Below are 57,671 nucleotides of genomic sequence, written 5' to 3' on the forward strand. Positions count from 1 at the left end.
GTATACACCAAAGTTCCAGTTCAATGCAATTGCTATTATTGTGCCGGCTGCGCTGGTGGTTATCGCCGAGCATGTGGGACATCTGCTGGTTACCGGCAACATTGTCGGGCGGGATCTGACAAAAGATCCTGGCCTGCACCGCTCTTTACTGGGGAATGGCCTGTCTACAATGCTCTCCGGCTTCTTCGGTTCTACTCCCAATACTACTTATGGTGAAAACATTGGGGTAATGGCTATAACCAGGGTATACAGCGTCTATGTCATTGGCGGTGCTGCCGTTATTGCCATTATTCTTTCCTTCGTCGGCAAGCTGGCGGCTGCTATTCAAAGCATCCCGGTGCCGGTCATGGGAGGCATTTCGATGCTGCTTTTCGGTGTTATTGCAGCATCCGGTATCCGGATGCTGGTAGAGTCAAAAGTGGATTACAGCAAGGCGAAAAACTTGATTTTAACGTCAACCGTTTTGATTGTCGGCATCAGCGGTGCCCACATTACAATTGGTACAGTAGAAATGAAAGGCATGGCACTGGCAACACTGGTGTCCATCTTCATCAGCCTGACGTTTAAGCTGCTGGAAATGTTTTCGCTGATGAATGACAGTACGGAAGAGGCAGCTAAACAAGATTATGTGCCATGACAAAAGCCCGCTTAAAAGCGGGCTTTTGTTTAAAATCGTCAACATTAACCGACATAGGTTTAGCAATGCCTATGCTATAATCGAGACAAACAGCTAATCTTATTGATTGGTGGTGGACGATAGTGATTCCTTGTGCAGGGATTAGTTTACGGGAGATGCTGGCATTGCCGGGGTTACAGCATGTGCGGCTGATTGCGGGAGCGAACGGTCTTGATAAAGCTGTAACTTCTGTGAATATTATGGAGGTCCCAGATATTATGGAATGGACCCGGGCCGGAGAGTTATTGCTGACTACAGTGTATTCCATCCGTAATGACACGAATGCCCAATCCCGGCTTATTCCGGAACTGGCTGAGCGCAAGTTGGCTGGTCTGGCCATAAAGCCCGGGCGGTATATTGAAAGAACACCGGACATTATGATTGAGCAGGCTAATGCCTATGGATTTCCCTTGCTGGAAATTCCCTATGATGTTTCTTTCCCCGATATTATTAACCCTGTTCTCAGTGAAATCAGCAATCAGCAGCTGGCAATCATCCAGCGTGCTGACGAAGTGCACCTTCATCTAAACCGGGTCGTACTGGAAGGCGGCAATATGCAGGATATTGCTGACGTGCTTGTTGCAGCTTTAAACAACAATGCAGTGATTATCCAAACGTTTTCTAATGATGTGATTGTTTCATCCGCTGAATATAACAGTGAGCATCGGGATATCCAAAAATTCATCGAGAAAAACAGCAGTTATGGTACGGGTACGGGGCGGGGCAAAGTATGGATTGACGGACGGGAGACCGGTTATTTCCGTTCAGCAATCTGTGTGGGCAAGAAATGGTATGGCACCATAACCGTTTTGGAAACGCAGACACCCGTGCTGCGCGCAGATGAAGGCACTATTGAACGGACAGCAGCTGTAGCGGCGCTGGTGCTTGTTAATCAGCTGGCAGTGGCTTCCGTTGAACAGCGTTATTATAATGAATTTTTAAATGAACTGCTTATCGCCCCGCATCATGAGGAAAAAAATCTCAAAGGACGTGCCAGAGGCTGGGGAATTGATTTGCAGCAGCCTCATGTGGTGGCCGCCATTTGTTTTTATTGCCGCAGCAATGAGACAGAAGAAGAGTATCAGCTTATTGCGCAACGGATTATCCAGGGGTTGCGGGAGCATTTTTCCGATATTGCCGTAGGGTATAAGCTGGACTGTATTATTATGTTTATGCCTTTATCACCAGGCTGGTCCGGCAAAGAAATCCATAAAGTACGGGAAAAAATTAAAGCTATCTATGAGCGGCTGGTCAGCCGCTTTGGCCGGGCAGCAGGCGTGGAGTGCGGCTATATCGGTGCCGGCCGGCCGGGAAGCGGACTGGCAGGCTTTCAGAACAGCTACCGGGAGGCGCTGCAGGCTTGCCAGACTGGTAGAAAAATTTCACCGAAAGAGCATATCTGCTATTATGATGACCTTGGAGTCTGGCGGCTGCTGGGCAATATTCAGGATAAAAAGGAACTTCATCTTTTTATTGAAGAAATGCTGGGGAAATTGCTGCTTTATGATCAGGAAAAAGGAGCGGAGCTGGTAAAAACGCTGGAAGTTTACTTTGAATGCAATGGCAAGCTGAAAAAAGTTACGGAAAAAATGTATGTTCATTATAATACGATTTTGTATCGGCTTGACCGCATTCAGCAGATTACCGGCTGCAGCCTCGAGGATTCCACCGCCTGCCTTAACCTGCAGATTGCGCTTAAGCTGCTGCAAATAGCAAAAGAGTAAGTAGCGCTGGTCTTTTGTATTTTTTTACAAAAAAACAAACAAATCAAGCAGACGGCTTATAGCGTTGTACCATGGAAAAAATATTCCGAATTGTGATACTATTCAGCTGTAGGAGGTGATGTGCTTCGCAGTTACAAGCTCTTACAGGAGACCGCTCGTTTGTAAAAAAGATAATTGAGCAGGATTATTCAGGACGTATTCACAGCATCTTTAGCCGAACCGTAAATATCACTGCCGCTGACGGACGGTTATATAGTATCCAGGCGGCACAGTACGATGATGCCCCACGCAGTATCCGGGTGGCTGCAGCACTTCCTTTTTCTCAGCTGGGCATTCGTACCGGCGACCGCGTTTGGGTGAGCAACAGCGCTCTATGTGTCAGCCGAATAGCCATTGATATTACTGCTATTGTACCCTGGCAGTCGGTGATTCCCGGTTTTCCCATGCAGAATGAGTGGCCGTTATTTCAGCAAAGCCTCAGCTTTATGAAAAATTACATAGGCTGCAGCGGCAAAAGCGGCGGCTTGCGGGATTTATGGATTTCAGGCACACCCTGCGATGGCGGGCAGAGCCTTTATGCAGTCAGTCTTAGGGAACGGGCAAAGCGGATGCTGACAGCTTTGCGTGAGCAAAACGTGGACGACGCTTATCAGGCAGGACGCTCGTTACTGGGGCTGGGCAATGGACTTACCCCGTCAGGCGACGATTTTTGTGCGGCGCTGGTAACGGTATTTCATATGTCTGGTAGTCCTTTTGGTGAGCAGCACCGTCAACTGGGACAACAGCTCGCGTCTGCCGCCCGGCAGCAGACGACGTTTATTAGTCAGGAGATGCTTGAACTAGCAGCCAGCGGCCAAACCAGGCAAAATATCAGTGCATTTCTTCGCGAATTTACCAGCAGCTCGACAAATTCGCTGATGCGCGCTGCTGACAAGGTAATGGCAGCAGGCTGTTCATCCGGTACTGACTGGGCGGCAGGTTTGACAGCCGGTCTGGAGATTGGTAAAGCATTAGCCCAAATAGGCCGTGAGGGGGAAATGCAGTGGATGTAAAAATACTTGTAAAAAAAGATTCCTATCATGATTCTGTGGCATTAATGTCGTTGTCAGGTAAGCTGACTGCCTTAGCCGGTGTACGGGATGCCGTTGTATCGATGGCAACAGAGATGAATAAAGAATTACTGCAGCGTATCGGAATCTATTCTGATGCAGTCGGCGCTGCGGGTGTCAATGATTTATTAATTGCCGTAAGGGCAGAAGATGAAGCAAGCTGCACAGAGGCTGTCTGTTTTGCCGAACAAGAGCTGTCGAGAAAGCAGACAGCCAGAAAGCAGGCGGGTGAGCTTCAGCCGGCAACGATCGGATCAGCGGTGAAGGCTATGCCGGAAGCGAATCTGGCGATTATTTCCGTGCCGGGAGAATATGCGGTCCGTGAGGCCTGGCAAGCTTTAAAAAATGGCCTTCACGTGATGCTGTTCAGTGATAATGTGAGTGTAGAAGATGAAGTTGCGCTAAAACAATATGCCCATCAGCACCAGTTGCTGATGATGGGACCTGACTGCGGTACTGCCGTTATTAATTCAACTGGACTATGCTTCGCCAATGCTGTTCGCACCGGAGATATAGGAATTGTTGGTGCTTCCGGAACAGGTACACAAGAAGTAACGGTACTGATTGACCGCTTTGGGGGCGGCGTTTCCCAGGTCATTGGTACCGGGGGACGGGACTTAAGTGAAGCGGTGGGCGGTATAACCATGCTCGATGGGCTGGCTGCATTGGAACGGCATACTCCCACAAAAGTGATTGTCCTGATCTCCAAGCCGCCTGCTGCAGCGGTGGCAGCTGTAATTCTTGAGCAGGTGAAAAGCCTGACAAAGCCGGTAGTGATTTGTTTCATTGGGGGCGATGCGGCGCAGGTGAAAGCGGCGGGAGCCATTTTTGCACCAACGCTTGAAGAAACGGCCAGAGTTGCTGTTGCCATCAGTAAAGGGGAAGATATATCTCCCAGCTGCAATGAAGAAAGGCTGGCGGAACTGGCTCAAAGTAAAGCTGGCAAGATGGCACAGTCACAGCGTTATATAAGGGGGCTGTTTTGCGGTGGCACCCTGTGTGATGAGGCAATGCAAATCATAAAGGCAAATGGGCTGAGAACCTACTCAAATATCGCTAAACAGCGGGAGCAGCGGCTGGATGATCCGTATCACAGCCAGGGAAATTCCTGTATTGATTTAGGGGATGATTGTTTTACTGCCGGAAAACCGCACCCCATGATTGAGCCCTCGCTGCGCCTGGCGCGTTTGCTGCAAGAGGCCCGTGATCCTCAGACCGCTGTTCTTATTCTGGACTTTGTGCTTGGATATGGAGCACATCGTGATCCGGCAGGGGCTACTTTGCCGGCAATTCTGGAAGCAAAGCGGCTTGCACAGTACGACGGACGCCATTTGGAGATCATTGGGTATGTATGTGGGACTGAGCATGACCTGCAGGGGCGTATCAGTCAGGAGCAAAAACTCGCTGCTGCCGGCGTGACGCTGGCACCGAGCAATGCGCAGGCAGCCCGTTTGGCAGGAATGATTGCTAGACAGCGGGAGGAAAGAATATGAGCTCCTTAGATGCATTATTCAGCGACAAACTTGCGATTATTACTATTGGTGCCGAAACTTTTAAAGCTGACCTGGAGTCGCAGGGGGCAACCGTACTGCAACTGGACTGGAAGCCGCCTGCCGGTGGGAATAAAGAGCTCATGGCAGCACTCGATACATTATCAAATTGCGAAAAAATCGAAGAGGCTAATACCCGGGCGCTTGCAGCCATTATCAATTCCCGTCCTGTATTGGTTGATATCGAGACAGCAATTAACGTTATTCCCGGAATGACGCAAAACACCATATTACATGCCGGACCGCCGGTAGTGTGGGAAAATATGGCCGGTCCCATGAAGGGAGCCGTTATTGGAGCGCTCCTTTACGAGGGGATGGCGCAATCTGAGGAGGAAGCGGCGCAGCTGGCTGCTTCAGGCCAGATCTCTTTTGCACCCTGCCATGAGCACAATGCCGTAGGACCAATGGCCGGTATTTTATCGGCATCAATGCCGGTGCAGGTTATTGAAAATAAGACGCATGGCAATTTTGCCTATTGTACGTTAAATGAAGGCCTTGGCAAAGTATTACGCTATGGGGCCTACAGTAAAGAAGTTATTGACAGGCTGAAATGGATCGAAACAGAACTTGGACCGGTATTAAAAAAGGCTATTCAGCTTTCCGGGGGTATCGATATCCGCAGTCTGATCGCCCAGGCTATTCATATGGGCGATGAATGCCACAACCGCAACAAGGCGGGCACCAGTATGTTTATTCGAGCAATAATGCCTTATCTGTTGCGCACGGGTGCCGATCCGGAAGCTATTGTTCGGGTAGTTGAATTTATTAATTCCAATGACCATTTTTTCCTCAACTTGTCGATGCCTGCCTGTAAGGCGGCTTTAGATGCTGCACATGGCATTGAAAACAGTACGGTGGTTACAACAATGTGCCGTAATGGTGTGGAGTTTGGCATCAGAGTGAGCGGATGTCCCGGCAATACCTGGTTTACCGGGCCGGCCCAGATGATTGAAGGACTGTTGTTTCCTGGTTTTACCGCAGAAGATGCCAACCCGGATATCGGCGACAGTGCTATTACGGAAACCTGCGGCATCGGCGGTTTTGCCATGGGCGGTGCTCCTGCGATTGTACAGTTCGTTGGCGGTACTGTTGAAGATGCATTAGGCTATTCACAAAAAATGTACGAAATTACCTTAGAAGAAAATCAGAATTATTCGATTCCGAACCTAAATTTCCGCGGTACGGCAACGGGAATAGATGTGCGTAAGGTCATTGCCAGCGGTATTTTGCCTGTTATCAATACCGGTATGGCTCATAAAGAAGCTGGTATTGGCCAGGTAGGCGCCGGGGTTGTAAGACCGCCTGCCGAGTGTTTTGAAAAGGCCATACTGGCTTTGGCGGCAAGGCTTAAATAATGAAGAAATAATAAGGGGAGATGTTGATATGGTGAAAAATTGGGATAAAGTGAAAATGTATGATCTCACTCAAAAACTTAGTCATCTTACTCCACCCTGGCCTACGTATGAGCCGCTGCAAATTAAGTTTTTCAAACGTCTTAGCTCCAATGGTGCCAATGGGCAGGTTATTACCACATCGAACCATGTGGGAACTCATTTGGACGGATCGCTGCATTTTTGTACACATGGCCGTGATATCGCCAGCATCCCGCTGACCGATCTCATTGGGCCTGGCGTAGTTGTTGATTTGAGTGATATGGCAGAGGACTATGGGATCTATACTTCAAAGGACATTACCGACCGGGTAGAAGTTCGCAAAGGCGATATTCTCATTATCCATACCGGTTATGCGAAATACGGCTGGGATCAACCGGAAGGCGACGAAGTCCGCTACATGGTCAAACATCCCGGGCCTACCCGTGAATTTGCCAAATGGTGTTACGACATGGAATTGAAATGGATTGGCGTTGACTGCGGATCGGCCGACCATCCGATGAACACCAAAATCAGGGACTGGTGTCCCAGGCAGGCAGCAGAATGTGAAGCCTATTTCCAAAAGAAGTATGGTAAAAGTATCTCTGATATTTTCCCTGACGACCATTATCAATTGATGCATATTGATTTGTTCCCCCATGATATTATCCATGCTGAAAATGTAGGCGGTGAAATTACAAAAGTACTCAACAAACGGTTAATTGTCGGCTGTTACCCCTGGCGTTTTGAAGGCGGTGAATCTTCTATCTGCCGTATTGTTGCTTACGACGAGGAATAAAAGCAGAAAAGCTGTATGAACACTGAAAAAACGCTTAAAAACATTGGTTTTAAGCGTTTTTTCTTAAATAGCCCTAAGACAATACCATAAGGGGGTATGAGGCGTGTTAAGCAGGTTTGATTATTTTCGACCGCAGGTTCTGGAAGATGCGCTCACTTTTCTGCAGGAAAACACCAACACTAAAATACTTGCCGGCGGTACTGATTTAATGGTCATGCTTAGAAGAAATGCGGTAATGGCTGAACATATTTTGGATATTAAGTCTATACCGGAGACGAAGCGATTAGAGTATACACCAGGAGGCGGACTTTACATTGGTGCCTCTATAACGGTTAATGAAGTAGCGCAAGCTGATTTTATTCAGCAAAAGTATATTGCGTTGATACAGGGTGCTAATTCGTTAGCCTCGTATCAACTGCGCAATCGGGCCACGCTGGCAGGCAACATCTGCAATGCCTCCCCCGGTGCTGATTTGGCCGCACCGCTTCTGGTATATGAGGCCATCGTTCACATTGCCAGCAGCCGGGGAACCCGTCAAGTGGCATGCGAGGAATTCTTTACCGGTGTAAAAAAGACTGTTCTGCAAGAGGATGAAATGGTGATCGGGATCTCGCTGCCTGATGTTGCAGATACTGAGGATTGCAGCATATTCCTGAAACAGGCCCGGATTAAGGGGCATGATTTAGGAATTGCCGCAGTAGCGATACGCCGGACCCCTGATAACGGATACCGGATAGCGATGACAGCTGTTGCTCCAACTCCGATTCGTCTGAAAGCGCTTGAGGCGATGCTTACTGCCAAGCCATTAACGGCTGAGCTTGCCGGACAGGCGGGAAGCGAGGCCGGTAAGCTTATTAACCCTATTTCCGATGTCCGTGCTTCTGCCCAATACCGGCTGCATATCTCCGGGATTCTGGTCAAACGGGCGCTGACCGAACTGCTTGTTATGGGGAGGAATGAAAATGTGCCAAGTACATCAGGCAAAAGATAATTGTTTTGCTTATGTTGACTCAGGCTTACCGAGAATGCCCTTGGCCTGTGTCGTAAATGGCGAGGCTGTAAGAGCAATGATCGATCCAACCATGACGCTGCTGGCTTTTTTACGGAAAGAGTTAAGCCTGTTTGGAACAAAGGAAGGCTGCGGTGAAGGGGAGTGCGGCGCTTGTACCATTATTATGAATGGTGTTACGGTAAATTCGTGCCTTGTTCTCGCTCTGGAGGCGCAGGGAGCGGCAATTACAACAGTAGAAGGCTTAAGTATAGACGGCAAGCTCTCTATTTTACAGCAAGAATTCATTAACCATGATGCGCTGCAATGTGGTTTCTGCACGCCGGGGATGTTAATGTCTGCCCGGGCGCTGCTGGACCGGAACCCCGATCCTTGCGAGACGGAAATAAAAGAAGCGATTGCCGGCAACTTCTGCCGTTGTACGGGTTATAAGCCGATTATTGCCGCTATTGCATCAGCAGCAAGACTGGAAAAAGGGGGATGCGGCCGTGAGTGATAAGCAGTACCGTCATGTCAGCAAATCCAGCTTGCGCATAGAAGCACACGAAAAAGTAAGTGGCCGGGCATCCTATACGTTTGATATGGAAATGCCGGGAATGGTATATGCGAAATGCCTGCATTCTCCACACGCCCATGCTGAAATCGTTTCAATCGATACCGTTGCTGCCAAGGCCCTGCCAGGAGTTAAGGCCGTGCTTACCGGTGAAGATATTCCGTATTTAGTTGGTTTGTATATGATTGATAAACGGGTGCTGGCCCGTGGCAAAGTCAGATATCAGGGAGAGGCGGTTGCAGCAGTGGCCGCTGTTGATGAAGCGACCGCCGAGAGGGCGCTCACCCTTATCAAAGTGGAATATAAGCAGCTGCCGCTGGTTAGTACCATTGACGAAGCCCTGGCAGCCCAAGTTTTAGTCCACGAAGATATAAATCAATTGGAATACCTCAAAGGCGTCTTTTTTCCACAGCCTGATTCAAATATTGCCAGCTGGAATAAAGCATGTAAGGGGGATATCATCAAAGGATTTGCCGAAGCTGATGTAATTGTAGAAAATGAACTGACCTTACCGGCAGTTGCTCACGTTCCCTTGGAAACGCATGTGGCGGTTGCACAGGCTGATCCCTGCTCTAACCAGGTGAAAATTTGGTCGTCCACGCAATCGCCGTTTGGCGTTCGCAAGCTATTAGCTAAGGCTTTGGGTATTACCACAGGCGACATCCAAGTCATTGCTCCTTATGTAGGCGGAGGCTTCGGCGGTAAAGCCGGGATTCACCTTGAGCCGCTGGCCGTTGTACTCTCACGGGCCTGCAAGGGGCGGCCGGTTAAAATTACCGCTTCCCGGGAAGAAGAATTCAATCAGCTGCCTTGCCGTGCCGGCATGCGCGGACGGGTTAAAACAGGGGTCAAAAGAGACGGGATGATTACGGCTGTGGAAATTTATTATGACTGGGACAGTGGTGCTTATGCCGACTATGGGGTAAATGTAGGAAAAGCAGCTACTTATTCAGGAGCAGGCCCCTATGAGATCCCTAACCTGGAATTACATTCGCGCACCCTGTATACGAATAAAGTATTCAGTACTGCCTACCGGGGCTTTGGCCACTTGGAAACGCACTGGATTATTGAACGGCAAATGGATATGATTGCAGCAAAGCTGGGAATGGACCCTTATGTCTTTCGCATGAAAAATATCTTACGTGAAGGATCGGTAACCATTAGCGGAGAGTCCATCCATGCAAATTCAGGGCGGCCTGATCAGTGCCTGGAGGCAGTTGCCAGAGAAATCGGCTGGGGCGGTTATCAGTCCAGCGAAGCAAGACGGGCTGCGCTTAAAACAGGCAAAGCACGCGGCAAAGGGCTGGCTTGTTTACAAAAAGCTCCGGCTATGCCTCCCAATACCTCCACTACTGCGATTATGCAGATGGATGATGATGGTTTTGTCCGTTTAATGATCGGGGTCGTGGATATGGGTCAGGGAGCAAATACTATTATGGCGCAGATTGCTGCCGAAGTATTGGATATGCCGCTGGAAAAAGTCAAAGTGGTTTGGGAAACGGATACGGACCGCCATCCTTACGACTGGTCCACGGTTGCTTCCAAATATACATTTATGGGTGGCAATGCGGTCAAGCGCTGTGCGCAGAATATGATCACCCAGATGAAAGAAACAGCGGCTCAGATTCTGCGCTGTGCCGTAGAGGATCTCGTACATGGTAACGAATACATTTACCATGCCCAGCATACGCACAGGCGAATTGCTTATAAGGCAATAGCCTTAGGCTATGCTTATGAAAATGGTAATGGTATAGGTGGACCGCTGGTTGCCCGTGGTACGTATATGGCAGATGGACTGACGTTTCTTGATCCGGTGACAGGTCAGGGACTTCCGGCCCTGGACTGGACTTTTGGCGCTCATGGTGTAGAGGTTGAGGTTGATGTGGAGACGGGGGAAGTTACTGTTCTGAAAATAGCTTCCGCTTTTGATGTCGGGCAGGTTATCAATAAGCAGCTAATTGAGGGGCAGATCATCGGCGGCATTTTACAAGGGATTGGTTCCGCTTTAATCGAAGGGTTTAAATTTGATGCTAGCGGACGTTTGCTAAATCCTTCGTTTACGGATAACAAAATCCCAACAGCGAAAGATATTCCCTTGGAGCTTGTACCTATCACGATAGAAAATCCACAGCTCGATGGACCCTTTGGGGCTCGTGGGGTCGGCGAGCATCCGATGATTTCCGTTCCCTCGGCTATTGCCAATGCTCTTTATGATGCTTTAGGCATCCAGTTCTATGATCTGCCGCTGTCACCGGAGAAAGTCGCACTCGCTATTGTGCATACTGCGGAACAATAAAGCACAGTTCTTGTCGAATAAAAATTAATAATTCAAAATCCCCAAGAGAATAGCTCTTGGGGATTTTTTCTTAGAACAAATGATCGAGTATTAGCTGGCAAGCTGTAAATAATCCGCCTGCCCAAAGCGCTTTCTGGAGGCGCTGCTCTTTCGTCAGGTCTTTTCTGAGATGCGGCAGCAAGAAATACAGAAATGCTGCAAACAAGAGAAAAATAAGTATATAGTTGCCGATGAATTTCAAAATTGCTCCTCCAAGCTCGTTACTGTCAGTATTTAAATACGATTAATCCCAGATTCCCTTGTCGCCTACCTGCGCTTCAGCCTGGTAACGCTGTAGGAATGACGTGTACTTGCCATTATAAGACTCAGGCTTGAGACGTCCGTACCCTTGCAGCAGCAACTGCGCGTTGAACAGCTTGCTGCGCAAATCCTCATCGGTATCGGCCGTTGGCTGATTCAGCCATACATAGGCTAACAGCTGATTGTCTTTATCCCGTCTCTGGATATCAAATTGCAGATAAACAGTGCGGCCTTCTAATTGCTCGCGTATAAATTTTTCCGCTTTCAGGGCGTTAGCCTTTATCTGCTTGTTGGGACTGGTTTTATCCGGCAGATCAACTGCGATCAGCCGCACCGTTTCCGCATTGTCATTCCAGTAGACTTGCAGGGTGCCCCCGTCAGCAACACGAACTACATAAGCAGAGGTCGTTACCGGTGAAGCGCAGACAAGTGGCAGCATCCCCAGCAGTATAGTCAGGGAAAGCGTGGCAATGATCGATACACGAAATAGACGGTTCATCGAATTCCTCCTTTTTGGTTCTGCCGTTCAAACTGGCAAATCACGTCAATTTCTTCTAAGCTTATTTTGCCTTATTACAGACAAAATGTCCAAAAAAAATTAAAGCAAGGTTTTCTTTGCCCGATACAAAAAAGGGTGCCACAAAACGCTTTTAAAAAGCATTTTGCGGCACCAGGCCTGTTAAATGTCTTTATTTGCATTTTCGATAACAAAGACGTCAAGAAGTTCCATTAAGTCCCTGGGAAAAGAGAGATGATGTTTCTCGCCTACACTATTTAAGGCGACAGTCAGTGATGCTTTAAACTCGGGGGTAAGTATTACCGGGTCGTTGGAAACGATAGCACTAAGATTAGTATACAGAAATACTTCCAGCTGGTCACGGATATCAGGACGTATGCCTAGCGGTTGCCGATTCAGCTTATTCATACAGGCACCCCTAACGACTTTGTTTATCCAGTATATGCGGCTGGGTGGGTGGTGTTACCTTGTTAACAGTATTCATCTAAGGCTGATACTGTTAGCTGCCTGGATAACTTTCGGGCTTTTCCAGATAAATTGTTTGGGCCGGATACGCGAACTTAATATTGCGTTCTTCCAAGGCTTCTTTCAGTTTTAAGTTGATTTCCTGTTGGATGTTCATATATAAGGTATAATCGCTGCCCAAAACATAGTAAACTACATCAAACTGCAGCGCCGATTCACCTAAGGCGCTGAAATGAGCCCTGTCAAATCTGGTTTCAGCAATACTTTCAATGATCTGTTTTACGATTAGCGGGATTTCCCGCAGCTGTTGACTGGAAGTCTGATAATGAATCCGGAACTTGAATACGATCCTGCGTGTTTCCATCCGTTTTAAATTTTGAATGCGCGAGTTTGTCAGATCGGAATTGGAAAAAATCAGCTGTTCGCCGCCCAGGCTGCGGATGCGGGTGGTTTTAATACCGATGTGCTCAATTGTGCCCATATGACCGTCAATTGTAATAAAATCGCCTAATTCAAAGGGACGGTCAAACACAATGGCAACGTAACTGAATAAATCCCTGAGCATGGCCTGAGCGGCAAGCGCTACGGCAATACCGCCAATTCCCAGACCGGCAATAACGGTCGAAATTTGAAAACCCAGATTATCCAATAAAAAGACCAGGCCAATACCCCAGAGCGCTATCCGCAGAAAAGGAATGATTGCCTTAATGATGTGCTCTCTGTCATTGAGATCCTTTGATTTTATGGAAAACAGCAGGGTATATTCGACCATTGTGATAATAAACCGGATACCGGCAATTGTTACAATGATAATGCCGATTATATCAATGGAACGGTTTAGTAAGGCAGGCAGTGTCAGACTGCGGACGGCTACATAGAATGAGCCGAAATACAAGGCGGGCAGAAGCGTCTTTTCCAGGGTTTGAAACAAATAGATATCCAATTTGCTTGTTGCGGTTTCAGCCCATATTTTAAGGCGGTTTAAAACGGCGTGATCAAACAGTTTTACGGTAAAAACAGCAATCGTAAAAACAAGTAAAGCAGTCAGATAGCTGTAGACGCTGTTTTGGAAAAATAGTTGATTCAGCATTGCTTGCAGCATTATCAGGCTCCTTTCGGTATTGTTATGGTGTTTATTCGCCAAAATATCTTATAGAACCTGCCTGCCTTGCGCTCGGGCAGGAAATGGACCGCAATACGTATAAGCGATATGTGGTATACTGAAAGAAAATAAATAGTGTTACTAAAATGATTACGGATTTTTATAAAGTTTTTATAAATGCTTTATTGGCGGTTTAAATTCTGTGATTATAATGACCTTAAATCGAGTAGGAGGTTGTTATAATGAACAAAATGAAAATACTCTATGATGTGGTAAAAGCTTTCAAGAACAAAGAAGTGATCAGCGGTGTGTTCACTGCAGATGTGAAAAAAGATGAAACAAGCATTTTTACGATGACTAGCCAGTTTGCCAAGAATGTGCTGACCGGTCAGCGAAAGGCTACAATAAACACACAGCTGGACTATGACGGAAAAACGCTGCATTCCGTCGGGGATGCCAAATTTGGCGGCCATGAGGGACACGGTTTTCATCATGGGATGGGTCATCGGATGGGTCATGGAATGGGCGGCAGAGGCTGCACGATGCGCGAAAAATTCGGCAGACTGACGTTTATGCTGGGGGTATTAAACGCGCTGGAAGTGACGGAGGATCAAGACAATACCCTTGTGTTAACGCTTAATTCGGTCAACCTGCCTGATGAAGCAAAAGCAATCGTGCAGGAAAGATTGAGACACGGCGGCTGCCGGCATTCCGGGCATGGCTTTATCCATGAATTCAGCGGACTAACAGAACTTGACTTTACCTTGTCAGTAGTTATCGATGAAAGCTGCAATATCAAAAAGGCAGCAGGTTCTGTGAGCGGCATCCGGAAGGACGACCAGCAAGGTCATACACTTAGAGGCAGTGTTGAAGTGATTTTTGATGATAAAGAGCAGGAACAGCAATGCTGCTAAAGCGGTATATAATTCTTGAGGACCGGTGCACTTCCTGCCAGCACTGTATCACTGCGTGTCCGGTGGGAGCGATAACATTGTCGGCACAAGGCAAACCGGAAATCCAAATCGCTAAATGCCGGCGCTGCGGTGCCTGCAAAAAAGCCTGCCAGCACCGGGCTGTTACTACCCGTGTAAAACTGCGGTTTTAATACGGCAATTGGGCGCAAAGACAATTTGCGCCCAATTTGCCATATCGTACAGCAAAGAATTAAGGATGACAGGTGAGGAGTATGTTCAGACATCCAAAGCACCCCAAAGTTAACCGCCATACCGCCGGACCAGAGCAGCGCAGCTTTCATGGCAGGTGGCACCACCGTCATGAAATGCGCCATAGACACTTTATGCACCACTATAAATATTTCCGTTTTTTCCGGCCAGTCGGTCTGGCGTTTTCTCTGTTAATCCTTTACTTAATGTTTAGCTGGATAGGGATAAAAGAGACGGGAGTTATTGTAGGGGCTTTGATTATTGCGAAAGAAATAGCGCAGTTTTTCTTCCTCCTACGCCTGGAGAAACGGATATTTAAACCGATGGAAAAAATTAAGCATGGCCTGGATGAAGTGGCAACAGGCAATTACAATGTTAAAGTGGAATATTGTCAGCCCAATGATCTGGAATTGCTAATCTATGCGTTTAATGACATGACGGAGAAACTGTACGAAGGGGAAAAATTGCAATCTGCTTATGAAGAGAACCGCAAGGCACTGATCGCAAATATTTCGCATGATCTCAAAACTCCGGTGACCGCAATCCAGGGGTACATTGAAGCGCTGCTGGAGGGCAATGTTGCGGACGAAAGCAAGACCAAATACTTCAAAACGATCTATAATAACGCAACATACTTAAACAAGCTGATTGATGATCTTTTCTTATTTTCCAAATTGGATATGCAAAAGCTTGGTCTCCAGTATGAGCGAGTATCAATTGGCAAATTTATGGGCGACCTGATGGAAGAGTTTCAATTCAATTTTTCAGAAGAGAATATCCAGCTTCACTACCTGGATACGCTGAGTGAGGACGTGGCGGTTAAGCTGGACGGCAAGAGAATGCAGCAAGCCTTTACTAATATCCTGACCAATGCTGTTCAGCATGGCCCGGAGAGCGGTTTAGTGCTGCACGTGAGGCTTTACCGGCAGGAAAACCTGATCGGCATTGACATACAGGACAATGGACCAGGAATACCGGAAGACAAGCTGGCGTATATTTTTGACCGTTTTTACCGCATTGAGACGGAACGGCCCAAAAACATTGCTGGTACAGGTCTGGGTCTGGCCATTGCCAAGGAACTTGTTGAAGCTCATGGCGGCACTATTCGGGCTGTAAGTCCCGGATGCCAGGGTACCTGCTTTACCATTCTGCTGCCTGTTTATGATCAAGCTGCCGAGGAGGAACGCTGCGAGTGAAACAGATTCTGATTATCGAAGACGACTGTGATATTGCCGAACTTGAACGGGATTACCTGCAACTGAACGGATATAAAGTAGAAATTGTCCACGATGGCCTGGCTGGCTTAAAAAAGGCATTAACAGGCAGTTATGATGTTGTGGTGGTTGATCTCATGCTGCCTCACAAGAATGGCTATGAGATTATTAAAGAATTGCGCAAGACCCAGGAAATACCCATTATCGTTGTTTCGGCAAAAAATGAAGATATTGATAAAATCAGAGGCTTAGACTTTGGGGCTGATGATTATCTTACCAAGCCTTTTAGTCCGGCTGAGCTGACAGCCCGTATCAAAGCACATATTAAGCGCTACGAGAGACTTAGAGGGCATATGACCAGTTACGAAGTCATTCAATACAAGGGGCTTGAAATTGATACGGCCTCTCATAAAGTCTTTGTTGATACGAGAGAAGTACAGCTGACGACAAAAGAATATGAGCTGCTGCTATTTTTGGCTTCTAACCCGAATATTGTTTTCAGCAAGGAACGTATTTTTGATACCATCTGGAACGAGGAATATTGTGGTGACACAGCAACAGTAGCGGTTCACATTCAAAAAATTCGCCGGAAGATTGAGAAGAACCCGGCAAATCCCGAATATATCGAGACTCTTTGGGGAGCAGGCTACCGGTTTAATCCGGTGTAGCTCCTTTTTTTATATCACGGGGACGGTTCCATTGATGCATTGCCAATCTCTAGGTATACATATTTTGGCTGCTTCCTGGTTAAATAAATACCATCAGTGCTTTTATACGGTGACTAGACGCCTAGCAAATGTACTACTAAAGAGTCCGTCATATGGTGGCAAGGAAAACAGTTCCCACAACAGATCAGATTTGTTATAATAATGAAAATCATGCCCCAATTTGAAAGTTGAGTGATCTGATGCGGTTTTTACATAGAATAACGTTATTACTCAGTGGATTAGTTATTATCAGCAGTATCATACAATTCGTTGTTTTTGATCGGTTTTTTCTTACCACTACAGACTCGCTATTATTAACAACGAATGAAAAAGCAGCGATGAATGTAGCTGAGCAGCTATTGGGTTACTTTCATAACACGGCCGACTCTTTGAAGACTGTTGCAGCTAATCGCCGCATAAGACAGGATCAGGAACTGCTTGATGAAGTGAACAGGCTTATCCCTGCTATTGATATGCTCATGGTTCTGGACAAAAGTGGAACAATTTCTTTGGTCAGCGGCAATACAAATGATATTACTGTGTTCAATTTATCAGATAGGGATTATTTTCAGCGGGCAATCAAAGGGGAAACCTATATCAGCGGCGTTTTTACGAGTCCCTGGGGCCGGAAGGTTATTGCAATTGCTACCCCTATTTGGGAAAATGGTAAGATTTCCGGGGTAGTTGTTGGTGTGTGCCGACTTCATGGCCCAAGTTTAACGTCGCTGTTTGACAATAAGACTTTTGGCCGGGGTGGATTTATTACGATACTGGATAATGAAGGTATTGTCGTTTATCATACCGATAAGGAGCGTATCGGGAAAAAGGGAGCAATTGCTGAGCTTGTGGAAGGTGTGTCGGGAGCAAAAATAGGGAAAAACTATACCGGTATGGACCAGTATATTGGCTATAGTAAGGTTTCCGAATTAAACTGGACAGTTAGTGTTATTACACCGACAGCTGAAATTGCCAAAACCCGCAGGATTATCATATTGGAAATGCTGGCTGTGTCTATATTTGCTATCCTAACCATCATTGGCATCGGGACATATACCGTTCGCCGCTATACAAAGCCATTGGCTATGCTTTTAGAAGGGTTCAGTTCGATTAAAAAAGGCAGTTATAAACAAATTCCGTCCGAGGGTTATGCAGCGGAATTCGACATGATGATTCAAGTGTATAATGATACTGTTAAAAGGCTGGAAGAGGTCCATACGACATTAGAGGGAGCTGCCGGTTTAGATGAATTGACAAAAGTATATAATCGCAGGTCTTTTGAAAAAATGGTAAATACGATTGAAACTGAAATTCAAAACCATATGCTGCAGCATGTGGGGATTATGATCATGGATATCGATTACTTTAAGCAAATCAATGATTCCCAAGGTCATTTATGCGGAGATGAAGTATTAAGAAAAATTGCTGCAATCATAGTGTCGGTCGTAGGAGCCAGAGCCGTATTTCGCTTCGGGGGTGATGAATTTGCCGTCATCACGCGAAACAGTACAGATGCTGAGGTTGCTGATATGGCAGAAGAAATCCGCTCGCGGTGTGAAAAATCGTTGAATGGATATACGGTAAGTATAGGTATGGCGGTCTATCCCGGCAACACCGATTCAGTCAATGAGTTACTGCATTTAGCGGATAAGGCACTGTATACCAGCAAAGAATTTAGAAATAAGGTAACCGCATATAAAGGGAAACAGTAGGCAAAAGGAATTGACAAAAACACTGTTTCCTGGTAACTTTATCCATAAGGGAATGAACGTTCATTCCGGTTACTAGAATTTTATAGGGAGACAGTAATGGACGAAAAATTACCGGATAAAAAAGCTGCCGCTCTTCAGGCGGCGCTGAAGCTGATAGCCGAACAAGGCTTTCATGGCACACCCATGTCGCAAATCGCCCAACAGGCAAATGTAGGTGTGGGAACAATTTATCGCTATTTCGCCAGCAAAGAAGAATTGATTAATGAGCTGTATATTCATGTAAAATCACGGCTTGCCCGGCACACGCTTCGCCATTATACGGAGAGTTTGCCTGTGCATGAAAGCTTTATCCTGCTGCTGCGCAATATAATCGCTTACTTTCGTGACAACCCGCAGGAACTTTATTTTATGGAGCAGTATGCCAATTCGCCGCTAATTACCGCAGCAACACACGCAGAGGGATTACGCATGTTTGCACCGGTCAATACTATGTTTATCAGAGCCAGGGAAGAGGGCCTGCTTAAGGAGCTGCCTTTGGAAATGCTGAGTACGCTTGCCTATGGGGCAACGATTTCTCTGGTGAAGCTTTGTCTGTCAGGTAAAGCAGAATTAGCGGATGCTGCACTTGATGCCGGTGTAGATGCCATATGGGATGCGGTCAAGAAATAGTTTGGACTAAAAAGTAGGAAAGTACGAGAATGAGGGAGGAATTCACATGTTGTACAGAAAGTTTGGTAAGACGAATGAAATGGTATCTGTTTTAGGATTTGGCTGTATGCGGCTGCCGGTTATCGGTGGCGATCCGACCCAGATCGACGAAGCTCAGGCCGTGAAAATGGTCCGCTATGCAATTGACAATGGGGTAAATTATGTAGATACTGCTTATCCCTATCACGGCACCGGTTTTACTCACGGCGGAGCAAGTGAGCCATTTGTCGGCAAGGCACTGCAAGACGGTTACCGGGAAAAAGTGAAGCTGGCTACGAAGCTTCCCAGCTGGCTGATTAAAACACGAGCGGATATGGATCGCTATTTAAATGAGCAGCTGGAGCGGCTGCAAACCGATCATATTGATTTTTACTTGGTCCATTCTTTAAATTCTGGTGTTTGGCCGAAATTGAAGGAAGCTGGTATTAGCGAATTTTTAAATACAGCGCTCAAAGACGGAAGAATTAAATATGCCGGTTTTTCTTTTCATGATCAAAAAGAGTTGTTTAAGGAAATTGTCGATTATTATGACTGGTCTTTCTGCCAGATTCAGTATAACTATTTGGACGAAGACTACCAGGCCGGCAAAGAAGGCTTAGAATATGCAGCGAAGAAGAATTTAGGGATTGTCATTATGGAACCGTTACGAGGGGGGAACATTGTAAATCTGCCGCAAGCAGCAAAAGCAGTAATTGACCGGGCTGACAAGAAAAAGTCACCGGCCGAATGGGGGTTGCGCTGGGTCTGGAATCATCCGGAAGTATCAGTTGTATTAAGTGGTATGTCGGCAATGGAACAGGTTGTTGAAAATATCAAAGTGGCGCAAGATGCTCAGCCCAATTCGTTCACTGCTCAGGAAACGGCAATTATTGACGAAGTGAAGCAAATCTTTACGGAAAGAATCAGAGTGAATTGTACGGCTTGTTCGTATTGCATGCCCTGTCCGGCAGGCATTAATATTCCCGGCTGTTTTGCAACCTATAATGACCATTGGGTCTTTGACGAAACTCCTGCAGCGAAGCAGCGGTATGGAATTATAACCAAAATGGCATCGCCTGCTTCCGCCTGTATCGAGTGTGGGAAATGTGAAAGTCACTGCCCACAGGGGATTGGCATTCGCAATGAGCTGAAGCAGGTAAAAGAGTTATTTGAGCAGCAGAATTAAATCGTAATATTTCGTAAGACAAACAGCCTGGTTTGACCGTATAATGAGTTTAGAGTGCGGTCTGCGCAGGAGGACAAGGCTAATGAAAACGGTGTTTTTTTATCAAACCTGTATTGGGAAGCTAGCTATCGCTGAAGATGGGCAGGCAGTTACGAATCTGTATTTTGATGAGGGGGCTATTCCGCACGAAGCGATATACGAAGAAACCGGACTGCTCTGTGAGGCAGGCCGGCAATTACAGGAATATCTTGCAGGAAGCCGCCAGGCGTTCGATCTTCCGCTGGCACCTGAAGGAACAGTATTTATGCAGCGGGTATGGGAAGCTTTGCTGACGATCCCTTATGGCGAAACGCGAACCTACCGGGAAATCGCTGAAGCTATCGGCAGTCCAACTGCCGCCAGGGCAGTAGGGCATGCTAACAGCAAAAATCCCCTGTCCCTATTCATACCCTGCCACCGGGTAATTGGAGCCCGGGGAGAGCTTACCGGTTACCTGGGGGGGTTAGATAGGAAACAATTTTTGCTTGAGCTGGAAAAACGGATAAAAAGCTAAGTTGGAAGTAGGGACGACGCTAGTGGCGATATTTCAGTATGGACAAAAAGAGCTCGACTATTTAAAAAAGAAGGACAAAAAACTGGGCGAAGCAATTAAGCGTATCGGGTTTATTGAGCGCGAAGTTATTCCTGACTTATTTACTGCCCTGGTAAATAGCATTGTGGCGCAGCAGATTTCCATGAAGGCCGTAGATACCATTTGGGGGCGCATGCAGGAGCGTTTTGGTGAAATAACGGCTGAAAACATGGCCGAGCAGGCGGTTGAGGATGTGCAGCAGTGCGGCATGACCATGAAGAAGGCTGTCTGGATAAAAAACATTGCTAAAGCGGTGTCGCAGGGGGAGCTTAACCTGAATGAGCTTTCGCAGCTGTCTGATGAGGAAGTCTGCAGGCGCCTTTGTTCACTAAATGGGATTGGCTTGTGGACTGCCGAGATGTTAATGACCTTTTCTTTACAGCGAAAAGACGTGGTAAGCTGGGGAGACCTTGCTATCCGGCGGGGAATGATGCGGTTGTATCATCATAAGAAGCTGGATAAGGCGAAATTTGAAAGATATAAAAAGCGCTATTCCCCTTATGGCACAATTGCTTCCTTGTATCTTTGGCGCCTATCAGCAGAGTAAGTTCAGGAGATGCCTGGTATATCGAAAGATAGCATACCGGGTATTTTTTTGTATTCTATGCTCAAGCAATATCAGAAACAGGATTTTAACCATATACGGGGAATGATTATTTATTAGATAATTCTGTTTCTTATTTTGCTGCGGGGAGTGAGTATACGCATGAGTGCCAATGATGATGATAAAGCAAGAGCATGGAAAAAATTCATTGACTGCGGAGAAATTGAAGCAGACTGCGTAAGCAGTGCTGTATCTCAGTCCTGGCAGTATTGTATGGAGCACAAGATTGATTATCGGGAAGGGAAAGGCTGTATTGACATTGATCAAACCGTCTTACAGGCTTTTCTGGAGCAAAATGAAGCCATTATCCGGATCGCCAAGCCGTTTATGCAGAATCTGTATCAGTTTTTTCGCAATTCTGGTTTTATTGTTGTTTTAGCTGATACTAAGGGGTATATACTGGAAAACTTCGGTGATGATACATGCCTAAAAAATGCACACTATCTTAACTTTGTTCCGGGTGCAAACTGGAGTGAACTTCAGGTAGGTACAAATGCTATTGGATTGGTCCTTTCCGGCAAAATCCCGGTACAAATTACCGGATGTGAGCATTACTGCATGGAGCATCATCGCTGGACTTGTGCGGCAGCGCCAATTTTTGACGAGCAGGGCAAAATGATTGCTGTTTTGGATATTTCCGGTCCTTGCTGCGCTGCCTATCCTCATACGCTGGGAATGGTAGTGGCGGCAGCGGAGGCAATTGCCATGCAGCTAAAGATACAACGACAGCACCGTGAGGCACTGCTTGCTCATAAACGCATGAATGGTGTTTTTCATGCTATGTCCGAGGGGATTATTATTGTTGATAAAGAAGGGGTAATCGTAACTACCAATAATACGACTCAGAAACTGTTTAAAACGTCTTCGACGGTAATGGGGCAGTCGGTGGAGGCAGCTTACAGCATGCTGGCACCGCTCACCCGAAACGTACTGAATAAGCAGGTAGGCTGCTTTGAACAAAAAATGCTGATACCTTCAAAAAATGGTGTAAAGCATTGCCTGGTATCAGGGGAAGCCATTATGGATGAAAATGGGATTCACGGTGCAATCATCATAATTAAACCATTGCAGCAAACTGTTCAAACCGGTTATCAGGCTAGTTTTCAGTTTAGTGATATTATCGGTCGAAGCCCGGCTATATCGGAAACTATCCGGTTGGCGAAACTGGCGGCTGCAAGTACCTCGAGCATTTTGCTGCAAGGGGAAAGCGGTACCGGGAAGGAAATGTTTGCTCAGGCGATTCACCGGCACAGCTCTCGCGGAAGCGGTCCCTTTGTTGCCGTTAATTGCGGTGCTATTCCGCGCGAATTAATAGGAAGTGAATTGTTTGGGTATGCAGAGGGTGCCTTTACTGGTGCCAAGCGGGGGGGACAGCCAGGAAAATTTGAGTTAGCTGCCGGAGGGACACTTTTCCTGGATGAAATTGGCGATATGCCGGTAGAACAGCAGGTAACATTGCTGCGGGTATTGCAGGAGAAAAAGCTTAGCAGAATCGGGAGTGAAAACATAGTCGCAATTGATGTGCGCATTATTTGTGCTACCAATAAAGATCTTCTGCAGGCGGTAGAACAAGGAACCTTTCGCCGTGATTTATATTACCGCTTAAATGTTATTTCTTTAGCGATTCCTCCGCTCCGTGAGCGAGGTGAAGACAGTGTTTTACTTTTCAGGCATTTCGTCGAATTGGCCGGACAAGAAAACAGCAGGAGCTATACGGTAGATACAGCCGTACTGGACTGCTTACGCAATTATAGCTGGCCGGGAAATGTGCGGGAATTATATAATGTGGTTGAGCGTGCCGTACATTTAAATGATGATGGCAGTATTACCCTGCTGCAGCTGCCGGCTGAAATATTACGTCCTGATATTCGCATACAGGCTTTGTCGGTTTCTCCCCTGACAGGACGCAGTTTATTTAAAGAAAAAAAACAACGGCAGATAGCTCAACAGGAATGTGCGGAGGTATTGGCATTATTGGCTCAGTATGGCGGAAATATCAGCCAGGTGGCAAAGCATATGGGGATAGCACGGACTACACTTTATCGCAAAATGCGTCTGTATTCACTTGAAGATCAATCATAAAGTGTAGTATCAATGTAGTGTAGTTGTAGCGACACACTGCACCAGTGCAATAGTATCAATACAATCTATTAAGATCGCAGCCCGTAAAGCTGGCAGCAGGAAACACCGGATAAAGAACCGGTGTTTTTTTTTGCCTGTTATTGCGGCAGATTTTTGGGTAAAAACGAACGGATAAGTGCATTTTACTGAAAAATTAAAAAAATATTTGGATAGTAGCTTAAAATTACGAAAGTTGGTATACCGATTGCTATATGTAAGGATAAGCAATTCATTAAGTTAAGAAATAGGAGGTGGAGGAAATGTAAAGCAGGTTGATAGGAAGCAGTTGGCAGACTGTTTTCATAAACTGTTTTTATGTAATAGCCGGAGAAGAGCTAGAAACTAATAAATATGGGGGAGACAAGATGAAAACTAACAAGGATGAGCTGTTGGCATTTTACAAAACCATGTTAACCATTCGTTACTTTGAAAATAAAGCGGTCGATCTATTCAGTGCCGGCAAGCTGCCCGGCTTTGTCCATCTGTATATTGGCGAGGAAGCTGTAGCTACCGGAGTGTGTGCCACATTAACCGCTAGAGATTACATTACCAGCACCCATCGCGGGCATGGGCATCTGATTGCAAAAGGTGGGAAAGTAGACTTGATGATGGCTGAGTTGTTTGCCAGAGCGACTGGATATTGCAAAGGCAAAGGCGGTTCCATGCATATTGCTGATATTGATTTAGGTATCCTTGGGGCTAACGGCATTGTGGGAGCCGGTCAGCCTATCTCTGTAGGGGCTGCCTTTGCCTGCAAGTATAAAAAGACAAATGATGTAGCTGTATGCTTTTTTGGTGATGCCGCTTCCAACCGGGGAACCTTCCATGAAGCGCTCAATCTGGCTGCTGTTTGGAAATTGCCGGTAGTATTTGTTTGTGAAAATAATAGCTTTGGCATCTCGAATCATCAAAAAAATCATATGAACGTCGGCGATGTGTCCGACAGGGCGGCGGCTTATGGAATACCTGGAATGTCAACTGACGGCAACGATGTAGTCGCTGTTTATGAAACCGCGCTGGCAGCAGTGGAACGGGCTCGCAAGGGAGACGGCCCCAGTCTGATTGAGTATAAAACGTGGCGTCATCGCGGCCATTTTGAAGGTGATCCGGGAGCTTATAAAGATCCGGCCGAACAGGAAAAATGGCTGGATAATGATCCGATTGTTAAGCTTTCACAAAAAATTATTGCGCTAAAGCTGGCTACTGCAGCAGAATTGACCCAAATTGAGCGCCAGGTAGAACAGCAAATTAATGAGGCTGTTGCTTTTGCTGAAAGTAGTCCCGAACCTGATATCCGGGACGTCCTGACTGATGTTTATGCCTAATTAAACTTGATACGAAAGGGTGAAGATCATGAAGATGACATATGCTGAAGCAATTCGGGATGGGTTAAGAGTAGCAATGAATCAAGATGGAAATGTATACCTGGCAGGGCAGGATGTTGGCCCTTTTGGCGGCTGCTTCGGGGTTACGACAGGCTTGTTTGGGGAATTTCCCGGCCGGGTGCTGGATACGCCCATTAGCGAAACTGCCATTGTCGGACACGCTGTCGGTGCGGCGGCAGCAGGCCTGCGACCGGTTGTAGAGATTATGTTTATTGATTTTATGGGTGTCTGCATGGATGAGCTTTTCAATCAGGCTGCAAAGATGCGTTATATGTTTGGCGGAAAGGCCAAGGTTCCAATGGTAGTACGAACACCATGCGGAGGTGGGATGACAGCCTCCGCCCAGCATTCGCAGTGTATAGAGGCCTGGTTTACACATATTCCCGGCATTAAAACAGTTATGCCGGCCACTCCGGCCGATGCGAAAGGACTGTTGCTTGCTGCTATTCGCGATGATAATCCAGTGATGTTTATTGAACACAAGCAGCTGTACAGCTTAAGTGACGAAGTTCCCGAAGGGGACTATGCCGTTTCCCTTGGTAAAGCGGCCATTAGGCGCTCAGGTTCAGATGTAACCATTGTTGCATGGTCCTGGATGGTACATAAAGCACTGCAAGCTGCCGAGGCTTTAGCCAAAGAGGGGATTAATGCGGAAGTCATTGATTTGCGCACGCTGGTGCCGCTGGATAAAGACAGTATTTTGCAATCAGTTGGAAAAACGGGCCGCCTGGTGGTGGTAAATGAGGCGGTTAGAACAGGGTGCTTTGGGGGAGAAATTGCAGCAATTGTAATAGAAGAAGGTTTCGATCTGCTGGATGCACCTATTGTGCGCGTAACAGCCGTGGATACACCGGTTCCCTTTAATCCGAATATGGAAGCTGCGTATTTACCGAATGCTGCCAAAATTATTGCTGCGGTAAAAGGACTGTTTTAGCTTCTCGCGCAGGTATTCAAGTTAGCAGCAAGGAGGGCGGCGCTTTGTGGCTACGGTGGGAATTATTGCTAACCCGGCATCGGGAAAAGATATACGGCGGCTGGTAGCCTACGGTACTGTTTTTGATAACCAGGAAAAAGTTAATATTGTTCGCCGGCTCTTACTAGGGCTGGCAGCTGCCGGCGTGGACCGGGTTTTGTTTATGCCTGATTACTATGGAATTGTGCCGAAGGCCATTCAGGGCATAAGCTGTTGTCAGTCTCTGAAGTTAAAAATCATGCCTGTCGATATGGAAATAACCGGTACCCAGCGTGATAGCCTGCTGGCAGCCCGCTTGATGAGGCAGGCTGGAGCCGATTGTTTGGTGACACTGGGTGGGGACGGAACCAACCGGATGGTAGCAAAGGGCTGCGAAGATATTCCACTAGTACCGGTGTCGACAGGCACCAATAATGTCTTTCCAGTCATGGTGGAAGGGACTATTGCCGGCCTGGCAGCCGGGATTATCGCCAAGCGCGGTCCTGATAACAAGGCGGGTGTAAACCAGACGAAATTATTAGTTGTTTATAAGAACGGCTGTCCCGTTGATAGCGCGCTCATTGATGCAGTAGTACTGGATCAGAGTTTTACAGGAGCACGGGCTATCTGGCATCCTGAAAGGATGCTCCAGGCAGTACTGACGAGAGGTGAACCGGATAATCTGGGGATTTCGGCTATTGGCGGTGCTGCACATCCTGTAGCGGCTTACGAACCCTGCGGATTATCGCTATGCTTCGGGACAGGCGGTACCTCTGTTGTGGCGCCCATTGCCCCCGGATTGATTCTTCCTATACCAATCAAGCAGTTTGAGGTAATACAAGTGGGAGCGTATGTGAAGATAGCAGCCGGACCATGTTTACTGGCTTTGGACGGGGAACGGGAAATGGAAGTAACGGAGAAGGATGAGGTTGCAATTCAGCTTACTTTTGCGGGTCCATTCGTGGCGGATAGTAAGGCGATATTGACAGACGCCGTTAAAAACAATTTTTTTACTTCGCTTGGGGAATTGAATGTCAAAGGAGTGTAAGGTAAATGGCTATTGAAATTACAATGCCGAAAATGGGTCTTTCCATGGTAACCGGTACGGTTGTGAAATGGCTAAAAAATGAGGGAGAGGCTATCAGCAAGGGTGAATCTGTTTTGGAGGTTATGACTGACAAGCTTACTAATACTGTTGAAGCACCTGGTGACGGTATTTTGTTGAAGATAGTGGCTCGGGAAGAAGAGGAACTGGAGGTAGGAGGCCTATTAGGCTTTATCGGCGCAGCCGGTGAATCGATAGCCTATACTGGCAAGCAAGCGACCGATGCAGCTGCCCCAATTCAGCCTCCGGTTGTGACAGGAGGCCGGACAAAAGCTTCACCCTTAGCCCGAAAAATAGCAGCTGAAGCCGGACTGGCTATTCACACCCTGTCAGGCACGGGCCCGGCAGGCCGGATTGTCCGGGTGGATGTGGAAAAAGCAATTGCTGCCCGTCAGGCGAAAGAGCAGCAGGCTGCACCATTACCCCAGATTGCTGCGCTGCCGGCAGTCAATCAGGCTGAAGGCCGATATACCGCTATTCCCTATACAGGAATGCGCAAAGCAATTGGTGATAATATGATCAGAAGCCGGGATACGGCAGTAAAAGTCGATTATCATGGCCGCGCCGATGTGAGCGAACTATTGGCACTGCGGCAAACCATTAATGCTTCGCTCGAAGAAAAGCTTACTGTTACCGATATGCTGGTTAAGATTGTAGCAATTGCCCTCAGAAAAATGCCGGCCGTAAATGTTGCTCTGTCCGGCGATCAAATCAAAATGTATCATGATGTTCATGTCGGCGTGGCAGTAGCCATTCCAAACGGTTTAATCGTGCCGGTTGTGCGCAATGCCGACAATAAAGCAGTTTCTCAAATCAGCCGGGAAATAAAAGACCTATCCCAGCGAGCCAAAGAAAACCGGCTGTCACCAAACGAGTTTCAGGGAGGAACCTTTACCATCAGTAATTTAGGTGCCTACCGGTCAGTAGAATTTTTCACACCGATTATCAATCAGCCCGAAGCAGCCATTTTGGGTGTTGGCAGGACTGTGGATACACCAGTGGCCGTAAATGGCGAAGTTATCATTCGTCCCTTAATGGGTCTTTCGCTGGTTTGCGACCACCGCGTGCTTGATGGTGCACCGGCGGCTGAATTTTTAGCCCTGCTGATAAACCTAATTGAGAATCCCTTTTCGGCATTGATTTAGGCGCAGTTTGAAGGAGTCTGAGATGAACAGAATAGGGTATTATTTGGAGCTGGGGCTTTGTGACTACGGCGAGATATATCACGTCCAGCAGCAGCTTAACCTTGCCAGGCAGCTGGGCCGGATCGGCGATACTTTTCTGGTTCTTGAGCATAAGCCTTGTTTGACAATTGGCAGAAAAGGCGGACAGGAGCATATTCGAGCTGACAAAAGCGTATTGCAGCAGGAAAATATCAAGGTCTATGAAACGAATCGCGGTGGAGACATTACTTATCATGGCCCTGGTCAGTTGGTATGCTATCCGATTATTGCCTTACAAGGGGAAGATCGTGATGTTCATGCCTTTGCCAGAAAAATGGAGGAGCTTTTGCTCCGTACCCTGCGATTCTTCGGCATTGAAGCCGAACGAAAAACGCAATATCCTGGAGTCTGGGCTGGCGATGCTAAAATAGGTGCGCTGGGGATCGCTATTCGCAAATGGGTGACTATGCATGGCGTTTCGTTAAATATCTGTCCTGATATGCGTCACTTTTCGTTGATAACTCCTTGCGGCATCAGTCAATTCGGTGTCACTTCGATGAAGAATATTTCAGGAATGACAGACATCGCTGCAGTGCGGTGCGAACTTAGGCGGCAGCTTGAAGAATTATTTCGTATTCGGCTTAAAAATATCAGCTTTGATAGTGTAAAGGGGATGACAGAGGATGCAAAGGAAACCATCCTGGCTGGTTGTTCCCGCACCTAAGCGGGATGATCTGGACTGGATGCAAAAGCTGCTGGGAGAGGGAAGGCTGCATACGGTATGTGAAAGTGCCGATTGTCCTAATATTGGCGAATGCTTTAGCCAAAAAACCTGCACGTTTATGATTATGGGGAATGTTTGTACGCGTCATTGCCGGTTTTGTGCAGTCAACAGCAGCAGTTTGCCACTTCCGCTGCGAATAGATGAACCAAAAGCTGTGGCGGAAACTGCCAGGCAGCTGGGGTTGCAGCATATTGTGGTAACTTCTGTGACCCGTGATGATTTGGCCGATGACGGTGCCGGTCATTTTGCCGCTACCATCCGGACGATTCGTGAGCTATGCCCTGCTGTTACCATCGAGGTATTGGTGCCGGACTTCCGAGGGAAGGAAGAATGTCTCAGGCAGGTCGTGGAGGCTGCTCCTCATGTACTCAGTCATAATATGGAAACGGTGCCTAGGCTGTACCGGCAGGTACGGCCGCAGGCTGTTTATGAACGATCGCTTGAACTGCTAAATCGTGCTGGACAGAGCGGCCGGAGTATTACTAAGTCAGGGCTGATGCTGGGATTGGGCGAGCGTTATGAGGAAGTGGTGCAAGTGATGCAGGATCTAAGAACGGCTGGATGCCGGATGATAACTCTGGGCCAATATTTGAGTCCTTCCCGACAGCATATACCGGTGGCAGAATATATTCATCCCGCCGTCTTTCAGCAATTAGAGCAAGCAGCCTATGCTTTGGGTTTCGGTCAGGTTGTAGCCGGTCCGATGGTCCGCAGCTCTTATCATTCTGCCCGCTCTTTTAATAACTTGCGCTCGACAGCGGCAAGCTGCAAATAGCTGGAATTATTAAAATGGAAACGGAGAGTTTAACGATGAAAAAACGGATTGTTGTTATTGGCGGTGGCCCCGGCGGGTATGTGGCAGCTATCCGCGCAGCACAGCTTGGTGCAGAAGTGCATTTGGTAGAGAAAGAATATCTTGGTGGAACCTGCCTGAACGTCGGCTGCATTCCCACCAAAGCACTCTTGCACACAGCCGAGCTTTATCATACGCTGCGCCATGGGGCACACGGCCTCACGATAGGCCAGGCGCAAATCGACTGGAAAAGCTTGATGGTGCGTAAAGAGAGCATTGTCAAACGACTGGTTCAAGGTGTGGCCGGGCTGCTCAAAGCCAACAAGGTTGAGCTTCATATGGGTCAGGCTGTTTTACAGGATGCCCATACTGTAGCGGTCTCCGGACCCACCCCGGTGCAACTGACAGCTGATATTGTGGTGCTGGCAGTGGGGTCGGTTCCGGTACAAATCCCTGTGCCGGGAGTAAATCATGCGGGTGTTATTGATAGTACAGGCGCTCTTAGTCTCCCGCAGATCCCCAAATCGCTGGTTATTATCGGCGGTGGCGTTATTGGCACCGAATTTGCTGCCCTTTATAATGCTTTTGGCACAAAAGTTACTGTAGTGGAAATGATGCCTCAGATATTGCCGCCTGTTGACGGACAAGTAGCAGCACGGCTGCGGGAGCATTTAGTCAACTTAGGCGTGACGTTTATGACGGAAGCGCGTCTAAGTGAAATTAAGAAAAAAGCTGCCGGGCTGACGGCACTGATTTGGCAGGGCAGCGAACAGCAGGAGGTAACCGGTGAATATATTTTAATTGCAACCGGCCGAAAAGCCAGTGTTGGTGGAATGGGCCTTGAAGCGGCCGGAGTTTTATTAGATCAGGGTAAAATCGTTGTTAATGAGCATTTCGCCACTACTGTTCCCCATATCTACGCAATAGGCGATTGTAATGCTCAGATTATGCTGGCCCATGCGGCATCGGCCCAAGGAGTTGCGGCTGTGGAACATGCATTGGGGCATCAGTCAGTCTATAATGGGGAGGTCATTCCATACTGCATTTATACCAGTCCGGAGGTAGCCGGCGTGGGCATAACCGAAGAACAAGCTCAAGCCCGGGGGCTGGCTTATAAGACAGGCGTGTTTCCCTTAATGGCGAATGGGAAATCCCTGATTGAAGGCTGTGAGTCCGGCTTGGTTAAAATTATTGCCGATGAACAGTACGGGACAGTTTTAGGAGCGCATATCGTTGGTCCCCGCGCTACTGATTTAATTGCTGAAATGGTGCTGGCCATGACGCTGGAGGCAACAGTGGATGAACTTATAGCGACCATTCATGCTCATCCTACCGTGAGTGAAGCAATAGCAGAGGCAGCCTTGCAAGTCCGAGGTCAGGCCATTCACTGGCCACCCGGAGTGAAGGTGGGGTAACCGTTATTACGATTACTGTGCTGCAATTGGGATTTTCTCAGGCTACACTCCTTCAATCCGATTGCAATGCTATTTTAATTGATACAGGCATTCGGGTAGGAGCAGAAAAATATGCCAGGTTGTTAGCTGCAGTGCAAATGGAGTTGCAGGACATTAAGCTGATAGTGATAACTCACGGACATAGTGATCATTATGGTGAGGCGGCGATGCTGCAAAAGCTTACAGGTGCTCCCATACTGTGTCATGAAAAGGCGGCAATGTATTTATCAAGCGGCCAGAATGCCGCCATAGTAGCGCGTAACGCCCTTGGGGATAAGGTAAGTAAATTGCTCCGGCATGATGTTCTGACAGCAGCTGTCCCTGTAATACCGGATATTACCATTACTGCCGGATTTGATTTAAGTTCCTATGGCTTCCCAGGCAAAATAATCCCTACACCCGGCCATACCGATTGTTCCCTTTCGGTAGTTCTTGCCTCCGGCCAGGCTGTCACCGGAGATTTAATTGTTGCAAATCCTTTTGGCGGTAAGCCTTGTTTGGCCTATTTTGCCGTCAGTGAACAGGCATTATTTGCTAGCGTCAAAAAATTGCTGGACTGTGCCCATACCCTATACAGTGGTCATGGCGGCCCCTTTTACCGGGAGGCTGTCAATAGCTGCCTGCTGGCAGAGTATAAGCACACAGGCCTAGACCTTTTGCCACGCATCTCTTTGCCCTGAAAACATAAGAAAATGAGGGTGACACATTGCTTTTCAAAAGCATTTTGCGTCATCCTCATTTCGTCTTTCTCATTGTTTGATGCAAGGAGTGTGTGTGATAATATTCGTGATAACCCTAAATGAGCAATTATACTGTCTCGGGTTTGAGCAGGACGCCTACAACGATTTTATCGCCGCTGGTGCTTAATTCTACATGGCTGCCTTCAGGTACTTCTCCTTTAATGATCTTTTTGCTAAGCTCGGTTTCAACAAGACGGCTGATCAGGCGTTTAAGCGGCCGTGCACCGAAGTTGGGATCGTAGCCTTCTTTGGCAAGCAGGGCCAGGGTCTTATTATCCCAAGAGAGACTGATGTTCAATTGTTTTTTGAGCCGCTTGTCCAGACTGTTCAGCAGCATGGCGGCAATTTCGCCAACCTGTCCGCTCGTCAGGGCGTTGAAGACAATAATATCATCGATGCGATTGAGAAACTCAGGCCGGAAGTGATGCTTCATGATTTCCAGAACACGCTCTTTGGCTGCTGCAAACTCATTGTTCAGGATTTCATGGGAACCAATGTTGGAAGTCATGATAATAACCGTGTTTTTAAAATCTACCGTGCGGCCCTTTCCGTCGGTCAGACGGCCGTCATCAAGAATTTGCAGCAGGACATTAAAGACGTCGTTGTGGGCTTTTTCGACTTCATCCAGGAGAATGACGCTATAGGGGCGGCGGCGAACGGCCTCGGTAAGCTGGCCGCCTTCGTCATATCCCACATAACCAGGCGGGGCGCCAATGAGGCGGGAAACGGTGTGCTTTTCCATGTATTCGCTCATGTCGATGCGAATCATGCTGCGTTCATCATCAAAGAGCACTTCTGCCAGTGTTTTGGCCAGCTCTGTTTTACCGACACCGGTAGGACCAAGGAAGATGAAGGAGCCGATGGGTCGGTTAGGATCTTTAATACCTGCACGGGCACGGATGACTGCTTCACTGATGGCTGTTACGGCAGCATCCTGGCCGACAACGCGCTTATGGAGCGTGTCTTCCAAATGGGTCAGCTTTTCCCGTTCGCCAGTGAGCAGACGAGTGACAGGAACACCTGTCCAGCGGCTGACAATCTTGGCGATGTCGTCTTCATCGACTTCTTCTTTCAGCATTACCTTATGGGAGCGTTTTTCCGTCAGCAGCGCCTCTTCATTTTTTAACCGCTGCTCCAATTCCGGGAGGCGGCCGTATTTCAGTTCGGCAAGCCGGTTCAGATCATAGCTTCTCTCGGCGGCTTCCATTTCGGTACGGACTCCTTCAATCTCCTTTTTGAGATTTCGCAGACGTAAAATACCCTGTTTTTCCATCTGCCATTGTGCTTTTAATGAGTCGGCGGCCTGCTTTAAATTAGCAAGCTCTTCGCCAATCCGGTGCAGCTTTTCCGCCGAGGCTGGATCGGCTTCTTTTTTCAGTGCCTGTTCCTCAATTTCCAACTGCATTACGCGGCGCAGTGAGTCATCCAGCTCACTGGGCATAGAGTCGATTTCTGTACGGAGCTTAGCGGCAGCTTCATCAACAAGATCGATTGCTTTGTCCGGCAGGAAGCGGTCGGTAATATACCGGTCGGATAAGACGGCAGCTGCAACAAGGGCCGCATCTTTGATGCGGACGCCGTGATGAACTTCGTAACGTTCCCGTAAACCCCTTAAGATGGATATGGTGTCTTCTACATCAGGCTGATCAACCATAACAGGTTGAAAGCGGCGTTCCAGGGCGGTATCTTTTTCAATGTGCTTGCGGTATTCGTTGAGGGTGGTGGCGCCGATGCAGCGAAGTTCGCCTCTGGCAAGCATCGGTTTTAAGATATTGCCGGCATCCATCGCACCTTCGGCAGCACCGGCACCAACCACGGTATGCAGCTCATCGATGAAAAGAATGATTTTCCCGTCTGATTTTGTTATTTCAGCCAGCACGTTTTTCAGACGTTCTTCAAACTCTCCACGGTATTTGGCACCGGCTACCATTGAGCTAAGGTCAAGTGAATAAACCGTTTTGTTTTTTAAGCCTTCCGGAACATCACCGGCTATGATCCGGCGGGCGAGGCCTTCGACAATGGCCGTTTTGCCGACGCCCGGTTCTCCAATCAGCACCGGATTATTTTTGGTACGGCGCGAGAGGATCTCTATTACCCGGCGGATTTCTTCGTCGCGGCCGATTACGGGATCCAGCTTACCGTCGCGTGCCAGGTCGGTCAAATTCCGGCCATATTTGTTGAGTGCCTGCATGGCCTCTTCCGGATTATCAGAGGTGACCGTTCTGCCACCGCGAAATTCGTTAATAATCCGCAGCATCCGGCTGCGGGACAGGCCTAATTCCTTGCAGGCGGTGACAACATCCGCATCGCCGTCTTCCACAATAGCCAGCAGCAGATGCTCGACACTGACATATTCGTCCTTCATAGAGGCCGCCTGGTTTTCCGCTACTGCCAATACCCGGACCATTGCGGTATTCATGCGCAGTGTCGTATCCTGACCGCGGACGGAAGGAATATTTTTAACGAGCTGCTCCGCTTTGGCCTGCAGTACATAGGGCTGGATCGCAAATTGGGATAATAGATAAGCAATAATTCCCTCGTTGTCTTTGGCGAGAGCCAGCAGCAGATGGCGGGTAGTTAATTCCTGGTGGTAGTTGAGCGCTGCAAGCTGCTGGGCTTCCTGCATGGCAGCAGAAGCTTTCTGGGTAAATTTATCTTGAGCCATATTGGGTTACCTCCCTGTTACTGTTTTTTTAGGCGCAGTTCCTGAATTTGCCGGTATAATGACGTTTCCTCTTCCGATAGAACAGCCGGGATATCAATGCGCACTTTGAAATAAAGATCTCCCCGTGAACCATCTTTTTTAGGCAAGCCCTTACTTCTCAGCCTGAGCTTCTGGCCGTTATGAATTCCTGGCTGCAGCTTAAGCTGTACCTGACCATGAGGCGTGGGCACCTGTAGTTTGTCGCCAAGCACGGCTTGTTCCGGAAAAACGGTTAGTTCCGTTTCTAAATCACTGCCGTTTATCTGCCAGCCGCGAGTGACACCGGCCTTGAGATGCAGATAGAGATCGCCGGGAGGACCGTCACCGTAGCCTTTACCGCCCAGCCCTTTCAGGCGAAGGGTGGCACCGGGGTAGAGGCCGGCAGGAATGGTTACTTTAACCGTTTTGCTGTCTTCGGTTACGCCCGTTCCGCCGCAGGCATGACAGACTCCCCGCTGTGTGAAACGTTGTCCGCCGCAAGCCGAACAGGCGTTAGGGACAGCGAGCTGCAGTTCTTTTTCCACACCCCGGATCAGCTCATCTACTGATAAGCTGATCTGAGCATCAATATCTTCGCCTTTATAAGCCGCAGACCGGTATTGCTGGCCGCTGCCCTGATGAGCTCGGGCAAAATCCTGACCAAAAAACTGGGAGAAAAAATCGCTGAAGCCAAAGCCGTTAAGATCAAAATCTTGCGGCTGCTGATAACTGTAGTTATAGCCACCACCCATGCCGGAAGGATCAAAGTTAACCTCATCACCGGCTTGCCAGTTCATGCCTAGTTTGTCATATTTGGCCCGTTTCTCAGGATCGCCTAAAACTTCGTATGCTTCATTAATTTGTTTAAACTGTTCTTCCGCCTTTGTTTTGGCATCACCCTGATGAAGGTCAGGATGATGTTTTCTGGCTAAATGGCGATAGGCTTGTTTGATTTCTTTTTCCGAGGCGCTTTTGCTGACTCCCAGTACCTGGTAGTAGTCGATGTATTGCATAAGCATCACCTGCCTATTTCTTTTGGATGCGTTACAGGATTATTCAAATTCAGCATCAATAATATCGTCATGCTGTTTGGAGGATGCGTTAGGGCTATGGAACTGATTTTGCTGGTTAGGCTCCGGCTTGCACTGGCAGGCCTGGCTATAAGCCTGCTCCAATTCCTCTTTGAACTGGCGAAGCGTACTGATGGGAGCAGCTGTCTCCAGCGCCTGTTGAGCCGCTTCCAGGGCAGTTTGTAAACGGCCTGTGACGTGTACCGGCAGTGTGTCGGATTTTTCGGTGAGCAGGCTTCGGGCCTGGTAGGAGAGCGAGTCCACTTCATTCTTCAATTCAACCTGCTGACGCCGGTTTTTGTCTTCTTCGGCATACTGCCTGGCGTCAGCCACCATGCGGTCAATGTCTGATTTGTCCAGATTGCTTGAACCGCTGATCGTAATGGATTGTTCCTTGCCGGAGGCGTTATCTTTGGCGCTAACCGTTAAAATACCGTTCGCATCGATGTCGAATGTTACTTCAATCTGGGGAGTGCCGCGGGGAGCCAGAGGAATGCCGCTTAATTTAAACGTGCCGAGAGTACGGTTGGCGGTTGCCATTTCCCGTTCACCCTGCAAAACATGGATTTGAACTTCGGCCTGATTATCGTCAGCGGTGCTGAAGATTTGGCTGCGGCGGGCAGGTATGGTCGTGTTTCGCTCAATCAGCTTTGTCATGACGCCGCCAAGTGTTTCCAGTCCGAGGGAGAGTGGAGTAACATCGAGCAGGACTACGTCTTTCAGGTCGCCGCTTAGGACTGCCCCTTGTATGGCAGCTCCTACAGCTACGACTTCATCGGGGTTGACACTCTGGTTGGGTTCCTTGCCGGTCATTGCTTTAACCAGACGATGAACGGCCGGTATGCGGGTAGAGCCGCCAACCAGAATGACTTCATCAATATCTTTAGCGGAAAGCTTGGCATCTGACAGCGCTTTTTCCACCGGAATCCGGCAGCGCTCCAGCAGTTCCCGGGTTAATTCATCAAATTTTGCCCGTGTAAGCTTGCTTTCCAGATGTTTTGGGCCACTGGCATCGGCTGTAACAAAAGGCAGGCTAATACTGGTTTCCAGTACGGCCGACAGTTCAATTTTGGCTTTTTCCGCTGCTTCCGTCATTCGCTGAAGGGCTTGCTTGTCCTGTAATAAATCGATACCATTATTCTTTTTAAATTCAGCGGCCAGCCAATCGACAATTACTTTGTCAAAATCATCGCCGCCCAGATGGGTATCACCATTCGTCGATTTTACTTCAAATACGCCATCGCCCACTTCCAGGACCGATACATCAAATGTTCCACCGCCCAAGTCAAAAACCAGAATCGTTTCATTTTTTTTCTTGTCCAGTCCATAGGCAAGGGCGGCGGCGGTCGGTTCATTGATAATTCTCAGCACATTAAGGCCGGCAATTCGACCGGCATCTTTTGTCGCCTGACGCTGTGCATCATTAAAGTACGCCGGTACCGTGATAACGGCATCGGTTATTTTTTCTCCCAGAAATTTACTGGCATCATCGACCAGTTTACGCAGAACTTGAGCCGATATTTCCTCAGGTGCATACTGTTTATCGTCTACTGTAAATTTAACAGTATTATCCGGCCCTTGATCCACTTTATAGGGAACCAGTTTCATTTCATCCGTTACTTCATTAAACCGGCGTCCCATAAACCGTTTGACGGAATAGAAGGTTTTGGTTGGGTTTAAGACAGACTGCCGTTTGGCAAGTTGTCCGACAAGGCGTTCACTATCGCGGAATGCAACAACTGACGGGGTAGTTCTGCCGCCTTCCACATTTGTAATAACCTCCGGACGTTCTCCCTCGAGTACGGCAATGACTGAATTGGTAGTACCTAAATCAATACCCACTACTTTTCCCATAATTTGTGCCTCCTTTAACCTTGTTCTGGATTTAATTAATCTCTAATTCAATATTAACAGATAATAAATATCAACGAAAAGTCAGACATATAATGGAAAGAGGCAAATTTAGTCAAATTATCTCGTTTTTATAGGAAAATATCTCAGTTACGCAGCATAGCTATTTATTTTGACTTTTTGACCTTATATATCTATTTTTTCTTTTTTTCGACTCGCTTATTCCTAAATATAAGCTGGCTTTGTAAAGATAAGCGGCTCATAGAGGGTTTAGTTCACTTTTGGCAAAGTAGTAATATAACAGGAACGCAGCTCTTGCTTGCGGTTAAAGGAGGAGACGGATTTGAACAGAGAAAGGCTGGTAAGGCAAATCGAATTCATTGTTCAGATAGACAAGTTAAAGCAGATTACAAGGCAGAATGTTCTTATTGGCTGCCCCCGGCAGGAAAATGATGCGGAACATTCGTGGCATTTGGCAATGATGGCTGTTTTGCTGTCTGAATACGCTGAGGCGAAGAAATTGGATATTCTTAGAGTTGTGAAGATGGTACTGATTCATGACCTGGTAGAGATTGATGCAGGCGATACTTTTTGCTATGATGAAGCGGCCAATCTTGATAAACAGGAGCGGGAAGAAAAAGCGGCCAAGCGGCTGTTTGCTGTTTTGCCGGCTGATCAAGAGGAAGAGCTTTGGCAATTATGGCAGGAATTTGAAAAAATGCAATCACCGGAGGCACGCTTTGCAGCCTGTCTTGACAGGCTGCAGCCGCTCTTGCTGAACTGGCGTACACAGGGACATACCTGGCAAAAGCCGGGCGTAACAAAAGCAAAAGTGATTAAGCGCAATGAACTTCTGGCAAGTGTAGCCCCATCTCTGTGGGAATATGCCGGCGAAATTATTGATGCCTGTGTGGCTGCCGGTCTACTCAAAGAAGCATGATTCAGTTGTATTGAAAAGGGTGTCGCAAACGCTTTGAAAAGCAAATGCGACACCCTTTTCTTGCATGTTCAGGCAGCAGGGGGGCAAAAAAGAAGTAGTTAATGAGCCTTGATAGCATCCAGAAATATGGCAACTAAAGGGTTAGGATTTGCTTCTTTCCAGGCAATCACCCGTTCAACCCGGTAATCATAATTGGCTATTTCCACAAACCGGACATTTGGCCCGGCGAAAGCCTCAGTATGCTGCGCGAGTATGGTAATACCAATTCCTGTTTCCACTAACAGCAGCAGCGTTTCCAGCACCGGTGTTTCGCAGACAATATTGGGAGAAAAGCCATGAGCTGTACAAAGCCGTTCCATATGGTCAAAATTGGGTGCTTCATCGCGTGAAATGATGACAAAAGGCTCATGAGCCACTTCCTGCAGACTAATTTTATCTTTCACGGCAAGGGGATGTTCAACAGGCAGTACAAAGCACATGGGGCGGGACTGTGGATAGAAGGGGCAGATTCGCCAGTTAATCCCGGAGGTCTCATGGAGGCCATAGGAAAAGGTAAAGGCAATATCCACATCACCCCGCTCCAAAGCCTGGCTGAGCGGGGTCATATTGTAACGGAGCAGCGATAGTTTAATTCCGCTATGCTTACTATGAAATTGTTTAATAAAGGAGGGCAGCTTATCTTTTTCCTGTTCCATCGAGCCGGTGAAACCTATTCTGAGAATGCCGATACCGCCGGAGGCGGCCAGATGGGCCCGGCTGATCGCTTCTTCAGATTTTGCAACAATCTCAGTAGCGTATTTTAATAATTCCCTGCCGGCTGCTGTCAATTGAACGGAGCGGGTATTGCGGACGAAAAGCTTTAGCCCGATTCGTGTTTCCAAATCGGCAATTTGCTTGCTGATTGCTGATTGATCCAGGTGAGCCTCTTTAGCGGCAGCCGTGAAATTTAAATGTTTGGCAACCATGCTGAAATAGCGTAACTGACGGATGTCCATGGCTCCTCCTCAAGTGCTCTCTAATTAACAAAATTATACAACAATTTACGCAAACAAGCTACAGCTGAGATTGCAGAAGCGGGCAGGACTTGATTAATGCCATTTATTACTCACTGTAAGTGAAATGCCGCCTTTCTCAAGCAGCGGCAGGGCAACTACAATTAGAATAGAGCGAATAGTTTAACTAATAGGTAGGAGGAAACTGGTGTGCTCAAAAGCTTTCAGGATGTATTAGCTCAGGCGAAGGAAGCGGGCAGGAATGTCACGATTGCTGTGGCAGCGGCACAGGACCGCGATGTGCTGCAGGCTGTTAAAGCTGCTCAGGAGCTTGGTCTGGCCAGGGCGATTCTTGTAGGGGATGCGGCTGCTATCCGGCTATTAATGACCGAGCTTGCTCTGGACCCGGCAACCACTATTGTTGACGAACCAGATATGAATAAAGTAGGTTTGGCAGCGGTTGCCCTAATCAGGCAAGGCCGGGCACAAGTGCTGATGAAGGGACTGCTGAACAGCAAGGACTTTTTGCAGGCGGTACTGCATGGGCAGGAAGGTCTGCGCACCGGCCGGCTGCTTAGTCACCTGGCTTGTCTGGAAATTCCGGGAGAAGAGCAACTGATGTTTTTTAGTGATGGGGGAATGAATATTGCCCCTACACTGGCTGAAAAAAAAGACATTCTGCTGAATTCCCTGTTGGCGCTGCACAGTATCGGTATACGCTGCCCGAAAGTTGCCCTGCTTACCGCCAATGAATTAGTGAATCCCAAGATGCCGGCGACTGTAGATGCTCAGGTGCTGGCAGCATTGAATGAAGAGGCGGCTTTTCCTGCCTGTATACTGGAAGGACCGATTGCAATGGATGTGGCATTGAGCCCCGAGGCGGGCAGGCATAAGGGAATTGCCAGTAAAATAGCCGGATCGGTCGATTTGTTTCTTGTTCCCAATATTGAAACAGGCAATGCTGTAACGAAAACGATTATTCATTTTGCCAGGGCTAAAATGGCTGGTATTATTTTAGGCGCAACGAATCCTATTGTCATGACATCCCGTGCTGAGACACAGGAAGGCAAACTATACTCTATTGCGCTGGCCTGTATTGCGGCCGGCAGCACGCTAAAAGGCGGTGGCGAATATGCCTAAAGTCGAGATTGAGGCTGAACGCTGTAAAAGCTGCGGCATCTGCCTGACAGTCTGCCCCAGGAAAGTACTGAAGATTGGCAGCAAGGCCAATTCAAAGGGGTATTATTTTGTTGAGGCTGCTCAGCCTGATGCCTGTATTGGCTGTGCCTTATGCGGCATGGTATGTCCCGATATTGCCTTAAAGATTTACAAATAGCAGGAAGAAAGGAGCATCCCTCATGGATAAGCAGTTGCTGAAAGGAAATGAAGCGATTGCCGAAGCGGCGATCCGCGCAGGCTGCAAGCTGTTTTTTGGTTATCCCATTACTCCTTCTACGGAAATTATTGAATACTTGTCAAAGCATATGCCTGAAACAGGCGGAACGGTACTGCAGGGTGAGGATGAGATTGCGTCTATTAATATGTGCTATGGTGCAGCCTGTACAGGAGTGCGGGTGATGACGGCTTCGTCCAGTCCCGGCTTCAGTCTGAAACAGGAAGGGATGTCGTACCTGGCAGCGGCCGAACTACCGGCAGTTGTGGTTAATATTAACCGCAATGGTCCTGGACTGGGCGGGCTGGGACCGAACCAGGGTGATTATTTTCAATGTACCAAGGGCGGTGGTCACGGTGATTATAAGGTTATCGTACTGGCGCCATCCCGTGGACAGGAAATGTACGATTATACAATGGAAGCCTTTGAATTAGCGGATCAGTACCGTACGCCGGTTATCATACTAGCTGACGGGATGCTGGGGCAGACAATGGAGCCTATCGTCTGTAAAGAACGCTTGACTTCTCAGCTGCCAGTCAAAGACTGGGTTACCGACGGTTGTGAAGGACGAAAAAAACGCAAAATTGCCATGTACAACCTTACGAATGAAGCAGGCGAGGCTGCTGCAGCTTCTTTGCAGGAAAAATTCTGCCGTATGAGAGAGACTGAGCAGCGGTGGGAAAATTATCATGCCGATGATGCCGAATACCTGCTTGTTGCTTACGGAACCGCAGGCCGTGTGGCGAAAAGTGCTGTTCAGCTTGCCCGTCGGCAAGGTATTAAACTGGGGTTGATCCGCCCAATTACGCTGTGGCCCTTTCCTGACAAAGCATTTGCCCGGCTGGACGGGGTTAAAGGCATTATGACGGTTGAGTTGAATGCCGGGCAAATGATTGAAGACGTTAAGCTGGCAGTTAACTGTTCTGTGCCGGTAAAACTCCATAACCGGTTAGGCGGGATGTTGTTGAGTGAAAACGCTATTCTGAGACGTTTTGGCGAACTTTTTCAACTGGAGGTTGAAGTGTAATGGAAAAGATATTTGACAGACCAAAAGGGCTGACGGATGTTCCTTTTCATTACTGCCCTGGCTGTACTCATGGAATTATTCATCGCCTGCTGGGGGAAGTGCTTGAGGAACTGGATATCATTGAAACGACAATTGGTGTTGCCCCTGTTGGCTGCTCTGGTTTTATGCTGGACATGGTCAGCTGTGACATGGTAGGCGGAGCTCATGGCCGTGCCCAGGCGATCGCTACCGGGATTAAGCGGTCGAGGCCTGACCGCATTGTTTTTACGTACCAGGGGGACGGCGATATTGCAGCGATTGGAATGTCTCATGCTGTTCATACGGCCGCGCGGGGTGAAAAAATAACGACAATCATGGTGAACAATGCCGTGTTCGGCATGACCGGTGGGCAGATGGCGCCTACCACGCTTGGCGGTCAGATTACTACTACCAGTCCCTACGGACGGGATAATCTGTTTTCCGGCCCGCCGATTGACCTGCCTAAGACAATTGCTACACTTGACGGCGCAGTTTATGTAGCGGCAGGTTCTGTGGACTCGCCGAAACGGATTATTGAAACAAAAAGAATGCTGAAAAAAGCGTTTCAGGTACAACAGCAGGGGTTAGGCTTTTCCTTTGTCAGCATTTTATCAACCTGCCCATCCAATTGGGGGCTGTCACCGGTAGACAGCCTGAAGTGGCTGCGAGATAATATGATTCCCGTTTATCAGCTGGGAGAACTTAAAGTGGCGGAGGAGGTTAAGGCCCTATGATCGATAAAATTTTGCTGGCCGGCTTTGGCGGCCAGGGAGTTCTGTTTATGGGGAAAATTCTTGCTTATGCCGGAATGCTTGATGAACGGCAGATTTGCTGGATTCCTTCTTATGGTCCGGAGATGCGCGGCGGTACGGCAAATTGCTCTGTTATTATTTCTGATGATGAAATCCATTCAACGGTACTCGAATGTGCAGATGCCGGTATTGTCTTGAACCAGCCGGCTTATGATAAATTCCTGCCGTTTATTAAGCCCGGCGGAACATTAGTTGTTAACGGATCGATTGTTGACAGTACAATGGCACGTGCGGATATTGAGCTTGTCAACGTTCCTGCCGGTGAGCTTGCTACCGAGCTGGGCAATCACAGCCTGGCCAATATGATTTGCTTAGGAGCGCTGCTAAGTCGTTTGAAAACCACAAATTTGGCAAGCGTTGAAAGAGCGATCGACGAAGTCGTAGGGAAAAAGAAGCCTCAGCTTCGGGATACGAATCTTTCTGCTATTCAAGTTGGCTTACAATATTAGATGGCAATCTTCGCAACTATTTTCCGTTCTTTTGGCCTTTCTGGAAATAGCCGGTCCAAAGGATGAAAAATTGCCTGCTTACGTTAAGAAATTCGTACTGTTTGAGCGGTAGCGAGTTTACGAATTTTAGTAAGCTGGCAATTTTTCAAGGCTATTGAAAGATTTGGGCCTAGACTTTTTGGTCCTTTTGTGGCAATGACAAAAGGACGAACCCGGGCTATCCCCTTTTGCTACGAGCGGGCTGTCACATTAGGTTTTTAAACTTACTTGTGACAGCCCTTTTTTTGGTGCCCGCCCCTTTTTGCTCTTAAAGTGCAGTCGTTAGCCCGTTTAGCGGATAGTTTTCGCAGAAAACGATCAATATACAGGTAACAATTGCTGCTGAAAGGGGCTTTGCATGAATCCGACAGTTAACAGGCAAATTTCCATTATCGGTGTTCCGCTCGATCTGGGAGCGGATCGCCGCGGAGTAGATATAGGACCCAGTGCAATACGGTATGCCGGGCTTAGAGAGCGTCTGCAGCGTATTGGCTATGAAATTGATGATAAGGGCGATATTCTGGCGCACCGGCCGGATAGCTGGCAAGTAGAAGAACCGGCACTGAAATACCTGGATGAAATTGAAAGGGTAAACAGTGAGCTTTGCCGAATAGTGGGGGAAGAATTAGGGAAAGACCGGTTTCCTCTAGTGTTGGGAGGAGACCACAGCATTGCGATCGGAACAATTTCCGGCGTACTGCAGCACAAAAAAAAGCCTGGCGTTATTTGGTTTGACGCTCACGGGGATATTAATACAATGGAGACCTCTCCTACAGGCAATATTCACGGCATGCCCGCTGCAGTCAGTCTGGGGATTGGCCATGAACGCCTGCTTGCCATCGGTGGCAGCGCTGTTCGCTTAAGGCCGGAAAATTTTGTCATGATTGGTATCCGTGATTTGGACCCGGGAGAAAAACTGCTGCTCAAAGAACTGGGGATTGCCGTGTATACTATGCATGAGATTGATATACTGGGAATGGCAAAGGTGATGCAGGAGGCGATGAGCATTGTAACAAAGGGGACAGATGGTGTTCATATCAGTTTTGATATGGATGTCGTTGATCCTTTACATGCTCCCGGAGTAGGAACTCCGGTTGTTGGCGGACTGACTTACCGGGAAAGTCATTTGGCAATGGAGCTGCTGTCGGCAGCCAATATCGTTACCAGTGCCGAATTTGTTGAAGTGAATACCGTGCTTGACCACCAGAATGCGACTGCCAAAATGGCTGTTGCACTTATGGGGTCCTTATTGGGTGAAAGACTAAAATAGGAGCAAAGGGGGAGGAAGGATGGGCCGGTTTCATACAGTACTTACCGGTGTGGCAGCCGGTATGTTATGCGTGTTGTTAACAGTGTCAAGCGCTTCGGCTGAGACCAGGCTGCTGCCCAAGGATGCCAAACTGCATCCGCAAGGCTGGAGTGTTGGTGAGTTGGTAGAATTCAAAGGCAGTACGACTGTCATGCTGAATCAATGGGGTGAAGTGGTAACAGGAACACTGGATAAGGATACGTGGCTTACCCCGCGCGGTTGGAACCGTATTCTGCAGGAGTACTATTATGTTACTGCTTCGAGCGATATGAGGCCTTGGTTTTTCCGGTACAACCTGCCGCCGGTTGACAGGCAATTTACTATTGCTATACCGGATTATGGTCATTTGCTGTATAAAGGGGGCACGGAGGTTACTTTCGATGACCAGGGAAATGTACTCAGCGGAACGCTTAAAGAGAAGGCAGCCATTCGCCTGATTGAAGGCCGATATGGCTTTATTACTGTAAAAGCAGGAACTGTACTGGAATTTTTCTCGTCCGGTGCCGTTTTATCAGCAGTTTTAGAGGAAGATACCCTGCTGCGGCCAACAGGCTGGCAGCTGCATGCTGACAGAAACGATGCTGCCGGCTTTATTCAGTTCAGTAAAGGAAAGAAGCTTACCTTTAACGAGTCGGGTGAAGTGTTGTCAGGAACGCTGAAGGAACAGGCGGCATTCCCTACTGAGGCTGGAGGGAGCATGCTCTTTACCGGCGGATCAGTGGTCTATTTTTATTCGGCCGGCTATGCTTCAGCCGAGAGACCGAAAGCTGAATAGAAACAAGCGGCTTTTGCTCTAAAAAGGGGTGAAACTTCCGTATACAAACAGGGGCTGTACTGTGCTTTTTTCGTAAAGCACAGTACAGCCCATGTCTTTTTGTGTCAGCGTATTCAATATACATGTAAACAAAAAAATCAAAAAGTATTGATTAATTCTGACAGCTTCCCATATAATGAAAGAGAATGTGAAGGAGCGATAGATATGAGTCATTTAAAAACACTGAGTACAGAGGAATTACAACAACAACATGCAGTTTTAGCAGGAAGTTATGAGGCTGTACAGGCTCAAAAGCTGAAACTGGATATGTCCAGAGGAAAACCTTGCAGCGAACAATTGGATCTTTCTAATGATTTGTTCAACTGTCTTAGCAAAACCGATTATAAAACCGCTAACGGCACTGATTGCCGCAATTATGGCGGACTGGACGGAATTGCTGAAGCCAAGGAGTTATTCGCCTGGTTTCTGGAGTCCAAGCCACAGGAAATCATTATCGGAGGAAGCTCCAGTTTAACCATGATGCATGATCTGTTATGCCGGGCTATGCTGCATGGCCTGCCTGAGAGTGAAGCTCCCTGGTGCAAGCTGCCAAAAGTAAAATTTCTCTGCCCCAGCCCTGGCTATGACCGGCACTTTGCGGTCACCGAGCATTTGGGAATGGAATTGATAACGATTCCGTATTTGCATGACGGCCCTGATATGGATTTGGTAGAAAAGCTGGTAGCCGCAGATCCTGCTATTAAAGGAATTTGGTGTGTACCCAAATACAGCAATCCTACTGGAATCACCTATTCAGACAGTGTTGTGCAGAGATTGGCTGCAATGCCTACGGCTGCTCCCGATTTTCGGATTATTTGGGACAATGCCTATGTGGTGCATCACTTAACGGATACACCTGATCAACTGCTGGATATTCGCAAGGCCTGTGCGGCGGCGGGGCATGCTGACCGAGTGTTCATTTTTGCGTCAACATCGAAGATAAATTTCCCCAGTGCCGGAATTGCTATGGTAGCAGCCAGCGAAAATAATGTTAACTGGCTGAAAAAGCACCTTACCATTCAAACAATTGGCCCGGATAAAATTAATCAGCTTCGTCATGTACGTTTCTTACAGAATCAAGCAGGCATTGAAGAGCACATGCGCAAGCATGCAGCAGTTATTAAACCTAAATTTGAGATGGTTCTGAGTATACTAGAAAGGGAATTGGGCGGTTTAGACATTGCTTCCTGGAGTAAACCGCAGGGGGGCTATTTTATCAGTCTCGATACGTTGCCGGGTTGTGCGAGCAAGGTCGTGGAAAAAGCTGCTGCTGCTGGTGTACTACTGACCCCGGCAGGCGCTACTTTCCCTTATGGTAAAGATCCGGAAGATAAAAACATCCGCCTTTCTCCTACTTTCCCGCCTCTGTCAGAATTAAAGCAAGCAATGGAGTTAGTGGTGCTGTGTGTAAAATTAGTCAGCATCGAGCAGGAACTGGCGAGAAGGGCAGCCTAATCCGTAGCCAAAAGAGCTGTTCACGAAGAGAATCGTGAACAGCTCTTTTCTGCGTTGTGCCCAGGAAAGGTATAGAACCCTTAGGACAAAAACCATAATAAAGAAAATGGTTTTTCAAGGAGTTTACACCGTGAAACTGGGAGTAAAAGCATTTGTCCTGACGCTGCTTACTTCACTGGCCGTATTTACATTTTTGCTATATATTTCGCTCATCGGCAGCAGCCAGGAATTGCCTGCGGAAGCGGAGCAGGGGAAGCTTATCTATCAGGAAAAAGCTTGTGTGGAATGCCATACTTTATTTGGCAATGGCGGATACTGGGGCGGCGACTTAACGAAAAGTTACTCGCGCTTCGGCAGGGATGGTTTAGCAGCCTATTTAACTGATCCACCGCTTCTTAGCGGAGCTAAGAAAAAGCGGCATGACAAACTGAATGACAAGGAGGCAGCGATGGTCGCTGCTTATTTAGAGTTTGTTAATTCGGTTGATAATCTTACTTGGCCTCCTGAACCCAATAGAAAAAAGTAAATCAACGTGAAGTTTAATCGGTTTCACAAAAGGGTGCTGCAAATTGTTTCGATCACAGCAGGCAAGTTATAAGTACGCACTGGCCGCCTATATATTGTTTGGCTTACAAGGCTTAGTCGCAAGCGGTGGAGCGGTAGAATTAATCTTTCCGGATCTGGGGCTTCCTATTTCATATGCAAGCGGAAGGGCTTTTCATCTAAACATTAGTATTTACTGGCCCCTGCTGGGCATGATTGGGGCCGTTTATTTCTTCTTTAGTCAGGAAGCCGAGCGGGAAATTGCCACTACCAAACTCATCAATGCTAATTTCTGGCTTTTGCTGGGAACCATAGGACTGGTATTGGGATCGCTGCTGTTAGGCTTTACTACAGGCCGAGAATATCTGGAGGCAATGTGGCCGCTAAAAGCGGCTACTGCCGTTTCTACTTTACTGTTGTGCTATAATTTGGTGAGCACCTACCGGAAAGCAGGTGTGGCGAGAAGCAAGGCTACTCTTATCAGTATGGCAGCCGGAAGTGTAAGCTTAATTATATTTTACTTACCTAATCTGGTTTCGTATGAACATCCGACTGCAGATGAAATGGCAAAGTTTTTAGTGGTACATATCTGGGAGGAAATGTCACTGGAACTTATCGGCACAGGTGTATTGGCGGCCTTGCTTATCAGAGTGGCTAAAGCAGAGCGACAGGCTGTAGAAAGCGCGATCTACCTGGATCTCACTTTCGTAGCCCTGGCCGGCATATTGGGAACAGGACATCATTATTATTGGATAGGAGTGCCGTCCTTTTGGCTCTGGATCGGCGGCATTTTTAGTGCAATGCAGGCCCTGCCGGCAATGGTATTATTGTATACCACCGTTAAAACTGCTAAGCTTGCCAGTTTTTTTACGTTATCGAAGCGCGATAAGATCACAGTGGAACTCATTGGCTGCAGTATGTTTTACCATATTTTTGGTGCCAGTATTTTAGGCTTTTTTATGGCCTATCCGCCTATAAACCGCTTTATCCATGGCACTTACATTACTTCCGCTCACTCCCATTTGGCACTATTTGGGGTATTCGGCTTTCTGGTTCTTGCGGTATGCTTCTATATCCTGTTTACGGAAATTGTCTTTACGGAAAAAATGTACCGGTACAGCCAGCTGGCGGTTTTTGCGTTAAATGCCGGGCTGATCACTATGGCGACCGGGTTGTTGGTAGCAGGCGGTTTGCAGTGTTATTTTTGGAGGGTGATCGGGGTAGACATAGGCGTAACAAATGAATTAATAAGGCCGTATCTTTTCATCAGGGCGTTGGGTGGAGGTATTTATGCGATAGGGAGTATGCTTTTAACCTACGTAGTATTAAAAAGTACGTGGCCGTACACAAAATCAATACTTTTTTCCCCGGAAAAGCTTTCCGTTATAAAACAGGATGATTGGTATCACTTGCGCAGTTTGCTGCAGGAATTAACGGCAAAAGGAAAAGAAGCGGAAAAGTTAGTAAGAAAAATAAATGATTTGATTAAAGAGAAAAACTCCCCAACTAAATAGACAGCTTAAACCGCGTTTTTACGCGGTTTTTCATTTATCTTTAGTATGCTTAATCGACAAAAACAAACAAATTAATAAAAATTTTGTAGAAGTTTGGCATAATATGTATTTTGTGATAAAATTTTAAATAGATTAATTAGCTGCTATTTCTTTGAATTTTGAGGATAGGAGGGTAGTGTGGACGAAACTTATTCGTTGGGATAAGGGATAAGAGCTAATGAGTAGGATTTAATACTAGGGGAGTTGTGGTAATGAAATTTAAAAATATTCAAACTCGTTTACTCCTTGCTTTACTACCTCTTATTTTCATCGTATTAGTCATTTTATCAGGGGCCAGCTATTACATTGCAGAACGCGCCTTGGAGAAGAGCGTTAATGAAACTGCTATGGCAGTCTCATCGGATTACGGCAATCGGATTAAAAGTGAAATGCAGGACGTAATGGTCCGTTTAGATGATTTATCGCGGGTACCGGCAATTCGAACAGGCGGTGACAAGGCCCAGGCTGTGGCAGCTATGGCTGAAACACAGCAAATTGTAGGATTTGAAACGGTTCTTTTTATTGCTCCTGACGGCTCTGCAATCCGCGGTGACGGGACATCCGGTCAATATGGCGACCGTGAGTACTTTAAAAAAGTAATGAGTACCAAAAAGGCGTATGTTTCGGAAATGCTGGTTTCAAAAGCTACCGGCAAAATCTCGGTTGTTTTAGCAACTCCTGTTATGAACAACGGACAGCTGGTTGGTGTAATCGGCGGTACCTATTCTCTGGAAAAAATGACCGAACTGATTAGAGATATGAAGTTTTTAGAAAGCGGCTATGGGACTATCGTTGATAATAACGGTGTGCTGCTGGCACATCCCAAGCGGCCTGATACCATTGGCAAGCTGAATATCTCCCAGAAAAAAGTAAATCCTGAGCTTAAGCTGCAGCAGGACGAAATTGATGATAATCTGATCAATTTATTTGCGGCAGCGGTGCAGTCGGGTAAGCCGACTCGCGGGGTATATACGTTTGTTGATGGTGTAAAGCGGGTGGCCGTGTATACACCGATTGAGCTGCCGGGGGGACAGCGGTGGTTTATGTCCGTAGCTGCTCCGGAAGCGGAAGCAACCCAGGCTACCAGCTCGCTGGCGAGGACCATGCTGATCTTGTCGCTAGTATGCTTACTGATTATTGCCGGGCTGACTGTTTTCATTGCCCGTCAGTTAGTAAAACCGATTTTGGTTATACGGGATGAATGTCTGCTCTTGGCTGATGGGGATTTGCGGGAGCGGGAGGCCCGTGTGACGAGTGAAGATGAAATTGGCCAGCTGGCCAAAGGATTCCGGGATATGAGAACCAATCTTCACCAGTTGGTAACAACTGTGCATTCCCAAGCAGAGCAGCTGGCGGCTTCCAGTCAGCAGCTAACGGCAGGGGCGGAACAATCGGCGCAGGCAGCAAACCAGGTAGCAGCATCTATTACGGATGTGGCTGCAGGCGCGCAGGAACAGCTGGTGGCAGCCGGTGAAACAGCAGCAATCGTGGAGCAGATGTCTGCAAGCATCGAGCAGGTTGCGGCAAATGCTAATGAAGTGGCGTTTCAATCATCACAGGCAGCTGTGAAAGCAACGGAAGGCAATAAGTCGGTCAGCCAGGCAGTGACCCAAATGGCTAATATTGAGCAGACCGTTACCGCTTCTGCCCAAGTAGTGGCAAAACTAGGGGAACGATCCAAAGAAATTGGGCAGATTGTTGATGCAATATCGGGCATTGCCGGTCAAACAAATCTGCTGGCACTAAATGCTGCTATTGAAGCAGCGCGCGCGGGTGAACAGGGGCGTGGCTTTGCCGTAGTAGCGGAAGAGGTGCGCAAACTGGCAGAACAGTCTCAGGATGCCGCCAAACAGATTGCCACATTAATTGGCGAAATTCAGGGGGATACGGATAAGGCCGTTGTCGCTATGAATGAAGGTACCCATGAAGTAAAAAGAGGCGCAGAGGTTGTTAATGCATCCGGACAAGCCTTTGAGGAGATCGTAGCCCTGGTTACGCAGGTATCGGATCAGGTTAAGGAAATTTCGGCTGCTATTGAGCAAATGGCTACAGGCAGCCAGCGAATTGTGAATTCGGTAAACTGCATTGACAGCTTAAGTAAAAAATCCGCTGAGGAATCAGAAGTTGTTTCGGCAGCTACAGAGGAGCAGTCAGCAACAATGGAAGAAATTGCTTCCTCCAGCAGGAGTCTGGCTCATTTGGCAACCGATTTACGGGAAGCGGTAGGTAAATTCCGCGTATAAATTAGTAATGGCTGCGGATACCGGCCATGTATAAAGAGAAGGTCACAACCTGGTTGTGACCTTCTCTTTTCAATAGCGGCAAGTGTGTAAAGAAAAATGACATACTGGCAAGATTGTTTCCGGGTTTGGCAATAATGCTGCCAGATCTAGTAAACAATAATTGTTATGTGCAGCTGGAACCGGCAGGAAGCAAACAACTTGCCTTAGGAAAGACGTTGGCATAAAACTTGCTCCTGATCTAGAGAAGAAACGGCAATACAATGCCAGGAGGTTATGTCAATGAAAAAACAGGACAATGCAGGTTATGATACGCTAATTATTCATGCCGGACAGTCACCTGATCCGGTTACGGGTGCGCTTGCCACGCCGATTCATCAAACTTCTACCTTTGTGTTCGCTAATGCCGAACAGGGCGCAGCCCGGTTTGCACTAGAAGAAGCGGGCTATATTTACACACGCCTGGGCAATCCGACACAGCATGCACTCGAGGAAAAAATGGCGGCGCTCGAAAACGCGGAGGCAGCATTAGCAGTTGCCTCGGGAATGACGGCAATTGCGGCAGCACTGTGGACCTTATGTGAAAAAGGCGATCATATCATTGCAGCTGAGACTTTGTACGGCTGCACACATGCCCTATTGTCACACAGCATGCCGAAATTCGGCATTGAGGTCACTTTTGTGGATGCTGTTAATTTGGACAATATCGGTAATGCCGTGCGCCCGAATACAAAAGTGATTTATATCGAAACGCCTGCTAATCCAACGCTGGCAATTATTGATATTGCAGCAGCAGCAGCTCTGGCGCACAAGCACAATTGTAAGCTTATGGTCGATAATACGTTTATGTCGCCCTATTGTCAGCGTCCGATGGCGCTAGGAGCGGATATTGTTGTTCACAGCGCGACGAAATATTTGAATGGTCATGGCGATGTTATTGCCGGTGTTGTTTTAGGCAAACAGGAATTTATAAATGATGTGCGTTTAATTGGTGTAAAAGATATTACCGGCGGCTGCATCAGCCCTTTCAATGCGTGGCTGACCCTGCGAGGCTTGAAGACGCTTGGCGTCCGGATGGAGAGACATTGTCAAAATGCCCTCAAAGTTGCTGCTTTTCTGGCAGACCATCCGGATGTGGAAAATGTAAATTATCCCGGCTTGCCCGGACATCCTCAGCATCAATTGGCAAAAACACAAATGACACATTTTGGCGCGATGATTAGTTTTGAAATAAAAGGGGGAGTGGAAGCGGGGCGCAGAGTAATGAACAGTGTCAGACTTTGCCTTTTGGCAGTCAGCCTTGGCGATACGGAAACCCTGATTCAGCATCCGGCTTCGATGACGCATTCGCCAATACCCCGTGAGGAACGCATGAAAGCAGGGATTACGGATGGACTGATCCGTTTATCGGTTGGCCTGGAGGATCCGAAGGATATTATACTTGATTTGGACCAGGCAATTCGAAAAAGCCAGCTTCTCACCTGAGTGAGGAATCCTTATTAAGAAGGTAAGCAAGGCCATATCGGCGTATTTTTGTTAAAACCGCAGTATGAGAGATGCCGATCTCGCGGGCCGCACCCCGGGCGGTTCCGTGCTTTCTGAGTGCCTGCTCCAGATGAAATTTCTCTGTATTGCCGATCACCTGTTTCAGGCTTTTTTTGCTGGTCTTCGTATGAAATGCACTGTTTTCCCAGTCGGGCGTGAGCAATAGGTTTTCAATATCAATTTCCTTGCCTGAAGTTAGATGAAAGGCCCGGAGGACGACATTTTGTAATTCCCGTACATTCCCCGGCCAGCCGTACTGGAGCAATGCGTCCAGTGCCGCCGGAGAAAATTCCAGCTGTCTGTTTAATTCTGTGCCATATTTTATATGAAAGTGCCGTAATAGAATGGGAATATCTTCAGGACGCTGTCTCAGTGGAGGAATTTGCAGCGGAATAACAGTAATGCGGTAGTAAAGGTCCTGACGAAATTGCTTGGCAATAACCATTTCTTCCAGGTTCCGGTTTGTAGCGGCAAGAATGCGCACATCAACAGCTACATCCCGGTTTCCTCCCAGCGGGCGAAAAATGCCTTCCTGCAGAACGCGCAGCAGCTTTCCTTGTAATGGCAGCGGCAGCTCGCTAATCTCATCTAAGAAAAGCGTTCCCTGGTGAGCGGCTGCAAATAGTCCTGCTTTACCGCCTTTTCTCGCACCGCTGAATGCTCCGTCCTCATAGCCGAACAATTCACTTTCCAGCAATGCCTCCGGAAGAGCGGCACAATTGATTGGCACGAAGGGGTGAAGCCGGCGGGAACTGGCCTGATGTATAGCCTGAGCAAACATTTCCTTGCCGGTACCGCTCTCACCGCCGATTAAAATGCTGCAATTCGTCGCAGCTACCCGCTGGGCTATTTGAATTAGTTCTTTCATGGAAGGACTGACATAGACGATATCTCTAAATTCAAATTTGGTATTGTGCATGATCGAATTAGCAAGTTGTTTGGCAGATTTCATACTCTTTAAGGTAGCAACGGCACCAACGAATTGCTCATTCTCATCCTGAATGGGACGACCGGTACACAGATAGTGCAGGGTACCGCGCGGCGTAGGTATGAACATCTGCTGATGCTCAAATGCTTTTCCGGTCAGAAGCTCATCGAATAGTGTGTTTGGTCCGGTAAAGCAGCTAATGGGACTGCCGATGACCTTATCCTTGTCAATACGTAAAAGCTGTGCCGCTGCAGAATTGATATAGCGGATCGCTCCCTCTGAACTTAAACCGATAATACCCTCGTTCGTAAATTCCAGAACGGCCTGCAGCTCTTTTTCCCGTTGTTCATGAGGCTGCAGAGGGATGGTTACAATGCTTTGAACATCCTGGTGCTGTAATAATTCTTGCTTTAAAGCTTCTTCAATACTGTTTTTACCATCGGGAGGACCATCTAAAGAGAACTTGATAAAAATCTGGCCGGTGGATACTTCCATAGACCTGATGCTAACTCCCTTAAGTGAAAAAACCTGAGTTACTTCCTGGATCATACCAATGCGATCGTCAGTCTTTAACAGCCAGCGGATGATAGGCATAAGAAGCACTCCTAATTTTCGATATTTAGGATTGATAAACGTTCGCTGCGTTTCTTTATGCCTATTCGTGAGCAGCCTGCCTAATCCTGCTAAGTGAAGGGGGGCTGTCGAACTAAAAGGGTGCCGCAAAATGCTTTTCTCTAAAGCGTTTTGCGGCACCCTCTTTTTAGCTCTAAACCACACAGCCAATTTTATGGTTCAAGATATTGACAAAATTCTTTTGCAGAAACTGATCGTGGTAGAAATTTTTGCACATCTCAAACAGCTGGGCTGCAGTCAAACCGATGTCTTCTTCCACAACCTCCGGAAATTCGCTATTGTCCAGTAAGGAATGGGCGATTTCGTAAGTGCTTGCAAAAATCCCGATATGCAGAACCGAGGTGTTTTTATTCCAGAAGGCATTAAAATGCTGGCAGAAGTCTTTTAGCTTAGCCAGGCAGGCTGCGCTGTCCAAATCCCAATACGTATTCAGCTCAAGAATAGCAGATTCCATAGCCTGGGCATGAATAGAACCAGAGGTTTGGAGATACGCAATAAACTCCTGACTGGAGCATACCGGAAACGCCAAAGCATCATCGGAACCATTCAACGTATAATAGAAAGCCAGGGGAAGCTGGATATATTGAATAAAGCCAAGTACGGATTTTACATCAGGGTAACAGGCCCAATTATTATCAAGCGTATTTCGCCGATAATCAATGATGGCTGTATTAACAAAAAGTGATTCATGGGCAGCTTTGACAGGGGTAAAGCTGCTTTGCCACAAATCCTTTTTGTTGGCTAAAAGATTCTCCCAGTAGTGATACTGATTGTATTTGCACATGCAGGTTATCCTCTTTTTAATGCATAGTGGTACGAACTATTTGGAATACAGTTCAATTGCCAGAATTTCATTTACTTCGACAGGAATTTCCTCCCGGTTAGGCAGGCGAAGCAGTTTTCCGCTGAACTGATCAAAATCCTTTTCAATATAGGGCAGATCAAAAGATTTCAGCTCAAGAAAATTAGAAGTGAACATTGCGTTCTCTCTGGAGGCGCTTTTTAGCGTTATAATCGCGTTGGGTTTTATATTGCAAGAAGGAATATCAACTTTCCTGCCATTTACCAGTATATGACCGTGCCGAACAATTTGTCTGGCCTGACGGATAGAATTAGCAAATCCAATACGGTACACCAGATTATCTAACCGGCATTCAAGGGCTTTTAACAAAGCAACACCGGTAATTTCTTTACTTTTCTTCGCATTTTCAAGATAGCGGACAAACTGTTTTTCAAGAATACCGTAATAGGCCTTGATTTTTTGCTTCTCCAGCAGCTGCAGCCCGTACTCGGAAAGTTTGCGGCCAGCCCGGCTGTTATCCTTGGTAGCCCGTTTCATTGCCTGTGGATGGCCAAAAATATTGACACCCAGGCGGCGGCTTAATTTAAAGCGTGGTTCTCTTCGCGTAGCCATAGTGATAAATCCTTCCTTTTATAAAATATCTAGTGAATGAAAGTTACTTGCCTATTGTAACATAAATGATAATGATATTCAATATCATTAAAGCGGCAGAGAAATAATTGACTTTTCACTGGTCACAGACTAGTGTATAACTAAAATAGCGAATAAGTGCAAGCTGCAGCTAGTCACCGCTATCCGTGCAAGAAGGGGGCTGATGTGAAATGAATAGTGCCGAAATATTCTTTGGAACGCTGCTGGGCGGCATAATATCTTTTTTTTCACCTTGCATATTTCCATTACTGCCAGTGTATTTAGGTTATTTAGCCGGCGATAATGAATTATTCGCAATGCCAGATATGGATAAATCCACCTATAAGGCCCGGCAGCGCAACCTGCAATGGAACGTGCTTTTGTTTGTAGCAGGAATCAGTACGGTGTTTATCACATTAGGCTTTTTGGCAGGTACCCTAGGCAATCTGCTGATAGAAGCTATGCCGGCGCTTGCCAAAGGTGCGGGGGTACTGGTTATCATTTTTGGTTTGCTGCAGCTCGGTCTAATTCAGCTGCCTTTTCTTCAGCAAGAGCGAAGAGTGATTTTTTCCCGCAGGCAGGGGGGCTGCGTTAAAGCCTACATGCTGGGACTGGCGGTAAGTTTTGGCTGGACACCATGTGTGGGACCGGTGTTGAGTTCCATTTTGCTGTTGGCAGCAACCCAGGGGGGCGCAATGAGTGCAGCGCTGCTGCTGGTTGTTTATACCGTGGGGTTTTGTTTGCCTTTTTTAGCAATTTCACTTTTTACGAGTGTTTTTTTGCGCCACTATAAGAAGATTTACCCTTATTTTGGCTGTATTAGAATAGCTGGAGGAATTTTTTTAATTGGCATAGGCATTTTGTTGTTTACAGGCAAGCTGAATATTCTCCAGGCCTTGTGAGATCGCTTGAGGAAACCAGGCAAGCGCAAAAAGGATTTATTGTGCCTTTAGAGAAGCTATAATCAATTCCGGTAAAAGCAGGTGAGTTGAATGAGAATAGGTGCACGGATTATCAAAACAGGAATTGCTGTAACCATAACCATGTTCATCTGTAAGGTGTTGAATCTGGAACCAGCTTTTTTTGGCGCTGTTTCGGCTGTTATTAATATGCAGCCCTCGATTTTCTTAACGGTAAAGACGGCACGGGATCAAATTCTGGTGCATCTTCTGGGCGTCGGTGCGGGGCTGCTGTTTGGCTATTTACTTGGCGGCAATCCTTTGGTGATGGGGCTCGTAACGATTATCATGATTTCTGTGTATTTAAAATTGAATTTGCAAAGCGGAATTTCCATGGGGATTGTTGCCGCCGTATTTGTTTTAGGTTCCAGTCAGGAGCAGTTCCTGCCACATGCCTTAAACCGGTCAGCTGTTATTTTTGCCGGCCTGACTACGGCAATGCTGGTTAATATACTGCTTTGGCCGCCCCGGTACAGCAACCAATTTAAAACTAAGCTGCAAGAAAGCAGTGAACAAGTGGTGCTGTATTTCTGCCGGGCAATTCAGGAATATGTTCAAATTGAAAACGCCAGGCCCGTTTTTGATCAAAAGTACAAGGAAAAAGTACATAAGCTGAACCAGGAAGTTCGTCATTTGGCAGTGCTGCTGAAGCGGGAAGGGGAAGTATCGTCCTTTGGTCCTTTAAAGCAGCGGGAATGGCTTATCAGAGCGGAAAAGCTGCTTGACTATAACGAAACATTAACGGAAAAGGCTGACCGAATTTATGAGCTGGTACCGCAGCGGTTTGAACGCAGGCAGGCGGCAGGAGCATTGCCGGTCAGCAATGAGTTTAAGGTTATTCTGGAAATTCTGCAAAGTGGCTGCTCGTCAGTCAGCCGGCTGAATGGTAAATTGCAGCAGGCGATCATTGAAGAACAGCCGATTGAAGCGGAAGAGATTAGTGAAGACTATTGGGAGAAATTAACGAAAGCTATTGAAGAGTGGCAGCCTAAACTGACAGGAAGTTACTACATTCATCCCTTAATTGAAGCTGCAGTTATGGCCAGTGAAATTAAGTGGGCATCGCGGCAGGCCAAAAAGCTCCTGCAGGAAGTAACCGCCAAATAACAAGAAAAAGG

The 57,671-nt window shown here is 47.4% G+C and carries 53 protein-coding genes (1 of these 53 running past the window's edge); 42 read left to right on the plus strand and 11 right to left on the minus strand.

What is annotated here, in order from left to right; all coding sequences use genetic code 11:
* The 9 genes from uraA to EV210_RS11975 all read left to right on the plus strand — a co-directional run.
* Positions 1-637: the final stretch of a uracil permease gene (gene uraA, locus EV210_RS11935; RefSeq protein WP_132080543.1), read on the plus strand. 647 nt of this gene lie to the left of the window's left edge; only the last 637 of its 1,284 coding nucleotides appear in the window; the start codon falls outside the window, past its left edge; the stop codon is at positions 635-637.
* A gap of 122 nt (positions 638-759) precedes the next feature.
* Positions 760-2,400: a PucR family transcriptional regulator gene (locus EV210_RS11940; protein ID WP_132080546.1), complete on the plus strand. Its 1,641-nt coding sequence runs from the start codon at positions 760-762 to the stop codon at positions 2,398-2,400.
* Between the two features lie 299 nt (positions 2,401-2,699).
* Positions 2,700-3,452, plus strand: coding sequence for an oxamate carbamoyltransferase subunit AllH family protein (locus EV210_RS11945; RefSeq protein ID WP_132080549.1), 753 nt, complete (start codon positions 2,700-2,702; stop codon positions 3,450-3,452).
* Entirely contained in the window at positions 3,443-5,002 is a 1,560-nt protein-coding gene (gene fdrA, locus EV210_RS11950) for an acyl-CoA synthetase FdrA (RefSeq protein ID WP_132080552.1), read from the plus strand. Before EV210_RS11945 ends, fdrA begins: the two co-directional genes overlap by 10 nt.
* Positions 4,999-6,414: a YlbE family protein gene (locus EV210_RS11955; protein ID WP_132080555.1), complete on the plus strand. Its 1,416-nt coding sequence runs from the start codon at positions 4,999-5,001 to the stop codon at positions 6,412-6,414. Before fdrA ends, EV210_RS11955 begins: the two co-directional genes overlap by 4 nt.
* A gap of 28 nt (positions 6,415-6,442) precedes the next feature.
* Positions 6,443-7,228, plus strand: coding sequence for a cyclase family protein (locus EV210_RS11960; RefSeq protein ID WP_132080558.1), 786 nt, complete (start codon positions 6,443-6,445; stop codon positions 7,226-7,228).
* 103 nt (positions 7,229-7,331) lie between these two features.
* A complete protein-coding gene (locus tag EV210_RS11965; RefSeq protein WP_132080561.1) occupies positions 7,332-8,219 on the plus strand; it encodes an FAD binding domain-containing protein in 888 nt (295 codons plus the stop codon).
* Positions 8,191-8,733, plus strand: coding sequence for a (2Fe-2S)-binding protein (locus EV210_RS11970; protein ID WP_132080564.1), 543 nt, complete (start codon positions 8,191-8,193; stop codon positions 8,731-8,733). Before EV210_RS11965 ends, EV210_RS11970 begins: the two co-directional genes overlap by 29 nt.
* Positions 8,726-11,086, plus strand: a complete 2,361-nt coding sequence (locus EV210_RS11975; protein WP_132080567.1) for a xanthine dehydrogenase family protein molybdopterin-binding subunit — start codon at positions 8,726-8,728, stop codon at positions 11,084-11,086. The genes EV210_RS11970 and EV210_RS11975 overlap by 8 nt, the downstream gene beginning before the upstream one ends.
* A 70-nt stretch (positions 11,087-11,156) precedes the next feature.
* Here the strand turns inward: EV210_RS11975 and EV210_RS22645 are convergent, their stop codons facing one another.
* The 4 genes from EV210_RS22645 to EV210_RS11990 all read right to left on the minus strand — a co-directional run bounded on the left by EV210_RS22645 (position 11,157) and on the right by EV210_RS11990 (position 13,470).
* Positions 11,157-11,327: a hypothetical protein gene (locus tag EV210_RS22645; RefSeq protein ID WP_165898887.1), complete on the minus strand. Its 171-nt coding sequence runs from the start codon at positions 11,325-11,327 to the stop codon at positions 11,157-11,159.
* A gap of 42 nt (positions 11,328-11,369) precedes the next feature.
* Entirely contained in the window at positions 11,370-11,885 is a 516-nt protein-coding gene (locus EV210_RS11980) for a thermonuclease family protein (RefSeq protein WP_132080570.1), read from the minus strand.
* 180 nt (positions 11,886-12,065) lie between these two features.
* Positions 12,066-12,311, minus strand: a complete 246-nt coding sequence (locus EV210_RS11985) for a hypothetical protein (RefSeq protein WP_132080573.1) — start codon at positions 12,309-12,311, stop codon at positions 12,066-12,068.
* A gap of 91 nt (positions 12,312-12,402) precedes the next feature.
* Positions 12,403-13,470 carry a mechanosensitive ion channel family protein gene (locus EV210_RS11990; protein WP_132080576.1) on the minus strand — a complete coding sequence of 356 codons (1,068 nt, stop codon included), beginning with the start codon at positions 13,468-13,470 and terminating at the stop codon, positions 12,403-12,405.
* 242 nt (positions 13,471-13,712) lie between these two features.
* Here EV210_RS11990 and EV210_RS11995 point away from each other — a divergent pair, with 242 nt between their 5' ends.
* From EV210_RS11995 to EV210_RS12080, 18 genes are all read left to right on the plus strand, one after another.
* Positions 13,713-14,384, plus strand: coding sequence for a hypothetical protein (locus tag EV210_RS11995; protein ID WP_132080579.1), 672 nt, complete (start codon positions 13,713-13,715; stop codon positions 14,382-14,384).
* Entirely contained in the window at positions 14,375-14,575 is a 201-nt protein-coding gene (locus EV210_RS12000) for a 4Fe-4S dicluster domain-containing protein (protein ID WP_132080582.1), read from the plus strand. Before EV210_RS11995 ends, EV210_RS12000 begins: the two co-directional genes overlap by 10 nt.
* A gap of 81 nt (positions 14,576-14,656) precedes the next feature.
* On the plus strand, positions 14,657-15,829 hold the full coding sequence (locus EV210_RS12005; protein WP_132080585.1) for a sensor histidine kinase: 1,173 nt from the start codon (positions 14,657-14,659) through the stop codon (positions 15,827-15,829).
* Positions 15,826-16,515, plus strand: a complete 690-nt coding sequence (locus tag EV210_RS12010; protein WP_132080588.1) for a response regulator transcription factor — start codon at positions 15,826-15,828, stop codon at positions 16,513-16,515. Before EV210_RS12005 ends, EV210_RS12010 begins: the two co-directional genes overlap by 4 nt.
* 239 nt (positions 16,516-16,754) lie before the next feature.
* A complete protein-coding gene (locus EV210_RS12015; RefSeq protein WP_132080591.1) occupies positions 16,755-18,263 on the plus strand; it encodes a sensor domain-containing diguanylate cyclase in 1,509 nt (502 codons plus the stop codon).
* A gap of 96 nt (positions 18,264-18,359) precedes the next feature.
* Complete coding sequence (locus tag EV210_RS12020; RefSeq protein WP_132080594.1) at positions 18,360-18,932, plus strand: TetR/AcrR family transcriptional regulator; 573 nt, start codon at positions 18,360-18,362, stop codon at positions 18,930-18,932.
* Between the two features lie 46 nt (positions 18,933-18,978).
* Positions 18,979-20,136: an aldo/keto reductase gene (locus EV210_RS12025; RefSeq protein WP_132080598.1), complete on the plus strand. Its 1,158-nt coding sequence runs from the start codon at positions 18,979-18,981 to the stop codon at positions 20,134-20,136.
* Positions 20,137-20,218: 82 nt separating this feature from the next.
* On the plus strand, positions 20,219-20,689 hold the full coding sequence (locus EV210_RS12030; protein WP_132080601.1) for a methylated-DNA--[protein]-cysteine S-methyltransferase: 471 nt from the start codon (positions 20,219-20,221) through the stop codon (positions 20,687-20,689).
* Positions 20,690-20,711: 22 nt separating this feature from the next.
* Positions 20,712-21,314, plus strand: coding sequence for a DNA-3-methyladenine glycosylase family protein (locus EV210_RS12035; protein WP_132080604.1), 603 nt, complete (start codon positions 20,712-20,714; stop codon positions 21,312-21,314).
* A gap of 159 nt (positions 21,315-21,473) precedes the next feature.
* The gene (locus tag EV210_RS12040) at positions 21,474-23,453 is read left to right on the plus strand and encodes a sigma-54-dependent Fis family transcriptional regulator (RefSeq protein ID WP_132080607.1); all 1,980 of its coding nucleotides are present in this window, start codon (positions 21,474-21,476) and stop codon (positions 23,451-23,453) included.
* Positions 23,454-23,857: 404 nt separating this feature from the next.
* Positions 23,858-24,817, plus strand: a complete 960-nt coding sequence (locus EV210_RS12045; protein WP_132080610.1) for a thiamine pyrophosphate-dependent dehydrogenase E1 component subunit alpha — start codon at positions 23,858-23,860, stop codon at positions 24,815-24,817.
* Positions 24,818-24,845: 28 nt separating this feature from the next.
* Positions 24,846-25,811, plus strand: a complete 966-nt coding sequence (locus tag EV210_RS12050) for an alpha-ketoacid dehydrogenase subunit beta (RefSeq protein WP_207900715.1) — start codon at positions 24,846-24,848, stop codon at positions 25,809-25,811.
* Positions 25,812-25,857: 46 nt separating this feature from the next.
* Complete coding sequence (locus tag EV210_RS12055) at positions 25,858-26,877, plus strand: ATP-NAD kinase family protein (RefSeq protein WP_132080613.1); 1,020 nt, start codon at positions 25,858-25,860, stop codon at positions 26,875-26,877.
* A gap of 5 nt (positions 26,878-26,882) precedes the next feature.
* Positions 26,883-28,079: a dihydrolipoamide acetyltransferase family protein gene (locus EV210_RS12060; protein ID WP_132080616.1), complete on the plus strand. Its 1,197-nt coding sequence runs from the start codon at positions 26,883-26,885 to the stop codon at positions 28,077-28,079.
* A gap of 22 nt (positions 28,080-28,101) precedes the next feature.
* Complete coding sequence (gene lipB, locus EV210_RS12065; RefSeq protein WP_132080619.1) at positions 28,102-28,821, plus strand: lipoyl(octanoyl) transferase LipB; 720 nt, start codon at positions 28,102-28,104, stop codon at positions 28,819-28,821.
* Complete coding sequence (gene lipA / locus EV210_RS12070; RefSeq protein ID WP_132080622.1) at positions 28,781-29,656, plus strand: lipoyl synthase; 876 nt, start codon at positions 28,781-28,783, stop codon at positions 29,654-29,656. The genes lipB and lipA overlap by 41 nt, the downstream gene beginning before the upstream one ends.
* A 35-nt stretch (positions 29,657-29,691) precedes the next feature.
* A complete protein-coding gene (gene lpdA / locus EV210_RS12075; RefSeq protein WP_132080625.1) occupies positions 29,692-31,089 on the plus strand; it encodes a dihydrolipoyl dehydrogenase in 1,398 nt (465 codons plus the stop codon).
* 17 nt (positions 31,090-31,106) lie between these two features.
* Positions 31,107-31,808, plus strand: a complete 702-nt coding sequence (locus tag EV210_RS12080; RefSeq protein ID WP_243650533.1) for an MBL fold metallo-hydrolase — start codon at positions 31,107-31,109, stop codon at positions 31,806-31,808.
* 127 nt (positions 31,809-31,935) lie between these two features.
* On the opposite strand, the gene clpB is transcribed toward EV210_RS12080, so the two are convergent.
* Genes clpB through dnaK form a run of 3 tightly spaced genes read right to left on the minus strand, consistent with a single transcriptional unit; the run spans position 31,936 to position 37,475 of the window.
* Positions 31,936-34,533 (minus strand): ATP-dependent chaperone ClpB, encoded by a 2,598-nt coding sequence (gene clpB, locus EV210_RS12085; RefSeq protein WP_132080632.1) that lies wholly within the window; start codon positions 34,531-34,533, stop codon positions 31,936-31,938.
* Between the two features lie 17 nt (positions 34,534-34,550).
* Positions 34,551-35,564, minus strand: a complete 1,014-nt coding sequence (locus tag EV210_RS12090; RefSeq protein WP_132080635.1) for a DnaJ C-terminal domain-containing protein — start codon at positions 35,562-35,564, stop codon at positions 34,551-34,553.
* 39 nt (positions 35,565-35,603) lie between these two features.
* Positions 35,604-37,475: a molecular chaperone DnaK gene (gene dnaK / locus EV210_RS12095; RefSeq protein ID WP_132080637.1), complete on the minus strand. Its 1,872-nt coding sequence runs from the start codon at positions 37,473-37,475 to the stop codon at positions 35,604-35,606.
* A 340-nt stretch (positions 37,476-37,815) separates the two neighbouring features.
* Between dnaK and EV210_RS12100 the strand changes: the two genes are divergently transcribed.
* Entirely contained in the window at positions 37,816-38,412 is a 597-nt protein-coding gene (locus EV210_RS12100) for an HD domain-containing protein (protein ID WP_132080640.1), read from the plus strand.
* A 98-nt stretch (positions 38,413-38,510) separates the two neighbouring features.
* Here the strand turns inward: EV210_RS12100 and EV210_RS12105 are convergent, their stop codons facing one another.
* Entirely contained in the window at positions 38,511-39,407 is an 897-nt protein-coding gene (locus EV210_RS12105) for a LysR family transcriptional regulator (protein WP_132080643.1), read from the minus strand.
* Between the two features lie 207 nt (positions 39,408-39,614).
* On the opposite strand from EV210_RS12105, the gene EV210_RS12110 reads away from it, so the two are divergent.
* From EV210_RS12110 to megL, 12 genes are all read left to right on the plus strand, one after another.
* The gene (locus tag EV210_RS12110; RefSeq protein ID WP_132080646.1) at positions 39,615-40,544 is read left to right on the plus strand and encodes a phosphate acyltransferase; all 930 of its coding nucleotides are present in this window, start codon (positions 39,615-39,617) and stop codon (positions 40,542-40,544) included.
* On the plus strand, positions 40,537-40,740 hold the full coding sequence (locus EV210_RS12115; RefSeq protein ID WP_132080649.1) for a 4Fe-4S dicluster domain-containing protein: 204 nt from the start codon (positions 40,537-40,539) through the stop codon (positions 40,738-40,740). Before EV210_RS12110 ends, EV210_RS12115 begins: the two co-directional genes overlap by 8 nt.
* A gap of 22 nt (positions 40,741-40,762) precedes the next feature.
* The gene (gene vorB / locus EV210_RS12120) at positions 40,763-41,824 is read left to right on the plus strand and encodes a 3-methyl-2-oxobutanoate dehydrogenase subunit VorB (RefSeq protein WP_132080652.1); all 1,062 of its coding nucleotides are present in this window, start codon (positions 40,763-40,765) and stop codon (positions 41,822-41,824) included.
* Positions 41,824-42,576, plus strand: coding sequence for a thiamine pyrophosphate-dependent enzyme (locus EV210_RS12125; RefSeq protein ID WP_132080655.1), 753 nt, complete (start codon positions 41,824-41,826; stop codon positions 42,574-42,576). Before vorB ends, EV210_RS12125 begins: the two co-directional genes overlap by 1 nt.
* Complete coding sequence (locus EV210_RS12130) at positions 42,573-43,103, plus strand: 2-oxoacid:acceptor oxidoreductase family protein (protein WP_132080658.1); 531 nt, start codon at positions 42,573-42,575, stop codon at positions 43,101-43,103. Before EV210_RS12125 ends, EV210_RS12130 begins: the two co-directional genes overlap by 4 nt.
* Positions 43,104-43,500: 397 nt before the next feature.
* On the plus strand, positions 43,501-44,412 hold the full coding sequence (rocF, locus tag EV210_RS12135) for an arginase (protein ID WP_132080661.1): 912 nt from the start codon (positions 43,501-43,503) through the stop codon (positions 44,410-44,412).
* 19 nt (positions 44,413-44,431) lie between these two features.
* A complete protein-coding gene (locus tag EV210_RS12140) occupies positions 44,432-45,226 on the plus strand; it encodes a hypothetical protein (RefSeq protein ID WP_132080664.1) in 795 nt (264 codons plus the stop codon).
* A 204-nt stretch (positions 45,227-45,430) separates the two neighbouring features.
* On the plus strand, positions 45,431-46,720 hold the full coding sequence (locus EV210_RS12145; protein WP_132080667.1) for an aspartate aminotransferase type Ic: 1,290 nt from the start codon (positions 45,431-45,433) through the stop codon (positions 46,718-46,720).
* A 130-nt stretch (positions 46,721-46,850) separates the two neighbouring features.
* Positions 46,851-47,246, plus strand: coding sequence for a c-type cytochrome (locus EV210_RS12150; RefSeq protein ID WP_132080670.1), 396 nt, complete (start codon positions 46,851-46,853; stop codon positions 47,244-47,246).
* Positions 47,247-47,289: 43 nt separating this feature from the next.
* Complete coding sequence (locus EV210_RS12155) at positions 47,290-48,777, plus strand: cbb3-type cytochrome c oxidase subunit I (RefSeq protein ID WP_132080673.1); 1,488 nt, start codon at positions 47,290-47,292, stop codon at positions 48,775-48,777.
* A 251-nt stretch (positions 48,778-49,028) separates the two neighbouring features.
* Entirely contained in the window at positions 49,029-51,059 is a 2,031-nt protein-coding gene (locus tag EV210_RS12160; protein WP_132080676.1) for a methyl-accepting chemotaxis protein, read from the plus strand.
* Between the two features lie 279 nt (positions 51,060-51,338).
* Positions 51,339-52,541 (plus strand): methionine gamma-lyase, encoded by a 1,203-nt coding sequence (megL, locus tag EV210_RS12165; protein WP_132080679.1) that lies wholly within the window; start codon positions 51,339-51,341, stop codon positions 52,539-52,541.
* Here the strand turns inward: megL and EV210_RS12170 are convergent.
* From EV210_RS12170 to rpsD, 3 genes are all read right to left on the minus strand, one after another.
* Positions 52,534-54,123, minus strand: coding sequence for a sigma 54-interacting transcriptional regulator (locus EV210_RS12170; protein ID WP_132080682.1), 1,590 nt, complete (start codon positions 54,121-54,123; stop codon positions 52,534-52,536). The genes megL and EV210_RS12170 overlap by 8 nt on opposite strands.
* 172 nt (positions 54,124-54,295) lie before the next feature.
* Positions 54,296-54,946, minus strand: coding sequence for a hypothetical protein (locus EV210_RS12175; RefSeq protein WP_132080685.1), 651 nt, complete (start codon positions 54,944-54,946; stop codon positions 54,296-54,298).
* Positions 54,947-54,982: 36 nt separating this feature from the next.
* A complete protein-coding gene (gene rpsD / locus EV210_RS12180) occupies positions 54,983-55,576 on the minus strand; it encodes a 30S ribosomal protein S4 (RefSeq protein WP_132080688.1) in 594 nt (197 codons plus the stop codon).
* Between the two features lie 209 nt (positions 55,577-55,785).
* Here rpsD and EV210_RS12185 point away from each other — a divergent pair, with 209 nt between their 5' ends.
* Together EV210_RS12185 and EV210_RS12190 are read left to right on the plus strand one after the other, a co-directional pair.
* Complete coding sequence (locus EV210_RS12185; protein ID WP_132080691.1) at positions 55,786-56,496, plus strand: cytochrome c biogenesis CcdA family protein; 711 nt, start codon at positions 55,786-55,788, stop codon at positions 56,494-56,496.
* A 90-nt stretch (positions 56,497-56,586) separates the two neighbouring features.
* Entirely contained in the window at positions 56,587-57,660 is a 1,074-nt protein-coding gene (locus tag EV210_RS12190; protein ID WP_132080693.1) for an FUSC family protein, read from the plus strand.
* Positions 57,661-57,671: the final 11 nt, after the last annotated feature.

The organism is Anaerospora hongkongensis, assembly GCF_004339805.1.
GTDB classification, from domain to species: Bacteria; Bacillota; Negativicutes; order Sporomusales; family DSM-15969; genus Anaerospora; species Anaerospora hongkongensis.

Bases quoted from the DNA above. Each gene is read 5' to 3' on its own strand.
- EV210_RS11955 (WP_132080555.1), top strand. From the start codon at position 4,999: ATGAGCTCCTTAGATGCATTATTCAGCGACAAACTTGCGATTATTACT.
- EV210_RS11960 (WP_132080558.1), top strand. From the start codon at position 6,443: ATGGTGAAAAATTGGGATAAAGTGAAAATGTATGATCTCACTCAAAAA.
- EV210_RS11970 (WP_132080564.1), top strand. From the start codon at position 8,191: ATGTGCCAAGTACATCAGGCAAAAGATAATTGTTTTGCTTATGTTGAC.
- EV210_RS11980 (WP_132080570.1), bottom strand. From the start codon at position 11,885: ATGAACCGTCTATTTCGTGTATCGATCATTGCCACGCTTTCCCTGACT.
- EV210_RS11985 (WP_132080573.1), bottom strand. From the start codon at position 12,311: ATGAATAAGCTGAATCGGCAACCGCTAGGCATACGTCCTGATATCCGT.
- EV210_RS11990 (WP_132080576.1), bottom strand. From the start codon at position 13,470: ATGCTGCAAGCAATGCTGAATCAACTATTTTTCCAAAACAGCGTCTAC.
- EV210_RS11995 (WP_132080579.1), top strand. From the start codon at position 13,713: ATGAACAAAATGAAAATACTCTATGATGTGGTAAAAGCTTTCAAGAAC.
- EV210_RS12000 (WP_132080582.1), top strand. From the start codon at position 14,375: ATGCTGCTAAAGCGGTATATAATTCTTGAGGACCGGTGCACTTCCTGC.
- EV210_RS12005 (WP_132080585.1), top strand. From the start codon at position 14,657: ATGTTCAGACATCCAAAGCACCCCAAAGTTAACCGCCATACCGCCGGA.
- EV210_RS12015 (WP_132080591.1), top strand. From the start codon at position 16,755: ATGCGGTTTTTACATAGAATAACGTTATTACTCAGTGGATTAGTTATT.
- EV210_RS12020 (WP_132080594.1), top strand. From the start codon at position 18,360: ATGGACGAAAAATTACCGGATAAAAAAGCTGCCGCTCTTCAGGCGGCG.
- EV210_RS12025 (WP_132080598.1), top strand. From the start codon at position 18,979: ATGTTGTACAGAAAGTTTGGTAAGACGAATGAAATGGTATCTGTTTTA.
- EV210_RS12030 (WP_132080601.1), top strand. From the start codon at position 20,219: ATGAAAACGGTGTTTTTTTATCAAACCTGTATTGGGAAGCTAGCTATC.
- EV210_RS12040 (WP_132080607.1), top strand. From the start codon at position 21,474: ATGAGTGCCAATGATGATGATAAAGCAAGAGCATGGAAAAAATTCATT.
- EV210_RS12045 (WP_132080610.1), top strand. From the start codon at position 23,858: ATGAAAACTAACAAGGATGAGCTGTTGGCATTTTACAAAACCATGTTA.
- EV210_RS12050 (WP_207900715.1), top strand. From the start codon at position 24,846: ATGAAGATGACATATGCTGAAGCAATTCGGGATGGGTTAAGAGTAGCA.
- EV210_RS12060 (WP_132080616.1), top strand. From the start codon at position 26,883: ATGGCTATTGAAATTACAATGCCGAAAATGGGTCTTTCCATGGTAACC.
- lipB (WP_132080619.1), top strand. From the start codon at position 28,102: ATGAACAGAATAGGGTATTATTTGGAGCTGGGGCTTTGTGACTACGGC.
- lipA (WP_132080622.1), top strand. From the start codon at position 28,781: ATGCAAAGGAAACCATCCTGGCTGGTTGTTCCCGCACCTAAGCGGGAT.
- lpdA (WP_132080625.1), top strand. From the start codon at position 29,692: ATGAAAAAACGGATTGTTGTTATTGGCGGTGGCCCCGGCGGGTATGTG.
- clpB (WP_132080632.1), bottom strand. From the start codon at position 34,533: ATGGCTCAAGATAAATTTACCCAGAAAGCTTCTGCTGCCATGCAGGAA.
- EV210_RS12090 (WP_132080635.1), bottom strand. From the start codon at position 35,564: ATGCAATACATCGACTACTACCAGGTACTGGGAGTCAGCAAAAGCGCC.
- dnaK (WP_132080637.1), bottom strand. From the start codon at position 37,475: ATGGGAAAAGTAGTGGGTATTGATTTAGGTACTACCAATTCAGTCATT.
- EV210_RS12105 (WP_132080643.1), bottom strand. From the start codon at position 39,407: ATGGACATCCGTCAGTTACGCTATTTCAGCATGGTTGCCAAACATTTA.
- EV210_RS12115 (WP_132080649.1), top strand. From the start codon at position 40,537: ATGCCTAAAGTCGAGATTGAGGCTGAACGCTGTAAAAGCTGCGGCATC.
- vorB (WP_132080652.1), top strand. From the start codon at position 40,763: ATGGATAAGCAGTTGCTGAAAGGAAATGAAGCGATTGCCGAAGCGGCG.
- EV210_RS12125 (WP_132080655.1), top strand. From the start codon at position 41,824: ATGGAAAAGATATTTGACAGACCAAAAGGGCTGACGGATGTTCCTTTT.
- EV210_RS12130 (WP_132080658.1), top strand. From the start codon at position 42,573: ATGATCGATAAAATTTTGCTGGCCGGCTTTGGCGGCCAGGGAGTTCTG.
- rocF (WP_132080661.1), top strand. From the start codon at position 43,501: ATGAATCCGACAGTTAACAGGCAAATTTCCATTATCGGTGTTCCGCTC.
- EV210_RS12140 (WP_132080664.1), top strand. From the start codon at position 44,432: ATGGGCCGGTTTCATACAGTACTTACCGGTGTGGCAGCCGGTATGTTA.
- EV210_RS12145 (WP_132080667.1), top strand. From the start codon at position 45,431: ATGAGTCATTTAAAAACACTGAGTACAGAGGAATTACAACAACAACAT.
- EV210_RS12160 (WP_132080676.1), top strand. From the start codon at position 49,029: ATGAAATTTAAAAATATTCAAACTCGTTTACTCCTTGCTTTACTACCT.
- megL (WP_132080679.1), top strand. From the start codon at position 51,339: ATGAAAAAACAGGACAATGCAGGTTATGATACGCTAATTATTCATGCC.
- EV210_RS12170 (WP_132080682.1), bottom strand. From the start codon at position 54,123: ATGCCTATCATCCGCTGGCTGTTAAAGACTGACGATCGCATTGGTATG.
- EV210_RS12175 (WP_132080685.1), bottom strand. From the start codon at position 54,946: ATGTGCAAATACAATCAGTATCACTACTGGGAGAATCTTTTAGCCAAC.
- rpsD (WP_132080688.1), bottom strand. From the start codon at position 55,576: ATGGCTACGCGAAGAGAACCACGCTTTAAATTAAGCCGCCGCCTGGGT.
- EV210_RS12185 (WP_132080691.1), top strand. From the start codon at position 55,786: ATGAATAGTGCCGAAATATTCTTTGGAACGCTGCTGGGCGGCATAATA.
- EV210_RS12190 (WP_132080693.1), top strand. From the start codon at position 56,587: ATGAGAATAGGTGCACGGATTATCAAAACAGGAATTGCTGTAACCATA.